This is a genomic window from Actinotignum sp. usb-actsch-213 (genome assembly GCF_059085665.1).
Map to the genome: position 1 here is coordinate 1 of NZ_JBHNSQ010000045.1, position 57,671 is coordinate 57,671.

Here is a 57,671-nt window from a genome sequence, read left to right on the forward strand (position 1 = left end):
GCACCGGCTCGCGAACAACCGTTCGCGTAAACTACCGGTGTGTCAACTTCCGAAGAATACTCAGCTCGCCATCTCCAAGTCCTCGAAGGTCTGGAAGCCGTGCGCAAACGCCCCGGTATGTACATCGGCTCCACGGATTCGCGCGGACTCATGCACTGCCTCTGGGAAATCATCGACAACGGTATCGACGAAGCGCTGGAAGGATTCGCTACCCATATCACCGTCACCCTCTACGCCGACGGTTCGGTTGAGGTAACCGACGACGGCCGCGGTGTCCCCGTGGATACCGTCCCCGGAGTGGGGCTTTCCGGAGTGGAAGTTGTGTACACCCGCCTGCATGCCGGCGGGAAATTCGGAGGCGGATCCTATTCCGCTTCCGGCGGCCTTCACGGCGTGGGTGCCTCGGTAGTTAACGCACTCTCCGCGCGCATGGATGTGAAAGTCCGGCGCGGCGGCAAGGTCTACCAGATGCAATTCAAGCGCGGCGAACCGGGGCGTTTCCAGGACGGTACTCAGCCCTCCCCGGAGGCTCCTTTTGAAGCCTTCACCCACGGCAGTGAACTTGACACGGTCGGGAAAGTAGCGAAGAAGAATACCGGCACATCCGTGCGCTACTGGGCTGATCCCCAGATTTTCCTGGCCGAAGCAGAATTCTCCTATGATCTGCTCACCGAACGGGTACGCCAATCCGCGTTCCTGGTGCCCGGCCTGACCATCACCATTCGTGATGAACGCGGCCTGGCGGGCACCCCCGGGGAGAACGGCCCCTATGAGGAAGTGTTCCATTACGAGGGGGGCGTCGTCGATTTCGTGGACTACCTGGCCACCGATCCGGCCCTCACCGCCACCATGCACCTCACGGGCAGTGAAACCTTCACCGAAAACGTGCAGGTCCTCGATTCGGAAAGCGGGCATTTGCGCGCCCAGGAAGTTGAACGCACCTGCGAAGTAGATGTGGCTCTGCGCTGGGGAACCGGCTATGACACCACCACCGAATCTTTTGTGAATATTATTCGCACGCCCGGAGGAGGGGCGCACCAGAGCGGCTTCGAACAGGGCGTGGTGAAAACCCTACGGGCCCTGATCGATACCAATTCGCGGCGTCTCAAGCTCACCGCCAAAGACGCCAAAATCGAAAAAGACGATATTTTGGCCGGGATGACCGCTGTTGTCACGGTCCGGTTAGCCGAACCCCAATTCGAGGGGCAAACGAAGGAGATCCTGGGGACGGCGGCAGTGCGCCCCATCGTGGCGCGCGTCGTCGCCGCACAACTTCACAGTATCCTCGCGTCCACGAAACGTGACCAAAAAACTGAAACCTCCAGGCTCCTCGAAAAAATCGTGGCGGAAATGCGGGCGCGGGTGGCCGCGCGCGTCCATAAGGAAATCTCGCGGCGGAAAAACGCGCTCGAAAATTCCACCCTGCCCGCCAAGCTCGCCGATTGCCGCAGCGATGATATTGAGCACACCGAGCTTTTTATCGTCGAGGGTGATTCGGCGCTGGGCACCGCGAAACTGGCGCGTTCTTCGGAATTCCAGGCGCTGCTGCCCATCCGCGGCAAGATTCTTAACGTCCAGCGTGCCTCGCCCGCGGATATTCTGCGTAACCAGGAGGTCTCTTCCATTATTCAGGTGGTCGGGGCCGGTTCCGGGCGCACTTTTGACCTCGCGGCGGCGCGATACGGGAAAATTATTATGATGACGGATGCGGACGTGGACGGCGCCCATATCCGCACCCTCCTGCTCACGCTGTTCTTCCGCTATATGCGTCCCCTCGTGGAAGCCGGGCGGGTTTTCGCCGCGGTGCCGCCACTGCACCGCATCGAGGTGGCCGGGCGTGGCGGGAAAAAGGGCTCGTATATTTATACCTATTCCGAAGAGGAATTGCATCGGGAACTCAAGAAGCTCGAACGCGCCGGGAAAAGCTATAAGGAACCCATCCAGCGTTACAAGGGCCTGGGGGAGATGGACGCGCACCAGCTCGCCGAAACAACCATGGATCCCGCCCACCGCACCCTGCGGCGCATCCGCATCGAGGACGAGGCCGCGCTGCGGGAAGCCGAGTCCGTTTTTGAAGTATTGATGGGTAACGAGGTGGCTCCGCGTCGCGAATTTATTGTCGAGGGCGCCGACGATATCTCCTACGACAAGATCGATGCCTAAGATTCCGGGCCCGCGCTTCGCTACACTTGAGAGTCATACCCGTAAAGGAGGGCTCATGGGTAACGGCGCGATACTGTGGAGCGATCTCACAGCGGCGGATGGCCGCGCGATTTTCACGCTGCTCGATACCCACCAGAGTGCCGTGAACTCCAGCTTCCGCACCTCGCGCGAAGAAATTGATCTCATGTTTGAGCCCTCGGTTCCGCATAGTGTTTTCGGGTGGTACGACGACGCAGCACCGGTCCGGCGCCTCCTTGCTTTCGGTATCGTGCGCCTCTACGATGCGCGCACCGCGCATCCCACGGTTACCCTTTCAGCTAGTGTGCACCCCGGGCTGAGCCCGGAGCTGCGCGAACAGGCAGCTCGCGGGGTGCTCGCCGAACAATTGCGCCGAGCTCCGGCCCTGGCGGCCGGAACTCTCCACCCCGTGGCCGTGGCGAATGTGGAAAGTTGGGATCCGGAACGGGGGATGGCCCTGGCGGCTGCCGGCTTCACCGACCGGCTTTCCTACCTGCAAATGCGTCGGCCGCTCACCCGCGGACCGCTGCCCTTGCCGCCTTCCGCGCATGCTGAAAACAATGGTGTGGAGCTGGTTCCCCTGACCCCCGATTGGGACGACGCCGCACTTCTTGCCCATAATTCTTTTTACGCAGATAAATTGAATTACCCGATTTACACCCGGGAGCAGTGGCGCATCGAATGTGCTTTTATGCGCCGCGAATGGAGTTTCCTGGCGGTGGATACCCGCGGGGATCGGCCCCGGGTACTCGGGTGCATTATGACCGCCGCCTATGAGCAGGATTGGCCCGGGCTGGGATTCCGGGAGGGCTATGTTGATGAGCTCGCGGTGCGGGCCGAAAGCCCGGACGGGGTCAATGCCCGCCTGCTGGCCGCCAGTATTGCCGCCCAGGCAGATAGCGGCATGGATGCCACCACGTTGGATCTCACCGTCCACTACGAGCCGGACGGCACCTGCCTGACCCCCGACAGTGCGGCGCGCCTGAGCCTGTATGAAAGCTTCGGTTTCGAGGTTACCGAACGCACCCGGGTAGTCCACCACCCGCTCCCGGATATGCCAGCGCGGTCGTAAGAAGCCGCGTTCCGCGGCGGCGCGCGGTGCCTAGCCGCGTGTGCGAAGGCACGTACGAAGGCACGTACACTAAGGCGGGCGCTCGCGCCGCGTGGCTAGCTTCCGATAGCCGCAACCGGGACCGTCAGGGCACTGCCCGAAGCATCCCGCTTCTCCTCAACCGCGGGTAGTTCAACCGGCTGGCCGGAGGCCGTGATGGCGCGCAGCGGCTCTGGGCCGATAGCGGCCAGTGCCACAACATTTTCCCCGCGCAGGAAACGCTGGGCGCGCACCCCGCCCGTACCGCGGCCTTTTGCGGGGAAACGATCCAGGGGCGTGACCTTGGCACTACCCGGTTCGGTACCCGGGAGCGCCTGCGCATTCGAGGCAATCGTGACCACCAGGGAACCGGCAAGATCATCACCGGGCACCACCCCGAGGGCAATGACCTGGGCACCTTCCGCGCAGCGAATCCCGGCAATGCCCTGGCCGGCCCGGCCCTGCGGGCGCACCAATGATGCCTCAAAGCGCAATAACTGCGCATCGCTGGTGATAAGTACCACCTGGTCGGTATCGCGGGCCAGCGCGCAGCCCACCACGCTATCGCCTTCAGCCAGGGTAATAACTTCCCAGCTCTCCCTATTCGGGTAAGCACCGTTCACCCGCTTAATCCTCCCGTGCGCGGTGGCGAGGGTGAGCACTGGATCACCCTCTGCGGCGGTGAGAGGAGCCAGCCCGATGATGCGTTCCCCGGAGTCCAGAGAAACAAGATCGGCCACCGGGGTGCCCCCGGCTAGCGAGGGTGCCCCCGCGGTATCCGGAAGTGCGGGGACAGTAAGTACATCCAGGTCGATCATGCGCCCGTGGCTTGTCACCACTCCGATATGCCCGCGGGCCGTGGTGGCAACCCGCGAAATAATCGCATCGTGGGCTCGACGCGGGCCGCCGCGTTCGGGAGCATCGCCACCCGCGGTGCGCGCCACCAGCCCGGTCCCCGAAAGTAACACCCACGTCGGATCATCGGAAACCTCCAGGGGGAGAGCTTGCGGGGCCGCGGCGCTGGCCGCCCCATCCGATTCCAGGAGCACGGTGCGCCGCGGAGTCCCAAATTGCTGGGCCACTTCCGTCATCTCAGTTGCCACTACCTCCCGCAAACGTTCGGGCGACCCCAAGATTTCTTCCAGCTCCGCAATCGTGCGTTCCAGCTCCTCACGGCGCCCTTCCAGCTCAATCTGCGAATACTTCGTGAGGCGGCGCAGCCGCAGCTCCAAAATATAATCAGCCTGAGCCTCGGACAGATCAAAAACCGCCATGAGCCGCTCGCGCGCCGCCGCGGTATCATCCGAAGAACGAATAACCGCGATCACCTCATCAATATTGAGGACGGCAATAAGTAGGCCCTCCACCAGGTGCAGATCAGATTGCGCGGCCCGTAAACGGTGCTCACTGCGCCGGCGCGTCACCGTGATACGGTGCGCAATCCACACCCGCAGCAGCTCCAGCAGTCCCAGGGTTTGCGGCTGGCCGTCAACCAAAGCCACATTATTAATACCGAAAGAATCCTCGAGCGGAGTGTGCTGGTACAGCTGGGCGAGTACTGCTTCGGGGTGGAACCCATTTTTTACTTCGACGACGAGCCGCATACCATGGTGCCGGTCCGTCAGGTTCTGGACCCCGGAGACGCCCTGGATTTTCTTGGCGTTAACGGCGTCCTTGAGCTTGTCAATGATCTTTTCCGGACCCACAAGATAGGGCAGCTCCGTAATAACGATGCCGCGCTTACGCGCGGTGATTTTTTCGATGCGCGCCGTCGCCCGGGTTCGGAAAATCCCGCGCCCGCTTTCGTATGCTTCACGGATTCCGTCCAGGCCAATAATTTTGCCGCCTTCGGGCAGATCCGGACCGGGGATAAAACGCATAATGTCGTCGAGGCTCGCATCCGGGTGGCGCAGCAGGTGCTTCGCCCCGTTAATAACCTCAATAAGATTATGCGGCGGAATATTGGTCGCCATTCCCACCGCAATGCCAGAAGAGCCGTTGACCAGCAAATTCGGGATCGCGGCCGGGAGTACCTCGGGCTGTTGGAGCGTGTTGTCATAATTGGGGACCATATCGACAACGTCCTCGTCGAGCGAGGAAATCATTGCCATGGCCGGGGCAGCTAGGCGTGCCTCGGTGTAGCGCGAGGCAGCTGGCCCGTCGTCGAGCGATCCGAAATTACCGTGACCGTCCACCAGCGGTAGCCGCATGGTGAAAGGCTGGGCGAGGCGCACCATCGCATCATAAATAGCGGTATCACCGTGGGGGTGGAGGCGTCCCATTACGTCACCCACCACACGCGAAGATTTCACGTGCGCGCGGTCGGGGCGCAGGCCCATCTGCCCCATCTGGAAGAGAATACGGCGCTGCACCGGCTTGAGACCGTCGCGAGCATCGGGCAGGGCACGCGCGTAAATCACCGAGTAGGAATACTCGAGGAAGGACGTGCGCATCTCCTCCGACACGTTAATATCGACGATATGTTCCGCGGGGCTCGTATTCTTGGGCATTGCTCAATTATCCCGCTTTTTGGCCGCGCGCGGGGCGGCGGCACAGGAGTGTCGGGGCGGAAAGTAGACTGAGAGGCATGACTGAGCTTCCTGTGTTGCCCGGGGCGCGCTCCCTGCGTGCCGTCTTGGGTGAATGTTTGGCCGCCTGCGGGGTGCTGCCCGAAACGGAAAACCCGGCGGCTGAAACGGAACGGGTGGATGGCCCCACAGCGGGCCGGGCGAGCGTGCCACATACGCGGGGGGAGGGCGTGCCTGATACGCAGCGGGCGAGCGTGCTGGACTTGCCGCGGGCCAGCCGGGTCTGCCTCGTCCTCGTGGATGGCTTAGGAGCGGAAAACCTGGCGGTGCGCATCGGCCACGCGCCCACCCTGCGTGCCTTGACCGCGCGCGAACCACTCACCTCCACGGCACCGTCTACCACCGCCGCAGCGCTCACCACCCTGGGCACCGGGGCGCTCCCCGGGTGTACCTCGATGCTGTCCTACTCCCTGCGTTCCCCGCGTACCGGCCGTAACTTTTCCCTGATTAGCTGGGAGGATAGCGGGCTTGACCCGGAAGAATGGCAGCCGGTGCCCACCTGGGCGCAGCGCCTGGAGGTCGCCCGCCCCGGCACGGCCACGCAGCTGGGTGCCATCCAAGATCCTGACCATATCGGTTCGGGGCTGACTCGGGCGGCCTGGCGTGGCTTTACCGCTATCGGGGGGCTGGCCCTCGATGACCGGGTCCACCTGGCCGCCCGGTTCCTGCGCGAGGGTGGGCGTTTCGCCTACCTGTATTGGGGGGAGGTTGATCACCGCGGGCACCGCTGGGGAGCCACCAGTGAGGAATGGACCATGGCGCTCGAAGATCTGGATGCCGGTATCCGCCTGCTCACCCGATTGCTCCCCCCGGATACTCTGCTGGTCCTCACCGCAGATCACGGCATGGTTGATCCGAGCGAACGTATAGATGTGGCCACCACGCCCGTGTTAAGCGAAGGCGTGGATCTATATTCGGGGGAGGAACGCGCGGTTCATCTTTACACCCGGGAACCGGAAAAAGTGGCGGCGCGCTGGCGGGACTACCTGGGGGGGCGCTCCTGGGTGTACACCAAAGAAGAAGCCATCGCGACCGGCATGTTCGGGCAGGTTACCGCGCAGTCACGCGAAGCTATGGGCGATGTGCTCGCTTTCCAGCGTGGCCACCTGAGCGTGGTCCACACCGGGCACATGCAGCCGGGGGCCACCTTTATGCGCGGGGTCCACGGTTCGCTTACTCCCACGGAAATGCTTATTCCCTTGCTTTTGGAGCTCAAGTAGCGCCGGAATGCGTAGCGGTGTACCCGCCCAAGCTAGTCTTTTTTACCGAAGACAATCTCATCCCAGGACGGCATGGTCGGCCGATCGGTGCGCTTGCGCCCGCGCCGTGCATCGGTACCTGCCTGCGCTGTTTTCTCTGGCGCACTTGCCGGCGCGGTTTTTTCGGCAGCCGGCACGCTAGCCGAGGCAGCGCCAGCCGCACCGCTCGCCTCAGTTGAGGCATCGGACGGTCCGCCATCGGCATCGGAGGCAGCACCCGCACCAGAAACCGTGCCCGCGGCTGAGCCAGCGGCCCCGCTCTCATCTGAAACGGAAGCCGGGCGGAGCACCGGGGCCTGGGTGAGTTCCTCGGGCTCCAGCAGCGCCCGCTGACCGGGTAGCTGCCCCTCGCGCGAGGGCAGGGAAACGATGGTGGCCGGAGCCCGCAACTCCTCCTCATCTTCGGGAGCCCGGTGCGCCCCGTCCCACTCATCGGGATCAATATCATGATCGGCATCCGGCATGGGGCGTGACTTACCCCGCTGGGAATCAAGCGAGGCCAGCACCTCATCAATAGAGGCCCGGGCCGGGGGAGTATCCGCCGCGCTCGGGAGGGCAGCTGGGGAGGTCGGTACCGCGGCGGGAACCGCCGCGGGCGGCGTCGTACCGGAAAAAACAGTATCCGCAGCTCCTGCCACCACCGCGGGAGTGTGATCCGGGCGCCACGGGCCAGCATCGGCCGTGAGCGACGTTTCCGACAGCCACGAGGCCTCATCATTACGGGACTGAAGAGTATGGCGATCCGTGTCGATAAACCAGCGGGCCTCGTGCTCGCGCCCGGCGGATACAAAACGGACGATCAGCGCCCAGGGTTGCCCCGCTTCGCGCACCGCATCCCAGGTGATCGAGGCGGTATCCACATCGCGGGCAACAAGTCGGGATGTGACGAGTTCTTCAACTGTGAAACCGCCCACGTCGCGCCCGAGAGTGTAGTTACGGGCCTGCGCGGCGGTGTAGTTACGTTCGGCAATAATGGGATACGCCAGGGCGGAGATGCGTGAGGGAGGCAGCGCGGCCATCTCGGAAATATCGTCCACGCTACGGCCGGCACGCACGAGAGCTTGGATTTCACGCGGCCCCATCGGGGTGATCTCCTCATCGGGAGTGCTGGGATGGGGATCCTTGCGCAGGGCAGCACGCAGATCATCGGTGACGGGCAGCAAATAGCGATTACCCTCCTCATCGTTGAGCGTGAGGTTGTGACCGTCGGGTTGCAAGCCGAGCAGCTCCAGCTTTTTCATCTCTTCCCTTACTCTTGGTACCACTCTTAGGGTGCCACCTCCGGGCCCGAAAAGCAGGTATTGGGCGCGGGTGTGTTTCCAAGTGCCGCGCGTGCTGTTACACTAAGCGCGCAGTACCACCCGTCAGGACCATACGCGAGGGCGGAAAGATCCGTTTCTCGCGGGTGGACGCCGGTTCGTGCGGAATCCACCGCATGGACCCCGGCACTTTTGGAGAGTGACTTTATGGCAACAGATTACGATGCTCCGCGTAAGCAAGACGAGGAGCTCCGCGAGGATTCTTTCGAACAGCTCGCCGGGCGGCGCTCGGACCAGCAATCCGGTGCGGTTGACGAGGACGAAGTCGAAGCGGCCGAAGGCTTTGAGCTTCCCGGCGTGGACCTGTCCAATGTTGAGCTATCCGTCAATGTGATTCCCGCCCAGGATGATGAATTCACCTGCTCACAGTGTTTCCTGGTTCACCATCGCTCCCAATTGGATCACGTGGAAGACGGCCTGCCCGTCTGCGTGGATTGCGCGGGCTAACCGGAAGTACGACGACGCCGCGGCCCTTCGGGCCGCGGTATCTCACCACAGCGCATCTCAACACGGTGCGACTTCCCTCATTAGACTAGAGGGAATGAAGGAATCGGGACGAGGAGTATAAAGCTATGGCATGGTTCTCACGGCGGAAGAAAAACACGACCGCGGCATCGCAGCTGGAAGAACGTGAAGAAACCGGCCAGAACCTCGCTGCGGAAAATTCCGGCGTGGTGGAAAGTGGTGGAGAGGCCGCTGCCGGAGCTGAAGCTCGCGCTGTAGGCCCGAAGGAACGCGGCCCCTACGATGAATCCGAGGCCCCGGAGAATCCCGCTCTTATTGACGGCGGTGCCTTGCGACTACCGATTCTGCCCGATGCCACCATGCAATTCTCCGTGGATCGCGAACGTCAGGTCGTGCTTGGCGTGGTCTACGTGATGGGGGATTCCGCGGTGCAATTGCAGGTATTCGCCGCACCGAAATCCGCTAGCCTGTGGGAGGATATCCGGGTAGAAGTGATTTCCTCCATCGCCAACCAGGGCGGGCGTTTCCAGGAAGCCGAAGGGGAATACGGCCCGGAAATCCAGGCCCAGATGCCCGCGGAGAACGGTCGGGTACCGGTGCGCTTTATCGGTATTGACGGCCCGCGCTGGCTGCTGCGGGTAGCCGTGACCGGGCGCGGGGCGGTAGATCCGGAGCGCGGTACCGAGGTACTCCACCGCGTCCTCGATGATCTGGTGGTGGTGCGTGGTTCTCAAGCTATCCCGCCGCGCGAACTGCTTCCCCTCGCTCTTCCCCAGCAGGGTGAGCCGGAACCAGAAACTCCTGATACCGGAATCGAGCTCCCCAAGCGCGGCCCGGAAATCCAAGAGATCCACTAGATACCCATGGCTACACCGGTGTGGGTGACGGGGGATATTATCGCCATCACGTACCCGGGCGCACCCGGAGGGAGTGGCGCCCATACCCCGGAAGTACGTATCGCTGTGGAAACCACCGCGGGGCTCCTCACCCTTATTTTCCAAGGGCGGCGCACCATCGACTGCGTGCGGGTCGGGGACCGTATTCGTGCCCGGGTAGTGCCATTGCGGCGCAGGGGCGTGCTGGTAGCATATAACCCGGAATATATCGTGCTTTAGCGAGCACCCCTGAACAGCCGGGAGGCCACATGGATACCACCACACCCGGCGGCGGTCTGCGCGCGGTTCTCGGGGAAGAATTCGACGCTTGGAAAGCAATAGGCGGGGTGCGCGGCGTTATCGAAGCTAATGTTCCCGCCCTTGTTTTTGTGATTATTTATTTAGCTACCCGCAATATTCCCCTGGCGGTCCTCGTTCCTCTGGGCATGGCCGTTCTGGCTATCGTGGTGCGGCTCATCCAGCGGATCGACGTGATGCCGGCCCTCGGCGGGCTTTTTGTGGTTGGAATCTCGGCCTTTTTCGCCTGGCGCTCCGGACGCGCGGAAACCTATTTCCTTCCCGGTTTCCTCACCAATGCCGCTTACGCGGTAGGAGTGACTATTTCCCTTCTCATCCGCCGGCCCATCATGGGATATATTATCGGGATGCTGCGCGGGGATATTGCCTCGTGGCGCAACGCCACCCACCCGGCCGCTCGGCTCACCTACCGGCGCTATACCCGCATTACATGGCTGTGGCTCGCCATGTTCGCCGGCCGCGTCGTCGTACAACTGCCCTTCTTTATCAGCGGCAATACCGCAGCGCTGGGCGTTATCAAAATTATTGCCGGCCCGGTGCTTTTCTGCCTTATCCTCTGGGCCACCTGGCTACTGGTGCGTGGCCTGCCCCCGGCCAGGACCTACCTGGAGCCTTCCGAATCTACGGCGGCCTCTCCTTCCGCATCTTGAGCGGGGGCCGGGCGGGGCCGGAAATAGCCCTTGAGGGCGGACATATCCACATCGTCCCCGCCATCAATGAGGAGCACCTGATCATCCACATCCACGATTAAATCGGCATCGGCGGTCAGTGGCACACCATCACGAATAATGGCGTTAATGGCGACTCCGGAGGGCAGCTCAATATCGCTGATGGCGCTTCCCACCACCGGGGCATCAGCGGATACCGAAACTTGCCACAGACTCGCCCCGCTGCGATGGAAACGCATGACCTGGGTGAGCGACCCATCCGAGACCGCATCTTCCACCAGGGAAGCCATAATGCGCGGGGTGGAAACCGTGACATCCACACCCCAGGCATCGGTGAACAACCATTCATTACGCGGGTTATTGACACGCGCGATGGTGCGGGCGATACCGAACTCGGTTTTTGCCAGCAAAGACACCACCAGATTTACTTTGTCATCCCCGGTGGCGCACACGATAATATCGGCCTCCGCCGCGCCCGCTTCGCGTAATGCGGGAACTTCGCAGGCGTCAGCCAGATGCCAATCCGCATCCGAAGCACTCGAAATACGCATAGCGGAGGGCTTTTTATCCACGATAGAGATCGAATGCTCGGATTTGAGAAGTTCGCGGGCCACCGACACCCCGACGGCGCCAGCCCCAATAATGAGAATATTCACTGCGCACCTTCCGATTTGAGCAGCATATGTTGTACGCCGGAGGCGTCCGCGGAAGCCACGAGCACTTTGAGAGTATCCCCGTCCTGAATAACGGTGTCACTGTGGGGGAGGAGCCCGGCCAGGCTACGGATAATATAGGCGACCCGCGCCCCGGTTTCGTCTTCCACATCCGCCACGGTGCGCCCGAACCAGCGGCGATCCACCGCAACTTCAATCAGGGAAATCCGGGCGAGGGGATCGCGGAATTCGTGGTGGGGTCCCAGCGGAATGAGTTCGCGCAGCACCCGGTCCGCCGTCCAGCGCACCGGGGCCACCGTGGCAATTCCGAGCCGTTCGTAGATAATCGCGCGGGTGGGATCGTAGACACGAGCCACCACATTGGTCAAGCCAAAAGTTTCGCGCGCCACCCGGGCTGCGATGATATTCGAATTATCGCCCGAGGATACGGCGGCGAAGCCGGCGGCGTCGTCGATATTCGCGCGCGCTAAAACATCGCGATCAAAACCCACGCCGGTGATCTGCTGCCCCGGGAAATCTTCGGGGAGCTTGCGGAAAGCTTCAGCGTCCTGGTCGATAATGGCCACCGAATGGCCAATGGCGGAAAGCGAGAGCGCCAGCGCGGCACCCACGCGCCCGCATCCCATAATTACGAAGTGCACTACATTACGCTACCGCAAAGCGGGTACCGTATCCTAGTGATGAGAAAATTATCGTTCCTGGGGATGTCCCAGTACGTGGGCGCGGCTACCTGCGTCTGCCTGGCGGTGGTGTTGCTCCCACGCAGTATTCAACGCGGGGCACCATTCGCGAACCCCACCCTCGTGGGCGCCATGGCGCTGGCGGGGGCCGCGGTGCTTGCGCTCGTGGTGGCGGCCACCATCGCGGCTTCTCGCGTGGTGCCAGGCAAAGCCGCGCACCAGGTCGTTTCACGCTATATCTCACCAGCTTTCGGGACGGTTGCCGCTGCCGCACGTTTCGCGGCTTTCGCGCTGCTCCTGGTCCTGGCCGCTGGCCTGGTAGGTATGGCGGTGAATGCGCTCACCCCGTTGGCAGTGGACGGGCGTCTCATTCAGATCCCGCTGGTCGTGGTCTGCGCCCTGCCCGCGCTGCTGCATTGGCGTTTACCGCTGGCGGGCGCCTTGCTCGCCGTGCTCGCGGCGAGCGGGGTGATTATCGCAACCCTTGTCACCGGGCTGGTGCGCGAAGCCCGCGGCACCGTCTCCCTCGCGGACCTCATCACCAACCGCGCCGAAGAACTACCCGGTTCCCAAGCTATCCACCCGCTCGGAAATACTTTTGTCATTATGTGCTTCCTGGCCGCGGTGGTCCTGCTGGTTGGTGGGCGCATCGGTACCGGGCGCGAACGTTTCTTAGGGCCGCGCGCCCTGAGCACCATTGCCGGTGTTGCCGCGGTGGTGCTTTCGGGCACGTTCTATCTGGAAATGCGCTTGGATATCCTCACGGTCCCGGTGGGCCTACCCAGTATCGTTATGGGTACGGCGTTTTGGGGAAGTACCGGTCGTATTGTCACCGCCATTGCCTTCGGCTTCCTCGGGTTAGTCTGCGTTTTCGTGGTTTACGAGCGCCTCCCGCGGCTGTTGCGGGAACTTGCATTCGACGGCGCCCTGCCCGCTCGCCTCGCCGCCCCGGAAGCTTTCCGGGCCCGCAGCGGTGTTGTGCTGCTGGTTGCGGTTCTCGCTGGCGCTCTCGGGGTATTTTTGTCGACGACGCACGCCGGTGTCGTCGCCCTTGTCTTTGTATGTTTCCTTATATTTACGCTGCATTGCGCGGCGCTCTCCCTGCGCGGTGGGCAGATCCTTAAAACTTCGGAGCGGCGGGAGGAACGCCGGGCTGCGCATGCCTCGCGCTGGGGTTTCGCTTTCTTCGCGCTGGCGGGATTCGTTGTCCTCCTCGTCACGGTGGCCATGCAACCTGCCTGGACCCTCACGTCGCTCGCGGCGGTGGCGGTGCCCACCGCGGGGATGCTCATCGCCCAGCGCGGGCGCGGAAAGATGAGCGCCCACCTCAAACCCTTGGATGTAGGAGCGGGGCGGAGACTTCCGGTCCGTACCCACGCGGTGGTATTGGTTCAAGAACTCAATTTGCCGACTTTGCGGGCGGTTACCTACGCGCGGGCCTTGCGGCCCTCCACCTTGACCGCGCTCACCGTGGACCTGAGCGAAAGCCGTACCGCCGCGCTGCGCGCCGCCTGGAGCCAATCCCAATTGCCGGTGGGCCTGACCGTGCTGGGTAGTCCCACGAGCGGGGCGCGCGGGCCGCTCGTGGACTACATTCGTTTCCTCCTCGACACCCACCCGCAGGATATTGTGCTGGTTATCGCGCCGAAAGTGGTATCCACGACCCTGTGGCATCGGGTGTACCTGCGCCGATCCGTACCCCCACTTTTCGCTGACCTGTCCTATGACTCGCGCCTCATGCTGGTGCAAGTTCCCTACCAAATCCACTCGGGAGAAGACCTGTGACCACACCCGCTGCTCAAGCTCATTATTCGACCGTCGATATCACCCTGGAAGATATCGGCCACGGCGGTATTGCCATCGGGCGTGCCGACGGCAAAGCGATTCTGGCTCGCTTCGGGCTGCCCGGGGAACGCGTGCGGGTGGCCCTTACCGAGGAACGCGCCCGCTTCGCCCGCGGGGATGTGATTGAGGTCCTCGGCGATCCGTCGCCGTACCGCCAGGCCCATCCCTGGCCGGAAGCCGGACCCGGGGGAGTGGGCGGTGCAGACCTGGGACACGTTGTGTTTGACTACCAGCACGAGTGGAAAACCCGGGTCCTTAGCTCAACTCTCCGTAGGATTGGTGGCCAAGCTCTCAGTGATCATCTGGAAACACAGGGGATCGTTCCTGCGGTCACGGCTCTGGAATCCGACCGCGCTAGCGGCGGTTGGGCGAGCCGCACTCGCATTGACGTGACTGTGACCTCGGGACGTTTCGGAATGTTCCGCGAAGGCAGCCGTGAGGTTCTGCCCATCACTTCTATGCCCCTCGCCGTCCAGGAGATCGAGGAGCTGGGGCTGTGGGACGGACGTTACCTCACCCGGCTCGCCCGCAGCCTCGGCCCGCTGCGCGATGGCCAGCGGGTGCGTATCCTCGCGCCCTCGGCCAGTCCGCTCGCGGTGAGCGTCGGCGGGCGCACCTTCGATGCGACCGGCGCGGAATGCTCCCCCTTTGTGCGAGAAGAGGTGCACGTGGGGGAGGAGAACTACTGTTACCGGGTGCGAGCCTCCGGTTTTTGGCAGGTGCACCGCGATGCGCCAGCCACCCTTATCGATCTGGTGACCCGCGCCACCGGCGCGGAGCCCGGCGACCATATTCTCGAACTTTACGCGGGTGCCGGTTTGCTTACCGTGCCGCTGGCTCGCGCGGTCGGGGAAACCGGCCGGGTGGAAAGCCTGGAAGGTGCGCGTACCGCGGTGGAGGACGCCCGGGCGAATCTGCGGCCCTACCCGTGGGCGCGTGCCCGTACCGCTGCTATTTCCGCGCGTGATATCGACGACGCCGATATCCTCCTCGCCGATCCTCCCCGGAGCGGCTTGGGAATCGCGGCGGCCCGGGCCGCCGCAGCGAGCCGGGCCCGCCGGATAGTTCTCGTTTCCTGCGATCCGGCCGCGTTGGCCCGTGATGTGGCCACGATGGTGGAGTCCGGGCGAAGCGTGGAGTCCATGCGTGCTGCCGACCTCTTCCCCAATACCCACCACTTTGAAGTGGTGACAGCGCTGTGCTAAGAGCGCACCGCTGCGGCAATCCAGGCCGCGGTATTCTCCACCTGCCAGGGGCGTGCCCCCAGCTCGGCCAGCGCATCACCAATGGCGGGGGCGGTATGCGCTACCCGGCGGCGCAACAGACGCGCCAGCTCACGCTGCACGGCAGGTTTGAGGAGTACATCGTGGCGGATTCCCAGCTCCGCTGCGCGTTCCTGAACCGCGCTGCGCACGTGGTCAAGTAGGTGCGGGATTCCGCGTTCGGCGCGTCGGGAGGGGCGGGCCGGGGCGAGTTCGGGAAGTTCAGCGCTCGGCAGTGCCCAGGCCTGGGCCACCGCCTGCCACAAGGCCGGAGCCAAATACTGTTTCCCGCAGGTACGCAACGGCCTGGAGGTACGCACATCAGCCAGGGAGCGCGGGCGACGCCGTGCCAGGGCCGCGATATCGGCGCGGGAAAGTACCAGATCCGGGGCGGTATCTGTGGTCTGGGCGATGCGATCCCGGGCCTGCCACAGGGCCCGCACCAGGGCGAGATCGCGCCGGGAAGAAAAATCCTGGCGGTGGGTGGCGCGCCGCCACGGTTCTGCGGGAGCTGCTTTGGGAGGCCGGGTGCGGATCTCTTCAAATTCTTGGGCCGCCCATTCCAGGCGCCCGGCCCGCTCCAGGCGCTCGAGTTGCACGTGGCGCAGGGGAGCGAGCAATTCCACGTCGAGCGCGGCATAAGAACGCAGCTCATCGGCGAGCGGGCGCTCTGACCAATCCGCTTGCGAATGTTCTTTGGCGAGGAGCAATCCTAGATTTTCCGCGAGCTGAGCCTGGAGGGAAATACGTTCATCACCCAAGAGCAACGCGGCTACTTCGGTATCAAAAAGTTTGCCCGGTCCCGGCCGTAAACCCAGGTCTGCCAGGGAGGGCAAATCCTGATCGGCAGCGTGCAAAATCCACACGGCATCGCCAAGAATCGCGGCCAGCTCCGGGTAGTACTCCTCATTTCCTACCGGATCGCATAGCAGTGTTCCCGAGCCCTCGCGGCGCAGTTGAATCAGGTAGGCCCGGGCAGAATAACGGATTCCCATGGCGCGTTCCACATCTACCGCGACGGGGCCGCTGCCGCGCCGCAACCGTGCAAGTGCGGGGCGATAGGCGGAACCGGTGGTGAGCGGGGGGATACCTTCACGCGGGGTATCCACATGGACCCGGGTGGGATCTTCGCTCCAGCGAATAGAAGAAGACGTCATAACCTCACAACTGCATCAGACTAGGGATCGCGGTTAATACTAGCGGGACTGCGCAGGCGCGGGGTTGCCACGCGCAGGAGTGCCACCTCCTAGCGGGATCGCACCTAGCGAGCTGGCAGCGCCGTCGTTCCTTCCGGAGCTAGGCCGCAGGCCAGCGCAATAAAACCTGCCCAGGCGCGCACGTGGTGATAAAGATCGGGGCTGTTCGGCGTCCAGGAGGCCCGTAATTCCACTTCGGTCAGGGAGGAGGAGAGTTCCAGCCCGCCGAAGGTTTCGTTGTACATGCGGGTCACGGTGCCGACCAGGTGGTGGTAGTCAGCTCCGTGCGCATCCAAAGTATCGGCCAACCACGCCCAGGCTACTTCGCCGAGCAGCGGATCGCCGGCCATGGCCGCATCCATCGGCGCCCCCATATGGCATACGATCCGGAAAGTTCCGTGCCAGGCCTCCTGGCCGGCCGGGTCATGAAGCACCACGAAGCGGGCTCCTCCGCGGTAGTTATCCGGTTCCATCGCTGTCGAATCGTTAATCTCAGCTTGAAGCGCAACGGCCCACGGGGCTATACGCTTGGGCGGCGGTATCTGCACGATGTGCAGCTCGGGACGAAACTCGTGCCCGCGCAGGCTATCGAGCGCGGTGAGGAAGTCCTCGGGTGCATGAATCTGAGACACGTTAGTTACCGTAATGCGCCGGTGCATGGGTTTTAGCCAGGCGCGCCGCGCGGGTAGGATGGCGGCATGTCTACACTCTCGCTGTCGCGGATCGATGACACCACCTACCTGGACCTGGCCGCGGGCCACGGATTGCCCCTTGAGCAGCTACCCGCCTGGGATCGCTATGAGGATGCACTTCCCGGTCACGCACCTTTCGGGCGTTTCCTGTGGCGTGATAGCGCCGGCCAGCCGCGTGCCCTTATTTCTCTCACCCGGATGGAAGGGCGCGGTTTTACTTACCTGTGGGCGAAAAAAGGCCCGGTGTGGTTGGGGGAACGGCCCACGGCCGGCGAAGAACTGGAGTTTCGGACCGCGCTGGCGCAGCTGGTGCGGCGCGCGGACCGCGGTCTCGCTTTTATGAGGATTCACGCCTGGCACCGGGCTCCGGATCTGCACGAATTACTGCAGACGGTTACCTATGATCGCACCGTGGTGGTCGACGTCGCACGCCCGGATGCGGAGATCCGGGCGAGTTTCTCCAAGTCGGGACGCCGTCAGGCACGTAAAGCCGAGGCGGAAGGCCTGGAATTTTGTGACGAAACGGAGCGGGCCCGGGAAGTATTCCCGGAGCTGTACGCCATCCTCACCGAAACTGCTACCCGTGATGATTTCGGGGCGGCACCGATGAGCCAGTACGTGACGATGCTGGAATCTCTGGGCCCGGATAACGCCCGGTTATTCGTGGCGCGCGCGGAGGGGCGGGCACTAGCTTGGCAGATTGTGCTCGCCACCGATGATCTCGGGGAGGCCTATTACGGGGCGACCAATGCGGAGGCACGCCAGCGCCACGCTTCTATGTTCATGGATATGCATACGATGACGTGGCTGCGCGAAACCGGGCGGAAATCTTATGATCTTATGGGAGTACATTCGGAGCGCGCCCCGCAACTGGAAGGCGTGACCGGATACAAACAAAAATTTGCCCCGGATTTCACCGAGGTGGCCGGGGCCTGGGATGTTCCGCTGCGTCCGCGCTACTACCGGGCGCTCAAGTTCGCCCTGCACGCGAAGCGCGCCGTCGCGCGCACGGTGCGTGCCGCGCGCGAACGTCTGGGGCGCAGCAGGTAGGCAAAGCTTCCTCAGCGCGAGTCGCGTCTCGGGCCTAGGTATTGTGGGGGCTGAGAACCGCGAAGCCAGGACCGGAAAAATCAACGTAGGATTCGGCCACGGTAACGCTGCCCCAGATGAGGAGCGTATGCAGCTGCCCTGCCTCGGGTGGTAGCTGCACCCGGGTAGGAAGCGCGGTTTCCGTGGCCGGCGTGCGGGCCGGTGTTTCGCCGGGGAGCGGGGAGGTCGCTGCCCCTACATGGAAAACCACGAAGCTCGCTCCGCGCCGGTAATAACCCGCAGTGCCCAAGCGTACAATCTCTGAATCTTCTCGCTGCGGGGAAGCAAAATCTGGGTGCTCACGCCGCAGCCGCACTAGCTCCCGGGTCACTTCGAGATAACGAGCATGGGAAGGTTCTTCTAATTCTGCCCAGTTCAGGTGCGATTGGGTGAAAGTGGAAAGCGCCTGGGGCGGGGGAATTTTACCGGCGTGTTCACCCCAATCCCAGTCGCGAAATTCCGCAATCCGCCCCGCGTCCACACGTTCTCCCAGCTCCGGAGTGTGATCGGTGAAGAATTGGAAAGGTGTGGAAGTACTCCACTCCTGGCCCATAAAGAGGAGGGGCGTAAAGGGGGAGAGCAGCATGAGCGCGTCGGCGACGAGGGCGCGTTCGGCGCTCAGGGTATGGGAGCGGCGGTCTCCCAGTGCGCGGTTACCCACCTGGTCGTGATTTTCGGTATAGACAAGGAAACGGCGCGAATCAAGCGCATCGGGCACCGGAGAACCCCAATTCTGATTCCGGAACGTAGAGAAATTACCGTCGTGCACGAAGACGCGGCGCATGGCCTTCTCCAGGGCTCCGGGTAACGCAAAATCCCCGTAATAGGCGAAATTTTCCCCGGTTGCATAGGTATGTAGGGCATGGTGGATATCATCAGCCCATTGCATATCCATACCGTAGCCACCCTCACGGGTGGGGCGCAGCATCCTCACATCATTGAGGTCCGATTCTGCCACGAGCGCGATATGCCGCCCACTCTCCGCGGCGAAAGCCGCGGCGGCGTCGGATAATTCTGCGAGGATGTGGTGATCGGAACGGTCCCGGATCGCGTGGACGGCGTCAAGCCTAAAAATATCCACGTGGTAGTCACGGGCCCACTGGAGCATATTGTCGATAAAATAACGCCGCACCGGGCCGGAATCCGGGCCGTCCACGTTCACGCCCGGGCCCCACACGGAAGAATAGCGATCCGTGGTGTAGGGGCCGAACTCCGCCAGGAAATTCCCGTCCGGTCCGAAATGGTTGTAGACCACATCCAGGCACACCGCCAGTCCGGCGCGGTGCGCGGTCTCTACGAAACGTGCGAAACCCGCCGGGCCGCCGTAATTTTCGGTGACCGCATAGATATCCACGCCGTCATAGCCCCAATTGCGGGTGCCGGGCACCGGGCAAATCGGCATGACCTCGACGATATCCACCCCGAGGTCGCGCAGGTACCCGAATTTTCGCGCCGCTGCCTCAAAAGTCCCTTCCGGGGTGAAGGTGCCGATATGCAGTTCGTAAAACACTTTGCCGAGCGGATCAATCCCGGGGAAGGGCGAAAATTCGAAAGCGTCGAGATCAACAGTTTCGGAGGGACCCATGACTCCTTCGGGTTGGCGCCGGGTACGCGGATCAGGCAGCCCCGTTCCGCCATCCAGACTGATGCGGTAGCGGGTGCCGGCGGGGAGGGCGGTATCGAGAATCCACCATCCCGGTCCGCTAGCTAGAGCAGCGCCGTCGCGCCCAGAGCGAGCTGCCGTCATATCTGAGGCTGTGACCGGTCGGAAGGGGAGGCGTTCCCCGTCCACGAGGGCATCAACGCTCGCGCGTCCCGGTGCCCACACGCTCAGCGGTTCCATTAATCGCCGCTCCTTTCGGTGCCGGCTTCGGGATGCGCTTCGGTGCGGTGTCCGGATCCAGTTTCGCGCGGAATTTCGGCTTCGCAGCGGGCATAGACCGCCACCGGCAGGCTTGCGCAGGCATCCCGGACGAAGAGCTGAGGCCCCTCGAGCTCGCCGTCCGCCAGAACATTGCGCCAACGGCCGGGCGGGAGGACGATATGCGCATCGCCCCAGCCGCCGGCCAGTTCCTGGCGGTGCGCGAGACGCGAGACCAGCACAATAACATCCGGCTCTCCGTCCAGAGTGCGGGTAAATGCAAAAATATTCCCGGTGGTAGCAGCTAGCGGCTCGTAACCTGAACGCAGTGAAACGAAAGTATCAGGGCGGTCGCGACGCAGGCGTAAGAGGCGCGAGGTCACCCACATTTTCTCTTCATCGACGCTCGCTTGCGCGGGTAGCGCCTCCGCGGCATCTAGGTGGTCGAGAATATCGACAAGGCGCTGGTAATTGACCGGGCGGCGGTTATCAGGATCGACTAGCAAATTCCGGGTAATTTCCTCTCCCTGATAGGTATCGGGCACCCCGATAAGGGTGAGAGCCAGCACCTTCGCGGCGAGGATACGTGCGCGGCGCGCCGGCCGGGTATGCTCCCACCAGGCCGTGAGCTCAGCCACCGATTCCGGGGTGGAAATCACCGAACGAGCATAGGTAAAAAGTCCGGTTTCCAATGCTTCATTCGGCTCCGTCCAGGTGGTCCAAGTTTTTTGTTCCCGGGCGGCCTTGCGCAGGTAATCAATGAGGCGATCAGCTTCGATCGGTCCGTTATCCGTCCACGTTCCGATAATTGTTTGCCACATGAGATTTTCGATCTGGCCATCGAGCTCAGCCGGGCGGGAGGTGGCGTGCCGTTCACGTAGCCCTTTGAGAAGCTCAATCCATTCGGTGGGGTAGTCCGCCAGGGTGGCAATAGCGGCGCGAGTATCTTCTCCCCGTTTGGTGTCATGGGTGGTGAGCGTGGTCATCATCGCAGGCCAATCGGCCATCATCTGCCGGGTCCAGGTATGCAGTTCATCAGGGGTGATCGATGCACGCCGCGGATCGGATCCCACCTCCGTTGCCGAGGTGAGCGCGGTATAGCGATAAAAAGCGGTGTCCTCCACACCTTTGGCCATGACCGCTCCGCATACCTGCTGGAAACGGATAATTGCCTCATTCCGGGAGGCGTCGTGGCGTTTTGCGGCCGAGCCAATTTCTCGCCCGAGCAAAATATCCACCACAACATCCAGGGTTTCGCAGCGATCCTCGGAAAGTAGTCCCCGGGCGCGTTCCGCGGCTTCGAGGAGTGCAGCTTCGGCACTGGCATGCGGTTTTTCGCCGGGAACCACATACGCTCGGTAGCGGTCCATGCAGATGACGAGCGCGGAAACAGCATCGTGCAAGGAGCGTTGGGAATGATCGCGCAGGCGCAGGTCGTCGTGGCATACTTCCGCCATGAGTCGCGCCATCCGTTCTACTTCCGCCTGGAGAGAAGAATGCATAATCTGATGTTTCGCCTCGCGCTCCAGAACCGGATACGGCTCGGTGGTATGGGAAAGATGCACGAAATTCGCGGTGAGGGAGCGCACTCCCTCCGGGTCTGTTAGCAGTGCTCCAATGCGCCAGGATGTTTCGTACCCGGTGCACCCCGCGCATTTCCAATCCGAGGGGAGTTTCTCATTACCTTCTAGGATTTTCTCCGCTACGATCCACGCCCCGCCGGTTGCCTCGTACAGGCGCTCCATATACTGGCGCGGATCGGCGAGCCCATCGGGATGATCGATACGGAATGCATCAATAAAACCGGCGTGGAAGAGCTCCAGCAGCAGCGCGTGGGAGGCGTGAAATACCTCGGGATCCTCTACCCGAATCCCCGCGAGGGTATCCACATCAAAAAATCGTCGGTAATTAAGTTCTTCTTCAGCTACTCGCCAATAGGCGAGCCGATAGTGCTGGCGTAGCAGCAGTTCTGCCAGCGGTAGAAATTCGGTGCCTTTCCGGACCGGGAAAATGTGGTCATAGTAGCGCAGTACCGGAACTTCGCCGTCGTCCTCATAACCTGGTACGACGACGTGATCGAGCGCAATTGCCTCCCGGGCCAGCGCCGTACCCACGCGTTCGCCCAGCACCGGGATGAGGATCCCATCGTCGCTGGACTCCACGTCAATATCGAACCAGGAAGCGTAGGGCGACTCGGGCCCGTCGCGCAGCAGGGACCACATGGCTCGATTGAGGTAGAGCGGGGTGGGCATCGCCATATGGTTGGGAACCACATCAACGATGATGCCGAGGCCAGCAGCGTGCGCCGCATTCGCAAAAGCCTCAAAACCGTCCCGCCCACCCATCGGCTCGGAAATCCGGGTGTGATCAACTACGTCATAGCCGTGCGTGGATCCCGGGGCTGCCTGGAGGATGGGGGAGCAGTACACATCGGTAATCCCGAGCTGCACGAGGTAGGGGAGCAGGGCGGTGGCATCCGCGAAGGTGAAATGGGGACCGAGTTGCAGTCGATACGTGGACACGGGTTGGCGCTGCCCGGCGCCGGGTACGTGGGAACGTAGAGCTGGAATACTGGAGGTATCAGTGATTGCGGTCATACTTTCGAGCTTAGCGCACGGTCGGCGTAGTTTTCTGAGCACCGGCCAGGGCATCATCGATATCTTCTTCGGAGGGCTCATGCACGAAAACGCGCATCGAGCGCCCGATCAGACTGGTGGTATCCCCGGAAGCGAAAATCAGCTGGGGATTCACCTCCGCCGCGGTATTAACCACCTCTGTCCATTCGCGGGCGTAGTCGCCGCCGGGGATTGCGAACTCAACTTCGTCGTCGCCCGCATTGAACATGAGGAGGACATCATCATCAATAATTGGGTTCCCGCGCTCATCAGGTTCGCGGATGCCAGCGCCGTTGAGGAAAACCATCAGGGCACGCGCGAAACCGGAATCCCAATCGGAATCTTCCATCTGGCTGGAATCGGGGCGGAACCATTCGATTTCCGGCAGACATCCTTCACAAACAGGATCGAAACCGGAAACGAAACGCCGGCGCCGGAAGACCGGGTGGTTCTTGCGGAAAGCAATCGCTGCCCGCGTGAATTGTAAAATATCCATCTGGCGGTCATCGAGATCCCAATCCACCCAGGCGATCTCATTGTCCTGGCAGTAGGTGTTGTTATTACCGCCCTGGGTGCGCCCAATTTCATCACCGTGGGAAATCATTGGCACGCCTTGAGAAAGTAGCAGGGTGGAGATGAAATTACGGATTTGGCGTTCGCGCAGATCGAGAATATCGGGATTGTCCGTGGGGCCTTCTTCCCCGCAATTCCAGGAGCGATTATTAGATTCTCCATCCGCGTTGTTCTCACCGTTGGCTTCGTTGTGTTTCTCGTTATAGGAAACTAGATCGCGCATGGTGAAACCATCGTGCGCGGTCACGAAATTAATGGAGGCAAAGGGGCGGCGCCCGGAGGATTCGTACAGGTCTGCGCTGCCCGTCAGGCGCGAGGCGAATTCCGGAAGGGCAGCGGGTTCCCCGCGCCAGAAATCACGCACGGTATCACGGTATTTGCCGTTCCATTCTGTCCATAGCGGGGGGAAGCCTCCTACCTGGTAGCCACCTTCGCCCACATCCCAGGGTTCGGCAATGAGTTTGACCTGGGAAATGATGGGATCCTGCTGGATGATGTCAAAGAAGGAGGAGAGCTTATCTACCGCGTGAAGTTCCCGGGCCAGAGTGGAGGCTAAATCGAAACGGAAACCATCCACGTGCATCTCCGTCACCCAGTACCGCAGTGAATCCATAATCAGTTGGAGGGTGTGCGGGGAGGTCATATTCAGGGAGTTCCCGGTCCCGGTGGTATCGAAATAGTGCCGTGGGTCATCGGGAACCAGGCGGTAGTAGGACCGGTTATCGATACCTTTGAAGGATAGGGTGGGGCCCATGTGGTTCCCTTCCGCGGTGTGGTTGTAGACCACGTCAAGGATGACCTCAATATCAGCTTCGTGAAAAGCTTTGACCATGGCCTTAAACTCATCGACCTGCTCCCCGCGCGACCTGGTGGCGTAGCCATCATGGGGTGCAAAGAAGCCGATGGTGTTGTAACCCCAGTAATTGCTCAGCCCTCGATCCTGGAGCGAGGTGTCATTGATAAATTGGTGCACCGGCATAAGCTCAATAGCTGTCACCCCCAGCGAGGTGAAGTAGTCGAGAACGGGTGGGTGGGTCAGGCCCTGGTAGGTACCGCGCAATTCTTCGGGAACATCCGGGTGGCGCTGGGTGAAGCCCTTCACGTGCGTTTCATAAATAATGGTCTCGTTATATTCATGCTTGGGTGGGCGGTCATAACCCCAATCGAAATAGGGACTGATGACCACGGAGACCGGTACGTGGCCCAGCGAATCCAAGGTGCATGGTTGCGAAGGATCGTTGAAATCATAGGAAAAGACTTCCTGGGCATTCGTGATATTACCTTCGATCGCTTTGGCGTACGGATCTAGAAGGAATTTGGAAGGATCGCAGCGCAGACCGTGGGCCGGATCGTAGGGGCCGTGCACGCGATATCCGTAGCGCTGCCCGGGTCGAATCGAGGTGAGGTAACAGTGCCAAACATTGGCATCGACTTCCCGCAGTTCCACACGGGTTTCCTTATTGTTATCGTCAAGCAGGCAGAGCTCGATTTTCTCAGCCACGGAGGAGTAGATCGCGAAATTCGTGCCGGTGCCGTCGAAAGTAGCGCCCAGCGGATACGGGTGTCCAGGCCAAATTCTCATACCTGAGTATCTCATACGAAAGTGGGAATATACTGAAAATCTAGTGAAACGGTGGGCGATACTGGGTTCGAACCAGTGACCTCTTCGGTGTGAACGAAGCGCTCTACCACTGAGCTAATCGCCCGGGCGACCGTAACGGCCCGTGCATCACGCAAGCTTATAGGGGGCGAGCGGTGAAACTCAAATTTAACTAACGTGGTGTGCACCTCACTGCCCCGGTTTGACCGGGCGCTCGGAAAGTCGCTATAGTTTTTCGATGTCATCGACGTCGCCGCGGCGGTTCCCGCCACGGTATAGCCTGGCCGGCAGGTTTGGTTAGTGATTGTTGAGTGGCCGCGCGGATGTAGCTCAGTTGGTAGAGCGCAACCTTGCCAAGGTTGAGGTCGCGGGTTCGAGCCCCGTCATCCGCTCGGATGTGAAGAAAGGCAAAGCGGCACACGGTGCCCATACTCCTCTCACGTATCCGGACGGTGGGTTGGCCGAGAGGCGAGGCAACGGCCTGCAAAGCCGTGTACACGGGTTCGAATCCCGTACCCACCTCGCGGGGCGATTGGCGCAGCGGGAGCGCGCTTCCCTGACACGGAAGAGGTCACTGGTTCGATCCCAGTATCGCCCACCATTATTTCCTCGCAGCGCCATTTTGACCCGGCTCTCACGGTTGGGTAAAATAGTGGCTCGCTGTGAAACAGTGCGGATGTAGCTCAGTTGGTAGAGCGCAACCTTGCCAAGGTTGAGGTCGCGGGTTCGAGCCCCGTCATCCGCTCGGGCGATTGGCGCAGCGGGAGCGCGCTTCCCTGACACGGAAGAGGTCACTGGTTCGATCCCAGTATCGCCCACCACATATATTCCCCACAGATCGCTACTTCAAGGGCTTCCCACCTGTCATGCCTCAGCTGCCCGGTGGCTCCAAAGTTGCGGCGTACCCCTCGTGACCTTCGTGAATGGGATAATGGACAGAAATATTTAATGGCGCTGTGGCGTTGGCTTGGGTCCGGTCTGGAGCTGCATGAACCGTGCCCGGGAACAAAGTGCGAGGGGGGGGCACCGCACCGGACCACCGCACTGGAGCACTGCACCGGACCCCGCATCGGCCATTGCCTCACCGCCGCGTCCGCGCCGGTGAGGAAGGTGTCTAATATCCAGCTTGAACTGACGCTTGAGGGCCGCCGCGTCCGCGCCGGTGAGGAAGGTGTGTTTTTCCGGGATGTACTTCGCATGTACGACAAGCGCAGTACAGCTCTGAAAACAGATACCCCCTTCCCAGGTACCGGTGTGACTATTGAAGCTTGTGAGGCTCTTGAGACTCTCGTGGGGAGGTAGCCGCATCAGCCCGACATCAAAGCGCAACGGCAGCTACATTAAGAAATTGTTTTGATGTCGTGGAGTTGCTTTTTGTGGGGCCTCCTGCCGGGAGGGCGCATCCTGTAGGGCCGACGTCGACGCGTTGCATCCTGCGGGGCTTGACGTCGTGGCGTTGCTATTTAGGGGCATCACCTCACGTCATCCATGCTTGCCCATGTTGATCGAGTGATCACGGTAGGGCCAGCTAAGAGAATGTAGGTGGGTAACAGTTTTTCTGCGGTTCTATATTCGCGACGTAGATTCTGCGTCCCTAACAGCCCGCAACGCACACGCTTTGACGCCTCTCTACCCGCCCGTGTCTGTGGTGTGCGGCGCGCGGAATGCGGGTACGGCATGACTAAAGTCCCGGGTGGCCGCTTCGGGCTAGAAGCAATCATGCCATGAGCGTAAAAGCGCGCAACCACGCGGGAAAATGGCGTCGTCGTGCGGAAAAAGCGGGTGAAAAAAGTACCGCGCGCGGCCGTGCGTTAGGTCTTCCTGACTATATTTTCCGCAATAGAGCGGGTAGACCTATATACGTAAACGAAAGGATGGATCAATGGCCGAAAAAGTTGTTATCGATGCTCTTCAGCGCACGCTGACCGATCTTATTGACCTCTCCCTGCAGGCTAAGCAGTACCACTGGAATATTCAGGGTGCGCGTTTCCGTGCTCTGCACCTCGCTCTTGATGAAGTCGTATCCGTCACCCGCACTGACCTTGATGAGGTTGCCGAACGTATCGCAACCATCGGTGGTTTCCCGGATGGCCGGGCCGTGACCGTGGCCAAGGAAAGCGGTCTCGATGATGCTGGTACCGGTCCCTTCAATGTGGACGATGTTTATACCGTGATGGCAGAAAAGCTCTACGGAGCGTCCCGGCGTATTCAGAATGACCTGTCCAAGGTGGACGAAGCCGATCCGCTCAGCGGTGACCTACTCATCGGGGTCGCTCGCAACCTGGAGCTGCAGGGCTGGTTCATGAAGGCCTCCGCGGTCGAAAACTAAATTGCTGGCGCTTACCGGCAGGTGTCGGCGCTAGCGCGCGCCTGTACCGCGTTAGCGCACACCGGCACCGCGCTGCGCCGCAGCCGTGACTCATAGCGAAGGGGACCATCTCACCAGGCGTGAGGTGCGTCCCCTTCGCCGTGTTCGCGGTAGGGCCGCGCGGGCGTGGCCGGAGTGAAACAGGTATCCTGGTGGGCGGGCATCCCCGGTTTGGATGCCGTGAAAAATAGAACTAAGGAGAAAACTATGCCCGCACGTCTATCCGTGGACGGCACCCTCGTCACCCTTGACGAACCGTGCCCGGGAACCGCCTATTTCGCCGCGGATCGCGCGATTATCGCCCTGAAAGTAAACGGGGAACTCAAGGATTTGGCCACGGATTTGACCACGCTGGACGGCGCCGAAGTGGAACCGGTGCGCATTGATTCCCCGGACGGGCTCAATATTCTCCGCCATTCTGCCACCCACGTGCTAGCCCAGGCAGTCCAGCAGATCTACCCGGATGCCAATCTGGGTATCGGTCCTTTTATTGAGGATGGCTTCTACTACGATTTCGGCAATATTGACCCGGTTACTCCGGATATGCTGAAAGAACTCGAAAAGCGCATGAAGCGCATCGTCAAGGAAAATCAGCGTTTCGTGCGGCGCGAGGTCACCGAAGAAGAGGTTCGCCAGGAAGAAGCCTCCCAGCCCTATAAACTTGAGCTCATCACCACCAAGGGTCACGATGCGGATGGGGCGAACGTAGAAGTGGGCCATGGCGGGCTCACCATGTACGACAATGTCAATCGCCACGGCGATGTAGTGTGGACCGATCTATGCCGCGGGCCCCACCTGCCTTCCACCAAGTTCATCGGCAATGGTTTTGCACTCACCCGCGCCTCGGCCGCCTACTGGAAGGGGGATCAGAATAACGATCATCTCCAGCGTATCTACGGCACCGCGTGGCCGAGTAAAGAAGAACTGGATGCCTACCAGACCCGTATTGCGGAAGCCCAACGCCGGGACCACCGCCGGCTGGGAACCGAATTAGATCTTTTCTCCTTCCCTGACGAAATTGGTTCTGGGCTCCCGGTCTTCCATCCCAAGGGCGGTATTATCCGCATGGAAATGGAAAACTATTCTCGCCAGCGCCACATCGAAGCCGGTTACGATTTCGTCAATACTCCGCATATCACCAAAGGCCAGCTCTTCCAGACCTCCGGGCATCTGTCCTGGTACAAGGATGGTATGTTCCCGGCCATGCGGGTGGATGAGGATCAGGATTACTACCTCAAGCCGATGAACTGCCCCATGCACTCCCTTATTTATAAGGCGCGGGGGCGTTCCTACCGCGATCTGCCGCTGCGGCTCTTCGAATTCGGAACGGTGTATCGTTACGAAAAGTCCGGCGTTATCCACGGTCTCACCCGCGCCCGCGGTTTCACCCAGGACGATGCCCATATTTACACCACCCGCGAGCAGATGCGCGAGGAACTTTCCTCCCTGCTTACCTTTGTGCTGTCCCTCCTCAAGGACTATGGCCTCAACGATTTCTACCTGGAACTGTCCACGAAAGACCCCAAGAAGTTCATCGGGGACGACGACCTCTGGGAAGAAGCTACCCGCACCCTGGAAGAAGTGGCCCTATCCTCCGGCCTCGAACTAGTGCCTGATCCGGAAGGCGCGGCTTTCTACGGCCCCAAGATTTCGGTGCAGGCGCGTGATGCCATCGGCCGCACCTGGCAGATGTCTACCATCCAGCTTGACTTCAACCTCCCGGAGCGTTTCGGCCTGGAATACACCGCGCCGGACGGTTCACGCCAGCGCCCGGTCATGATCCACCGGGCCCTCTTCGGCTCCATCGAACGCTTCCTGGGCGTGCTGGTCGAGCACTACGCCGGGGCTTTCCCCGCCTGGCTCGCTCCCGTGCAGGTGCGCCTGGTGCCGGTGGCCGATACCTTCAACGACTACTGCGAAGATATCGCCCGGCGCCTGCGTGAACAGCACATTCGCGCCGAAGTGGATACGTCCGATGATCGCTTCGGCAAGAAGATTCGGAACGCCGCGAAGGAGAAGATCCCCTTCACCCTCATTGCCGGTGGGGACGACGTCGATGCCGGCGCCGTGTCCTTCCGTTTCCGCGACGGCGAGCAGCATAACGGGGTCGCTATTGACGAAGCGATCACGCATATCGTGGATGTGGTACGACGGTGCGCTAATCAGCCGGAAGCGGAGAAGTTCTAATGCTCTCCCGGAGCGGGCGGCCCCTGGCCCAGGCAATTTTCGGTCCCATCGCGCGCCTATGCGTGCGCGCGGGGATCAGCGCCGACGCGGTGACGATCACCGGAACCGTGGCGGTGGTGGCCTGCGCCCTCATCCTCTATCCCCTCGGGCACCCCGTGTGGGCCTCCTGGATTATCGGAATCACCGTGATTTTCGACAGTCTTGACGGCCAAATTGCGAGGTTGACCGGAACCGCGTCCCGCTGGGGTGCCTTCCTGGACTCCACCCTGGACCGCCTGGCAGATTCCGCGATATTCTGCGGGATTCTCCTGTGGATCACGCGCTGGAACATCGGGGCGACGGCCGGGCTCACCGACTGGCTGGCTCTGGCCTGCCTGGCGGCCCTCCCGGCCGCGCTGTGCACCTCCTACGCGCGCGCCCGCGCCGAAGCGGTGGGATTCACCGCGAATGTGGGGATCAGTGAACGCGCGGACCGGCTGGTTATCGTGCTGCTCGGGGCGCTGATTACCGGCTACGGGGCCAGTGCATGGGTGCTGCTGGTGGCTCTCGGTTATCTCGCGGTAGCCGGGTGGATCACGGTGGCCCAGCGCATGGTAACGGTCTACCGGCAGTCCCGCGCGGAGCACGGTGCTGGTGCGCGGGTCGGCCAGGGGAGCGGCCAGTGAATCTCGGCAATCTTCTTTTCCGTGCCACCGGGGCGGTGGCTCGACTTCCTGAACCGGTGGGCCGCGGTCTCTTTGCCGCGGTCGGGACGGTCGCCGGAGCCCTGCCGCTGCGCGGAACCCAGCAATTGCGCCGCAACCTCGCGCGGGTACGCCCAGATGTGCGGGGCCGGGCAGCCCGCCGGCTCAGTCGCGCCGCCATGCGTTCCTATATGCGTTACTATTACGAAGCTCTGCGGCTAGGAAGCTGGGAAGCCGATGATTTAGCGGCGCGGGTCATCGAGGACGGTCTCGATTCCGCTCGCGCGGAATTTTCCCGCGGCCATGCCCTCATCGGGGCGCTCATGCACATGGGCAATTGGGATATGGCCGGGGCGTGGTCGCGCTATTTCCTCGCACCTGTGCACACCCTGGTAGAAAAATTAGAACCCGCCGAGGTTTTCGAGCGCTTCGTGCGCCTGCGTGAAAATATTGGGATGGTTATCTATCCCGTGGTCAAAGGCGGTGGGGCGATCCACCGTCTCGCGGAGGATACCCGCCGGGCACCCATTCTTGCCCCGGTTCTGGCTGATCGTGATCTCACCGCGTCTGGCGTGGAAGTGGAATTCTTCGGGGAGAACATGCTCGCCGCCGCCGGACCGGCGATCCTTGCCATAGATACCGGCTGCGCCGTCGTCCCTATTTTTTCCTACTACGTGAAAAGGGAACGTACCCGGGAAGTGCCCACCCGATGGCGGATGGTGCTGCGCAGCGGCGCGCCCATCCGCGCGCGAGTGGATGCCGCGGCTTCCCCGCGCGAACGCCACGCAGAAATCGAGCGAATCACCCAGGAATGGATCACGGCTTTTGAAGGCGTGCTGGCTGAGCACCCCGAGGACTGGCATATGCTCCAGCCTGTTTTTGTCGCCGATTTGGACGGTGAGCGCTACCGCACTAACCGTGAGAAAGCCGCCCGGGAACTTGCGTGCCGCCAAGCAGAGTACGACGCGAAGGAAGGAACGCCGTGAACATCGGGATTGCCTGCCCTTATTCGTGGGACGTGCCCGGGGGAGTGGGATTCCACATCCGGGATCTAGCCGAGGAGCTCATCGCCCGCGGACACAGTGTTTCGGTGATCGCTCCGAGTGAAGAAAACGAGGCGCTGCCCGATTACGTGGTACCGGTGGGAGCCTCCGTGGCGATTCCCTATAACGGTTCGGTGGCGCGCCTCTCCTTCGGTCCGCGAGTCAATCGGGCGGTACGCCGCTGGCTGCGGGAAGGGAATTTCGATGTGCTCCACGTGCACGAACCTTTCGTTCCTTCCGTTTCTATGCTTGCCCTTATGAGTGCGGAATGCCCGGTCGTCTCCACCCACCACACCGCCATGGACCGTTCCCGGGCCTTCGACCTCTTTTCTCCGGTGCTGCGCCCCATCCTGGAAAAGATCCAGGCGCGTATCGCGGTTTCCCAAGAAGCACGCCGCACCACAGTACAGTATTTAGGCGGAGACGCTTTTATTATTCCCAACGGCGTATATACCGCCGATTTCGAAGTACCGCGTGATGCCCGCTTCACCGGCACGCCCGACTCGCCCACTTTCGGATTCCTCGGCCGTCTGGATGAGCCTCGCAAGGGTCTGCCGGTGCTGGCCGCTGCCGCCCCACTCATCCTGCGCGACTACCCGCAGGCGCGCTTCTTCGTGGCCGGGAAAGGTGATGAGGAAGCGGCACGGCAACTCTTCGGGGAGGCGGCCGCCCGGGTGACGTTCCTCGGTCCCGTCAGCGATGCCGATAAAGCCGCGATGCTCGCCAGTGTGGACCTTTACGTAGCCCCCAATACCGGGGGTGAATCCTTCGGAATTATTCTTATCGAAGCGATGAGCGCGGGTGGTTTTGTGCTCGCCTCGGATATTCCCGCTTTTCGCGCGGTGCTGGGCGGGGGAACGTTCGGGGACCACTTCGCCAATGAAGACCCGGAGGATCTGGCCCGGGTGGCCGTGGCGGCTTTGCGTGATCCGCAACGCCGGGCTCGGGTGGCGCAGGCCGGCCAGGCCGAAGCCCAGCGTTACGACTGGTCCACGGTTGCCTCCCAAGTCTTTGCCGTGTATGAAACAGCGGTCCGCACCGCCCAGATGGAGGTAGAGCAGTGAATATATGGTGGTGGCTTGCCCTCGTCGCCGGTGTGGTGCTTCTCCTTCTCGGTCTGAGCGCCGTGGTGGCGGCCCGTCGCCTTGATCGCCTCCATACCACCCTCCTGAAATCGCGCCGCGCGGTGGAACAGGCGCTCGCCGCCCGCGCCCGCACCGCCTACGATATGGCTATGTCCGGGGAATTGGATATGGCCGGGGCTCTTATCCTCACCGATAGTGCCCAGCGGGTGCTCTCCGCCTCCATGCTTCCGGTGGTGGCGGACGGATTGGAAGCCTTACCCGGTGATACGCGCGATGATCTTCCCGATCCGGCCGTGGCAGCCCGGGAACGGCGCGCGGTGGAATCCGAACTTTCCCGCGCCCTGCGACTCACCGTGGATGAGCTGGACCCGAACGATATCACCGATGCAGCCGCCCGGGAATTTTACCGGCGCCTCGAACGTGCCCGCCTCGATGTGCGCATGACACGCTCCTTCCATAATTCGCATGTGGACCAGGCTCGCCGGGTACGCAATTCCCGAATTCTCTCCATTTTCCCCATCGCCGGGCACGCCCCGGTCCCGCAAACCATCGATATTGACGATGAGTAAGAGTTCCCGATGACCCCCACTCCCCGGCGTGCTGCCCGCATTATCGCCCTGGATGAAGCCGGCCGCGTCCTCCTCATCCGCGGCCATGACCGGGACGATCCTTCCCACCGGTGGTGGTTCACGCCCGGTGGGGGACTGGAAGATACGGAAAGCCCCCAGCAGGCGGCGGTGCGGGAATTTCGGGAGGAGACCGGCGTCGTCGTAACTGAAACGGAACTTATCGGGCCGGTTCTGCGCCGGCACGCAACTTTTCGTTTTGCCCGTACCACCCTCAGCCAAGACGAAGAATTTTTCGCGGTGCGGCTGGACGCGGTGCGCGCCCGCGCGGCGGTGACCGGAAGCGGGCGGGCCTGGACCGCGGCGGAAGAAGAACTCCTCGACGTTATCGACTGGCGTGCCGGCACGCAACTCGCTGGTTCCCCGAGGGAACGGGTGTATCCGGTGGGTCTCGCGGAGCTGGCGGCTCAGGTGCACGCCGGATGGGATGGGATTTGCCGCGAGCTTTGGGAGAACTAGCCTCCCTGAACGGTACAGCTTAGGCGCGCTGCGGCCCAGGTAATAGTTCCCGGGCCTCGAACCGCGTACAATGGCTCCGGAAGTTTTTATCTACTCGGGAGGACACGTGTCAGGACACTCCAAGTGGGCAACCACCAAGCATAAGAAAGCCGCTAATGACGCCAAGCGCGGCAAGCTTTTCGCGCGTCTGGTCAAGAATATCGAAGTGGCAGCGGCAACCGGTGGTGGAGATCCCGCGGGCAATCCCACGCTCTTTGACGCGATCCGCAAAGCCAAGCAGAACTCGGTGCCGGCCGATAATATTGATCGCGCGGTTAAGCGTGGCTCGGGTGAAACTGATGATTCCATCCAGTATGAAGCCATTACTTACGAAGGTTACGGCCCGGGTGGGGTGGCTATCCTCATCGAATGCCTGACCGATAACCGCAATCGTGCCGCCTCGGATGTGCGTACCGCACTCACGCGCAATGGGGGGACCCTGGCGGATCCGGGTTCGGTTTCCTATCTCTTCAACCGTCGCGGTGTGGTGGAAGCGGTTAAAGGGGAGAACTCCGAGGATGACGTTCTCATGGCGGTTCTTGACGCGGGCGCCGAAGAAATTGAGGACGACGGCGAAACATTCACCATTTACTGTGCTTCTAGCGATGTGGTAGCTGTGCGCACCGCGCTTCAGGAAGCCGGAATTGACTACAATTCCGCAGAATCACGCTTTGTTCCCTCTACCAATGTTCCCCTGGATCGCGCCGGCGCGGAAAAGCTCCTCAAACTCACCGATGCGCTCGACGATGTCGATGATATTCAAGAGGTCTACACCAACGCGGATATCGCCGATGAGATCCTCGCTGAGCTCGAGGGTGAGTAGTGCGCATTCTGGGTATTGACCCGGGACTTACGCGCTGCGGGCTGGGAACCATTGACGCCGATGTGACGCGGCGGGTGCGTTTGGTGGATATGCGCGTGGCGCGCTCTCCGGTGGACCTGGCCCCGCATCGGCGTCTTCTCCTTATCGCGGATGAAATCGACGCGGTGATCGCGGAGTTTTCTCCCGAGGTCGTGGCGGTGGAACGCGTTTTCGCGCAGGAAAATGTGCGCTCGGTGACCTCAACCGCGCAGGTGGCCGGTATCGCTATGCTGGCTGCTGCCCGCGCCCAGCTTCCCCTCGGCTTGCACTCGCCCTCCGAAGTGAAAGCAGCGGTCACCGGTTCGGGGCGCGCCGGGAAACTCCAGGTGCAAAATATGGTTCAGCGGATTTTAGGTCTGGCCGAGCTGCCGCGTCCCAAGGATGCCGCGGACGCCCTCGCCATTGCCATCACCCACGCATGGCGCGGGGGCGCCCACGCCCTGGATGCCACGGTGGATAATGGTCAGCACGGCGGGGCCGGTACCCTCCCACGTGCCGAAGGAGCGGATTTGACCGCCGCGCAGCGCATGTGGGCGGGAGCTGAACGCATGAGTCGGCGCGCCGGCGCGGTCTCCCCACACCGCTCCGCTACCGGCTAGAGTCATGAGGAAGGAGCCCTGAGTGATTGCAAGTATTCGCGGAACTGTGAGCCGTGTTACCACCACTTTCGCGGTGGTGGAGGTCGGCGGGTGGGGCGTCAAAGTTTTTGCGACGCCGGATACTCTCGCGCGCCTTCGCGAAGGCGCGGAAGCTTTTCTCTATACCTCGCTGGTTGCCAGCCGCGATGATCTTCCCTCCCTCTACGGTTTTAGCGAAGCGGACGAGCGCGACGTTTACGACATCATGCAAACGGTGTCCGGGATCGGCGCCAAAGTAGCGCTCGCTCTTCTCTCTGTCCACACCCCGAATGCTCTGCGCGCCGCCGTGCAATCCAAGGACGAAGCAGCCCTCACCAGGGTTCCCGGTATTGGCAAGAAGAGCGCCCAGCGCATTATTTTGGAGCTGGGCAATAAGCTCGGCCCGGCGCCGGTGGCGGCGGGTGAGACGGCCACCGCCGGGGCGGATCCCGATGCCGTGGTTGCCGGTCTGGTGGGACTGGGGTGGAAAGAAAGCGACGCCGTCGCCGCGTATGAAGAAGCGCGCGCGCAAGTACCGCAGGGCACCGTGGCCCAGCTGCTGCGCGCAAGTCTCCAAATACTAGGGGCCCGCCGATGAGCGAAGATATGTCCTTCGACGCCGGCCTGGTCTCCCCGGAAGCCAACGAAACGGAGCGTGCCGCCGAAGCGGCCCTGCGCCCGCGCCAGCTCTCCGAATTCGTGGGCCAGGATACCGTGCGTGACCAACTTTCTCTCGTGCTCCAGGCGGCGGTGCAGCGCGGGCGCACTCCCGATCACGTGCTCCTTTCCGGGCCACCGGGCCTGGGGAAAACCACCCTCGCCATGATTATTGCGGCGGAAGTGGGCGGGGCGCTGCGCCTGACCTCCGGTCCGGCGATCCAGCATTCGGGAGACCTGGCCGCGATTCTTTCCTCCGTGCAGGAAAACGACGTCCTCTTCATCGACGAGATCCACCGCCTGGCCCGCAATGCCGAAGAAATGCTCTACCTGGCCATGGAAGATTTTCGGGTGGACGTGATGGTGGGGAAGGGACCGGGCGCCACCTCGATCCCGTTGCCGCTCCCCTTCTTCACTGTGGTAGGGGCGACGACGCGCGCCGGCTTGCTTCCCGCTCCCTTGCGTGATCGCTTTGGTTTTACGGCGCACCTGGAATATTACGAACAGCGCGACCTAGCCCGTATTGTGCGGCGTAATGCCGTCAAACTCGGCCATAGCATTACCGAGGATGCCGCTCAGGAAATCGCCGGGCGTTCGCGCGGCACCCCGCGTATCGCCAACCGGCTGTTGCGCCGCGTCCAGGACTGGGCGCAGGTGCGCGGCACCGGGGAGCTGAACCTGAGTGCCGCGCGGGCTGCCCTCGATCTTTTCCAGGTGGATCCAGCCGGGTTGGATCGGCTTGACCGTGCGGTACTCGACGCGGTGTGCACCCGCTTTGGCGGCGGGCCGGTGGGTCTGACTACTCTGGCAGTTTCGGTGGGAGAAGAACCGGAAACGGTAGAGACGGTGGTGGAGCCCTACCTGGTACGCGAAGGCTATCTAGTACGTACTCCGCGGGGGCGAATGGCGGCCCCGCGGGCCTGGACGCATCTGGGTTTAACTCCGCCTACAGATTAGTTTCGTCACGGCCGCAGGTGTTTTCAGTTATGCACGGTAAACTGGCACGGTAATTATTGTCTTTTCCAAGGAGCTTTCGCGTGGAATTCGTCATCATGGGCGTCGTCCTAGTGGGGATGGTTCTGTTCATGTCCCAGTCCAATAAGAAGGCCCGGGCACGTGCTGAAGAACACCGCAATAGCATTCTGGTGGTCGGCACAGATGTCATGACCACCGCGGGTTTTTACGGGCGCATTGTTGCTATTGACGGGGATGCGGTGACGCTCGAAAGTCCCTCCGGGGATGAAACTGTGTGGTCGCGCCTGGCTATTCGGGAGCAGGCGTCCATTCCTTTCGCGCCGGTCAGTGAAGAAGAAGCGGCAGCGGAAGATGCTGCGGAAGCTGCTCGCCTGAGCGCTTCGGAGGGATCCGGAGCCGGCGTGAGCGATGCGGATAGTGCCGTGGGAACTGCTGCTTCCGCTAGTGCGGCGGCCCCGGAAGCGACCGGTCACGTGACTCCTCGGAGCACGGACTCGGCTTTTGGTGAAAAGAAAGATGAGTCGGGCTCGGCCTGGAAGTAAACACTATGTCTCAATCTAAAAATTCCGGCGTCCGGTTATCCTGGCGCCGGATCATTACCCTTGCGATCTTGGCGATCGCGCTCTTCGTCTCCCTGGGGGTGGGGTCGGCAACGGGCTCCGGATCGGAATCCCGGTGGACCCCGAATTTTGCTCTTGACCTCGAAGGGGGCACGGAGCTTATTCTCACCCCGAAGACCACGGATAATTCCGAGATCACCGCTGAAGATGTCAACCAGGCGATTGAAATTATTCGCCAGCGCGTGGACGCTTCGGGTGTGGCGGAAGCGGAAATTACCTCTCAGGGTGGCTCCAATATTGTGGTGGGTCTGCCCGGGCATCCCAGTCAGGAAACCCTCGACCTCGTGCGTAATTCCGCGGTGTTGCGGATGCGCCCGGTGCTCGCCATGGCGAATCCGGGAACCATGAAGGGTGAGGGGGAGAATGCCGCACCCCTGACCGGCACCGCGCTGGAAGAAGCGGCCATGAAGGCTGCCGACGCAGATGGAGACGGCAAGCTCTCCACCACTCCGCCCAGCCAGCCGAGCAACGCCTCGGATCCAGCTTGGGCGAAAACCGAGCGGGTCACCTACGATGCGCTGACCTTGGATTGCACCGCCGAGAACCCGGCTACCGCCCCGGAAGAAAACCCGGATACCGCGCTGGTGGCCTGCGGGCAAAGCAAGGATTCTAAAACGGGCGAGGTCACGCCTTTTAAGTACGTGCTCGGCCCGGCCGAGATTGCCGGAACGAACCTGACCCGGGCTACGTCAGGTTTCGATCAGCAGCAGGGCCAGTGGATTGTACAGTTGGAATTCGATAACGAGGGCGCGCAGAAGTTCTCTGAAGTGACCGGGCGGCTGGTGGGCCTGAAGAGCCCACAAAACCAATTCGCTATCGTTCTAGACGGGCGCGTTATTTCCTCCGCGGTTCCGCAAACCCAGATTTCAGGCGGGCAGGCCGTTATTAACGGTTCCGGTATTAACGCGACGACGTCGCGGGTGCTGGCTAACCAGCTGCAATTCGGTTCGCTACCCCTGGAATTTGAGGTGCAATCCGAACAGCAAATTTCGGCCACCCTCGGTTCTGAATCGCTGCGCGCGGGCCTGGTGGCCGGGCTGATCGGTCTTGTGCTTATTGTTCTTTACCTGATTTGGCAGTACCACGCCCTCGCTATTGTGGCTATCGGCTCGGTGGTGCTTGCCACGGGCTTGTCATACGGGGTTATTTGTTTACTGTCCTGGGTGATGGGTTACCGCTTGTCAATGGCCGGCGTCGTCGGTCTGGTTATTTCTATCGGTATCACGGTCGATTCCTTCATTGTGTTCTTCGAACGTATTCGGGATGAGATTCGTGACGGGCACGCGGTACGTACCGCGGTGCAGCGCGGATGGAAGCGCGCAACCCGCACGATTATCGCCTCTGATTCCGTCAACCTTATTGCCGCCGGGGTTCTCTACTTCATTGCAGTGGGTTCGGTGCGCGGTTTCGCCTTCACTTTGGGGCTCACCACGATCCTCGACCTCGTTGTCGTCTTTATGTTTACCTATCCGCTTATGACGCTGCTGGTGCGCACTAAGTTCTTCGGCGGGGGGCACCCGGCATCGGGTATGTCCGCCAAGCATTTGGCGCATACCCCGGCGTACCGCGGCCGTAAGGTTCCCGGGGAAGGCTCGCTTGCTGAGCGTCGCACCCGCGAGCGTCGGGCCGCTCTCCCCGCGAGCAGCGAGGGAAAGGAGAACGCCTAATGTCGATGTACAGCTTAGGTAATGATCTCTACTCCGGGCGGCGCAGCTTCAAAATTGTGCAGCGGCGCAAGACCTGGTACACCATCGCGATTATTTGCGTTATCGCCTCGTTTATCGCGCTCTTCACCCGCGGGCTCAATATGGGTATTGAGTTCACCGGTGGATCCCAGTTCACGGTCTCGGGGGCACAAACCACCGATCAGCGCCTCGCCTCGGATATCATGGCCCGCCACGGCGGGGATGCAGCCGCTCGCGTAGCCCAGGTAGGTGAGAACTCCCTGCGCATCCAAACCTCGGCGAATGCTGATGGTACCGGCGTGGGCAATGCGGAAACAGAAGCGATCCGCACGGAATTGGCTGAAGCATACGGAACCTCCGTTCAGGATGTCACCTCCACCTATATCGGCCCGGTGTGGGGCCAGGATATTTCCACGAAGGCCCTCCAGGGTTTCGTGGTCTTTATCGTGCTGGTGCTCCTCGCGCTGTGGGCTTATATGCGATCCTGGCGCAATGCCCTGGGTGCAATCGTTGCGCTCTTCCACGACCTTGTGGTGACGGTGGGTATTTACTGCCTCTTTGGATTTGAATTCACGCCGTCCACAGTGATCGGTCTGCTGACGATCCTCGGCTACTCCCTGTACGACACCGTGGTGGTTTTCGATAAGGTCCGTGAAAATACCGAGCATGTGCTGCGTCAGCACCGTGTGACTTTCGGGGAGTCCACGAACCACGCCGTCAACCAGACTCTCATCCGCTCCATCAACACCTCGGTCACCTCGATTATGCCGGTGGCATCCATTTTGTTCATCGGGGTGTACCTCATGGGCGCGGGTACCTTGCGCGATCTTGCGCTGGTGCTCTTCGTCGGTCTGCTGCTCTCGGCGTACTCGTCCATCTTCTTGGCGGCACCGCTCGCCGTCACCCTGACGAATGCCGATCCGCGCATCAAGGCCCATAACGCGGAAGTGGCTGCCGCGCGCGCCCAGCGTGTTGAGGCCGGTGTTGCGGAAGAGGACGTCGTCTCCGCGGTGCTCGAACCTGGCCACCATCTTGGTAATACCGCGCAGCCGCGTCGCAAGAAGAGGAGCAAGAAGTGAGCACTGCGTTTTCTTCGCAACTCGTGGAACTAGCGGCCAGTCGGGTGCGAGAACGTGAAAACTTCCCGGCGCCGGGGGTTATCTTTCGTGATATCACCCCGCTGATAGCAGACGGTGAAGCATTCCACCTCTTTATTGATGAGCTGGCCCGCCATTACGAAGGTAAGATCGACGCCGTCGCCGGGCTGGAATCACGCGGATTTATTTTGTCCGCGCCGCTGGCCTACGCCATGGGGCTGGGAATGGTCACCATCCGCAAAGCCGGGCGGTTGCCCGGGCCGGTTATCGGGGTTGATTATGAACTGGAATACGGTTCGGCCCGCATGGAGGTTCAGCCCTTTAATATTGAAGATGGACAGCGCGTTCTTATCATCGATGACGTTCTCGCCACCGGTGGAACCGCGAATGCAGCCTGTGAGCTGGTGGAAAGCTCGGGCGGGATTGTGGCCGGCCTGTGCATGCTCATTGAGCTGGCGGGTATGGGCGGTCGGGAGCGTCTGGCCGGTAGGCAGGTCGAAGCGGTGCTAACCTTCGATTAACGCAAGAGGGGAGTGGGGCATGTCGGAATCGCAGGGTCCGCGGGTACTATCGCGGCTATCGTGGTTGACCGGACGCACGGCCAGCCAGGTTCCTGATGCCCTGGAACCCCTTATGCGCGCCCTGGGTAATGTCGATAAGGAACGCATTATCCGGGCGTATAACGTGGCGGAGGAATGCCACCGTGGCCAGAAGCGGCGCTCGGGAGAGCCGTATATTACGCATCCGGTCGCGGTGGCAACCATCCTCGCCGAACTCGGAATGGACGAGGATACCCTCGTGGGTGCTCTCCTCCACGACACAGTGGAAGATACCGGGTACACCCTCGAGCAGGTCCGGGAGAATTTCGGCTCCACCGTGGAACTACTCGTGGACGGAGTCACGAAGCTCAATAAGGTCGAATACGGAGAAGCAGCGCAGGCGGAAACGGTGCGCAAAATGGTGATCGCGATGTCCAAAGACATCCGCGTGCTTCTCATTAAACTTGCCGACCGGCTCCATAATGCCCGCACCTGGCGTTTCATGCCGCAGGAAAAGGCACGATCCAAGGCACATGAAACCCTGGAGATCTACGCGCCCCTCGCGCACCGCCTCGGCATGAATTCCATTAAATGGGAACTTGAGGACCTCTCTTTTAAAACCATGTACCCGGAGGTCTACGCCGAAATTGAATCCCTGGTGCAAGAACGCACCCCGGAACGCGAAGCGTATATCGCGAAAATCAAGGCCATTTTGGAGCGGGAGCTCAAGAGTTCCCATATTAAATGCACGATTACCGGTCGCCCCAAGCACTATTACTCCATCTACCAGAAGATGATTTTGCGGGGTAAGGACTTCGAAGATATTTATGACCTCGTGGGAGTGCGGGTACTCGTGGAAACCATCCCGGACTGCTACGCGGTGCTGGGCGTTGCCAATACTATTTTCACGCCCATTCAGGGGCGGATCAAGGACTATATCACCACCCCCAAATTCAACCTCTACCAGTCGATTCACACCACGGTTATCGGCCCGGATAACCGCTCTCTTGAAATTCAGATCCGTACCTACGATATGCATAGGCGCGCGGAATACGGAGTGGCAGCGCACTGGCGGTATAAGGAAAACCCGAATGCCACCAAGCGGGGGGGCGGGACCGCGAAAGTCGACGAAGAAACAACTCAGCTCAACTGGCTACGCCAGCTAGTTGATTGGCAGCGGGAAACCGCGGACCCGGCAGAATTCCTCGAGTCGCTCTCCTATGAGATCTCCGGTAATAAGGTGTACGTGTTCACTCCGGCCGGGGAAGTTATGGAGCTCCCCACCGGAGCCACCCCGGTCGATTTCGCCTATGCCGTCCACACGGAAGTGGGGCATCGTACGGTGGGGGCGCGGGTGAATGATCGTCTCGTCACCCTCGATCACAAGCTGGAATCCGGGGATACGGTTGAGATTATTACCGCGAAAAGCCCGGATGCCGGGCCTTCCCTCGGCTGGCTTGATTTCGTGGCAAGTCCGCGTGCCCGCGCCAAGATCCGGGTGTGGTTCAAGAAGAGTCGCCGGGATGAAGCGGTAGAAGAGGGCAAGGATAAGCTTGCCCGCGCCATCCGTAAACGTAACCAACCCGTCCAGCGCCTCATGAGCCATGACACACTCGCGGAAGTAGCGCGGGAGGCCGGACGCAGTTCCGTCGATGACCTGTACGCGGGTATTGGGGAAGGGGATATCTCCCCCGAAACGGTGGTGCGTAACCTCATTACCTCCCAGGGCGGGCAGGCCGGGGTGGAGGAAACTCTCGCGGAGGCAGTGACTCCGAACCGTATTTCACGGCGGCGGAGCACGGCCAGCACCGATAACGCTGTGGTGGTCCAGGGCATGGAAGCCGGGGATGTTATGGTCAAGCTAGCCCGCTGCTGCACCCCGGTTCCCCCCGATTCCATCGTTGGTTTCGTGACTCGCGGCTCGGGTGTGTCCATCCACCGCGCGGATTGCCCGAATGTGGAGCAGTTGCAAAAGCAACCGGAACGATTCCTCGAGGTGCACTGGGCTGATGATTCCGAAGCGGTGTACGTTATCCAGGTCCAGGTGGACGCACTCGACCGGCAGGGCTTGCTCTCCGATATTTCCCGAGCGCTCCTGGATAACGGGGTGAATCTTCTGGCCGGCAATATGATGACCACGAAAGAACGCATGGTGCGGAATACCTTCACCTTTGAGATGGCCGATCCGCATCACCTAGCTCGGGTGCTGGCAGATCTACGCAAGATTGAAGGCGTGTACGATGCGTACCGGGTGACTAATTCCAAGCCCGCTAATCAGCGCCGGGTGGAATCTCCGCGTGCATAGCGCGGATTCGCCGCGGTTACGGCACGGAGCTGAATGCCGGAAGCTCCTGGTCGCTCCCGTGCTTAGCGCTGGGCAATAGCATGCACAGCCGCACGCGCTGCGGCGAGGTGCCGGCCGGTCAGGTTTTCTGCCGCCGCTTCCCACCCATCAGCTTCTAGAAGGCGCTGCCGCGCCACCTCCAGAGCACAGGTAATTGCTACGTCCAGCGCTTCCTGGCGAAAAATATCCGTGATGGTACGCGGCAGCGTGGTTAAGCACAAGCCGGCTATCGATTGGCGCTCCTCGGGTGCCGGCTTGCGGATAGTCCGTGACTTAGCTCGCACGCTACAGATCCGAATCAGCCGGTCCGCGGGCCAGTAACCGGTATAAACCCACATTGCGCTCAGCGTGGTGGCGATGCTATCCCGCCCCAGTACCTGCGCAAGAAGAGAAGCCCGCAGCGCCGCATAGGCGGCACAATCAGCCGCGCACACTAACCCGGGAGCGTATTCCACCAGTAAGCCAGCGTTAATATCCAGGCGCTGCACCCCATCCACATACATACCGAGAGTGTGTGGTGGTGAATAAAATAATGCAAGCCGCTCTCACCAGGTGGGGAGAGCGGCTTGCATTTATCCACAGGTAGGAAAAAGTTACAGATCCTTATTTACCTGCTCGAGCCAGGCCACGCGGGCGGCCCGCGCTTCGTTTAGCTCGGTGAGCTTCTTTTCATCACCGGACTGCTGGGCCTGGGCGATTTCCTCATCGAGTTCGGCGATAAGCGCTTCGAGCTGGGCGGCCATACCGGAAGAACGCTGCTGCTTTTCCGGGTCGGTACGGTTCCAGCGGTCGTTTTCCGCCGCGCGAATCTTTTCCTCAATTTCCCGCATCCGGCCCTCGGTCCGGGCGATATCACCGCGGGCCACGAAGCCGATCTCATCCCAGCGTTCCCCGATCTCACGGAGCTTTTCGCGGGCTTCATCAACATTGGTAATGGGAAGGAGAGCTTCAGCTTCCGCCACCAATTCGAGCTTAGCGGCCAAATTTTCCGCGTACTGGCTATCCACCTGGCTGAAATGCGCATCCCGAGCGTCGTAGAAAGGTTGGCGAGCGGCCATGAAACGCTCCCAGAGCTTATCGTCATCGCGGCGCCCGGCCCGCCCTGCCCGCTTCCATTCATCCATGAGTTCGCGGTAGCGATCCCCGGTTTCCCGCCAATCGGTGGAGGAGGAGAGCGCGGCGGCCTCCGCAATGAGCTTTTCCTTGGTGGCCTTCACCTGGCTGCGGCGTACATCCAGTTCCTTATAGTGGTTGCGCCGGGCGCGATCAAAGGTGGAGCGGGCAGTAGCAAAGCGCCGCCACAGTGCTTCTTCGGTGGGACGATCAATGCGCGCCCCCTGGCGCTGGGCCCGTTTCCAACTTTCGAAAAGATCATTGAGCTCAGCGCGGGTATTCTGCCAGTGGATGGTGTGCGGATTCGCGTTGGCGAGTTCCTCAGCGCGTTCCACAATCTGGGTTCGCTCCTGGAGAGCAGCTTCCTTGGCGGCGGCGCGCTGAGCCGCGTATTCCTTCGCGCGTACGGCCACGACTTCTTCGAGCTTATCCAAGCGAGTGCGCAGCGCCGCGATATCACCCACCGCGGCCGGTTCGGCCAGTTCCTTGCGTAGGGATGCAATTGACTTGCGGCTTTCTTCGGGGGATACGTGGTGGGCACGCGTTTCTGCCAGACTTACCTGGGTATCCAGGTCAATATAGCGGCGAATATAGAATTCCAGGGCATCATCTTCGGTGCCGGAAGCCGCGTAATGGCCAACGACCCGTTCGGTATCGCCATCCTTAAGCCACACCTTCCCTTCGTCGTCCACGCGTCCGAAAGGACGGGCTTTGGCGACGGCGGCCGGATCCAGCGGCGCGGGAGCGGGCTGAGCGGGATGAGCTGTGGACATTGTTACTCCTTGTGGAGAAAGAGGCGTGAGGTACACGCCGCGGGACAACTTTAATTCTTACGGTATACCACAATTGTGCCACGGAGAAAGGGATTCCGGGTGCCAGTAGGAAAAAATCGGGAGAAAGGATACGGTTAATGCATGATTTTCTTGCGGTATTCCAATACTGCCCTGGAGGCGAATTGTTATATCATGGCCGACCCTACTCATCGGGTTGCCCTGGTTGTTGATGCGGGAGCTGGCAGCGCCGCGTGGGTAGAACGCACCCTGGCAGCCCGTCATTTGCGCCTGGGTGCCGTACTGGCCACGCACGGGCACGGGGATCATGTGTGGGATGCCGGGGTGGTGGCCGGCTCAAGCGTGCCGTGCTTTATCGCTGAGCCTGACGCATACCGGCTGGATAATCCGATCGTCAATGCTTTTTACGCGCCGCTCGTCCTGGCTGCCACCGGGGGGCGTTCCTGGGTGAAACCGGAGAAGATCGTGCCCCTTCCCGAAGAAATATACGCGGAGGGAATGGAACTGGTTCCCGGTGTGCACCTGCGCGCCATCGCCACCCCGGGGCATACCGAGGGCTCGACAGTTTTTCTCTTCTCGGGGCGTTTCGAAGCGGATCCAGAAACTCCGCAGCTTCCCGATTGGGGTTTCGGGGAGAATTTCATGATCACCGGAGATGTGCTCTTCCGGGACGGAGTGGGCCGCACCGACCTCGCGGGCGGGAACGATGCGCAGATGCGTGCTTCCTTGCGCACCATCGTTGCCGAGGTGGACGGCTCCACGATTTTCTTCCCCGGCCACGGCAAACCCTCCACCCTGGCGCGCGAGCTCAAAGCCTCACCGTACCTGCGCGCCTATATCGCGATGAAGTGAAAGAATAGTACCTATGAAAATTGCGCCGATTTCCGGTTTCCCCGAATGGCTTCCGCAAGCCCGTATCGTGGAACAGAAAGTTCTTGACACCCTGCGTTCCACCTTTGAACTCCACGGTTTTTCGGGGGTGGAAACTCGCGCCGTCGAACCTATGGATCAGCTGCTGCGTAAGGGCGAAACTTCCAAAGAAGTGTATGTGCTGCGCCGCCTCCAGGGGGAGGAAGGCCAGGATTCCGGCCTCGGTCTTCATTTCGATCTCACCGTGCCGCTGGCCCGCTACGTGCTGGAGAACGCCGGAAAACTCGATTTCCCCTTCAAGCGCTACCAAATCCAGAAGGTCTGGCGCGGCGAACGCCCCCAGGACGGGCGCTTCCGGGAGTTTTACCAGGCTGATGTTGATGTGGTTGGCCAGGACTCCCTCGCCTTCCACCACGATATTGAGTTGCCGCTCGTCATGGTTGATGCGTTGAGTAAGCTTCCCATCCCGCGGGTGCGGGTGCGTGCCTCGAACCGTAAACTCGCCCAGGGCTTCTACGAAGCGATCGGGCTGGAAAATACCGAGGAAACCCTGCGAATCCTAGATAAGCTCGACAAAGTAGGTCCGCAAGTGGTGACCGAGTTACTCTCCGAACACGTGGGTGCAAGCGCGGAGCAGGCGCAACTTGCCTTGAGCTTGGCGGGTATCACCACCGAGGATGCCTCCTTCGTAGACAGAGTCCGCGCGCTCGGTGCGTCGTCGTCGCTCTTGGACGAAGGCCTGGAAGAACTAGCAACACTCGTCACCGAAGCGAACTCTCTCATACCCGGTTCGGTCAGCGCGGATCTGTCTATTGCACGCGGTCTGGACTACTACACCGGTTCTGTTTTCGAATCGACGGTGGAAGGTCACGCAGATCTTGGCTCGGTATGCTCGGGCGGGCGCTACGATAACCTGGCGACGGCCGGTAATCGCAGCTATCCGGGCGTGGGCCTGTCCATCGGGGTATCGCGCCTGCTCGCACGTTTCCTGCACCAGGATCTGCTGCGCGCTAGCCGCAAGGTTCCCACGGCCGTGTACGTGGCGGTCAACGATGAATCCGAACGTCACCATGCCTCCACCATCGCGGCACGTTTGCGTGCCCGCGGTATTCCGGCGGACGTCTCGCATAACGCCACGAAATTCGGTAAGCAGATTAAAGCGGCCGATAAGCGCGGTATTCCCTTTGTGTGGTTTACAACGGCGGAAGGCGAGCAGGTTCGTGATGTGCGCTCGGGCACCCAGGTCCCCGCTGACCCGGATACCTGGACTCCGCCGGAAGAAGATCGCTACCCGCGGGTGATTATGCCGTGAGTCGCCTGCTTTCCCTTGAGCGGGTGCGCCAGGCACTGGAAGACCTGAGGTTCCCACTGCCCACCCCGGGGGCGGCAGACGGGCGTGATGCTCGCACCGACGGTCTCCACCAGCTTGATGACTACGTGCTCCCGCGCCTGCGCTCCCTGGATGCGCCGCTGGTGGCCGTGGTGGGCGGATCTACGGGCTCGGGTAAATCGGCCCTGGTGAACGCCCTCGTGGGTGCATCGGTGACACCATCCTCCGCGCTGCGCCCCACTACCCGGATCCCGGTGCTCGCCCACGCTCCCGGGGAGGAAGCATGGTTTTCCGGCGACCGTATTTTCCCCGGGCTAGCTCGTTTGAGTGGCGACGGCGCAGCGCTTGCGCCAGAACGTTCCGGCAAGGGCGCAGCGGTGGTTGTGAGCGACGGCGCAGCAGCGGTTGGTAGCGCGCGGGCGGCGAAAGCGAGCGGTGACATCCGCTTGGTGGAATCACCTCGTGTCCCGCGGGGCCTGGCACTGGTGGATTCTCCGGATATTGACTCGGTCGAGGGGGATAACCGTAGATTGGCCGGCCAGCTTCTCCAAGCGGCTGACTTGTGGGTTTTTGTTACCACCGCCGCGCGTTATTCGGATGCGATTCCATGGGCCCTCCTCGATGAAGCAGCCGAGCGCAATATTGTCATTGCCGTTGTCCTCAATAGGGTTCCTGTTGGGGATGCCGCGGCGATTCGCCCCGATTTGATCCGCAGGCTTGAGGAACGCGGTTTGGGAAGCGCCCCGCTCTTCGTGATAACCGAGTACCCGGGGGCGCCGGGCATTCCGGAGGCTGATGTGGCTCCGCTGCGTGAGTGGCTCGCCGGGCTCGCCCGCGATGAACGTTCGCGTGCCTCGGTAGCGCGCCAAACTCTCACCGGGGCGCTCACTAGCCTGGCCGATACCTGCGCCCGGGCCCGCGACTCTTATCTCGAACAGATCGAGGAAGCCGAACGCTTAGACGCAGATGTCAGTGCTGCGCTGAAAGAGGCACGTGCCCGTATAGAATCCGGTATCGCGGATGGTACCGTGTTGCGCGGAGAAGTGCTGCGTCGCTGGCATGAGATGCTCGGCAGCGGGCAGTGGGCTCGCGCTGTGCAGGCAGGTGTCACGCGTTGGCGTGATCGGCTGAGCTCGCGGCGAACCGCTAGCCGGAACGCGAGCGAAGAAGCCGTGGGAGAGGCCATCGAAGACTCCCTCACCGATATGCTCCTCACCGCGGACGCCGGCCTGGCCACTTGCCTTACCACCGAATTGGAGCGCAGCGCAGCGGGTGCGGGAATAGTTCTCGCGGTTGAGTCCCGAGGCGCGGAGGCCGGTTCCGAGCGCGATACCGCGGCGGGAGATGCCGGGCATGCTGCCGCGGTGGGCGGGGCTATCGAAGCCGGCAGGTATCGCGCGGCTCGCCGGGACGCTGCCGGAGCCCTGGTCCGTGATTGGCGCCGCGCTCTCATGGATATGCTCGGCGAGCAGGGGCACGCCAAGCAGCTCACCGCACGCGTCGTTTCCCTCGGTATTAACGCGGTGGGCGTCGCGCTCATGCTGGTTGTTTTTGCTCACTCCGCCGGTCTTACCGGTGGAGAAGTAGCTATCGCCGGGGGAACGGCCGTGGTAGCGCAGCGCGTTTTGGAAGCTATTTTCGGCGACGACGCTGTTCGCCGCATGGCCGCTTCCGCTACCGAGGATCTCCTCGGGCGCGCAGAAGAGTTCTTCGCGGCCACGGCCGCACCCTATCGAGAGGAAATCGCGCGCTTGGGAGTCAGCACGGATGCTCTGAATGAGCTAGATGAGGCGATGCGCAGCGCGGAAGGGAGGCGCGGATGGATCTCCCCACTGGATTAAAGAACCTGGAGCAGGCCCTCGACCTGGGTGGTGCCTACCTTGATGAGTCGGTGCGTGCCCAGGCGCGCGATGTGCTAACCCGCGCGCGCCAGCGCGGTCTGATAGGAACTGAACGCACCGTGGTGGCTCTGGCAGGCGCCACCGGCTCGGGTAAGTCATCCCTGCTTAACGCCATTGTGGGACAGGAGGTGGCCGGGGTGGCCGCCACCCGTCCAGCCACCCGCGCACCTCTAGGAGTCTCGGGGCGCCATGCCTCTGATGTCCTCGATTGGCTCGGGGTGCGCGAACGTAAAGTGCTGCTCCAGCTAGCTCCCGATACCACCGCCAATCTGGTGCTTGTGGACCTGCCGGATATTGATTCCACGGTGGATACCCACCGCGTCCAGGCCGAGCGTATTATTGCCCGAGCCGATGTGGTTATCTGGGTACTCGACCCCCAAAAATACGCGGATGCCGTGGTTCACGAAGACTTCTTGGCCGCGATGGGTGAATATCATTCGTCTCTCCTCATCGTCATCAATCAAGTTGATCGTCTCGGTGCTGGTGATGAAGAAGCTATTGTCGCGGATCTGGGGCGTATTCTCGTCACCGAAGGCGTGAGCGCGGATATTGTGGCGGCCTCGGCACTCACCGGGCAGGGAGTCGAAGAAATTCGTGGGGCGCTCGTGGAGATCGCGGCGGGGAAGAGAGCCGCGGCGGAAAAACTCGCCGCGGATGTGCGTACCGTGGGCGCCGCGCTCACAGAAAACCTCAATGACCAAGGCGGGTATCCGCGTGACCTCACCGATATTGCCGGGGTGGATGAGTTTGTTAGCGGGCTGGCTCGGGCCGGCGGGCTGCGTTCCGCAGCCCGGGACGCCGCGGACAACTACCGCAGCTCCGCACGGCGCGCTACCGCCTGGCCGCTGCTGCGCGGACGTGGCAGTCGCGCCCTTCCCGGTAGCGAGAACGAAACGGGCGTGAATATTGTGCCTAGTTCCACAGCGGGAGATACTTCTCATTCGGGCGTCCCTACCGATACGGGTGCCAGGCCGTATGTGGCGGGCGGCGTTGCGGCGGTGGCTAGCCCCGGAGCCGTGGAAAACACTCGGGTAACTTTGGCCGAATTCACCACCCAAGTTACCCGTTTTCTCCCGCGTTCCTGGCGCGGGGCGGTACGCGATGAATGTTCCCGGCAAGCTGCGCGGCTCGCCGATAACGTCGCCCGGATAATCGCGCGGGAAAGCCAGGCCTGGCACCGGCCGCGCTGGTGGGGCTTCGCCGCTGCCATCCAGTGGCTGGCTTTTGCCGCACTGGTGCTGGGTGCCCTGGGAATTGGTGCTGGAATCGTCACCGAGGCCGGGGGAGTGACCCTTCCGCTGGGGCTGCGTCGGGCGAGCCTGATCTGCTTGGTGGCCGGTTCCGTATGCGGCGTCGTCGTAAGTATGAGCGCGCGGATCGCACGCACGCACGGGGCGCAACGCGTTCAACGTCAGGTCACCACGCGGGCGCGCGCCGCTATCGAAACCGAAGTTCGCGATAGCGTGCTGGTTCCGTTCCGCACGGAAATGGAACGCTACCGAGACTTTGCGCGCGCCGTGGCATCATTAATGCGGGTGTCTGCCTGACTCGGGCCGGCACCCGCCGCGCGTAATGCAAAAAATTGCATTGGCGCGTATGATTATAATGCAAGGGAGCGCGGGCCGCCGGTTCGCGTTCCCGGTGATGCGAAAGGATCATTGTGACCGCTGGAATTCCTTCGAGTCGCACCGCCCGCCAAGGGCTTATCGCCTCGATTCTGGAAGCTCATCTCATCGGTTCCCAAAACGAATTACGGGAGTATCTCATACGTGCCGGGGTGGATGTCACCCAGGCCACGCTCTCCCGTGATTTAGACGATTTGGGGGCTGTTAAGATCCGGGTGGACGGATCGATGGCATATCGCATCGCTGACCAGACAATGGATACCGGGGAGCGCCTGGCGCGGTGGGCTCGTGAAATACTGCTCAGCGCCGAATGTGCTCTCAACCAGATCGTGTTGCGCACCCCGCCCGGGGCCGCGCAGCTACTCGCCGCCGGGATCGACCGGGCGCGCTTGGATGGCGTGCTCGGGTGCGTTGCCGGAGACGACACCGTGCTGGTCATTGCCCGTAGCGAAGAACGCGCGGTAGAGATCAGGCAACACCTCCTCTCAATGGGGGAGAAAAAGGAGTAATAATGGCGAAGGAGCGGGTAGTTCTCGCCTATTCGGGCGGACTGGACACCTCGGTGGCTATCGGATGGATCGGGGAACGAACCGGAGCTGAAGTGATCACCGTTGCCGTGGACGTAGGCCAGGGCGGCGAGGATCTGGAGACCATTCGCCAACGCGCCCTCGATTGCGGGGCCGTGGAAGCCTATATCGCCGATGCCCGCGATGAATTCGCCAGCGAATACTGCATGCCGGCCCTCAAGGCCGGGGCGCTCTATATGGACGCTTACCCGCTTATTTCCGCTATTTCCCGCCCGGTTATCGTCAAGCACCTGGTGGCGGCGGCCCGGCAGTTCGGGGCGAGTACGGTAGCGCACGGATGTACCGGAAAGGGTAATGACCAGGTACGTTTCGAGAACGGTATTACCCAATTGGGGCCGGATCTAGCCTGCCTGTCCCCGGTGCGTGACCTCGCGCTCACCCGCGAATTCGCTATTGATTACGCCAATAAGCATAATTTGCCTATTGAAACGACCCACCACAATCCCTTCTCCATTGACCAGAATGTGTGGGGCCGAGCCATTGAAACCGGATACCTCGAAGATCTATGGAATGCACCCACGAAGGATGTGTATACCTACACGGATGATCCGACCTACCCGCCATTGCCTGATGAAGTGATTATCACCTTTGAGGGCGGTATTCCGGTTAAGATCGACGGCGAAGCAGTCACTCCGCTGCAAGCTATTGAGCAGCTCAATAAGCGGGCTGGAAAGCAGGGGATTGGCCGGATTGATGTGGTTGAAGACCGCTATGTCGGTATTAAATCCCGTGAGATTTACGAGGCACCGGGCGCCATGGCGCTGCTCACCGCGCATAAGGAACTCGAGAACGTGACGATGGATCGCGAGCAAGCTCGTTTCAAGCGTACGGTCGCAGATCGCTGGGCGGATATCGTATACGAAGGCCAGTGGTTCTCCCCGCTTAAGCGCTCCCTCGATGCTTATATCGAAGATACCCAGCGTTATGTCTCCGGTGATATTCGTATGGTTATGCATGGCGGGCGCGCTACCGTCACCGGGCGACGCTCGGAGGCTTCGCTTTACGATTTCAATTTGGCTACTTACGATGCCGGTGACTCCTTCGACCAGTCCCACGCGAAGGGCTTCATCGAATTGACCGGGCTGCCCGCGAAACTTGCAGCCGCTCGCGATGTTACCTTCGGGCGCGGGGTGGCTATCCCGCCCGCGCGGCTGAACTAGCGAGGCGCGTGAGCGCGACCGAACTAAGTTTCGCTCGCGCGGCGAGGTTCCCGGCGAGCAGCTACAGGTATTTAGGATGCACGCCAACTTAGCCGTATCGAGAACGGGGCCGAGGTCGTCATGACCCCGGCCCCGTTTTTATTTGGTGCTTGACAATGCGTTACTTCGCTTCGCGGGCGCGCAGCATCGCCGGCGAAGCGGGCCGGCGCATGAAAATAATCGAGACAGTCAGAGCGAGTGCCACAATAAAACAGATGGTCCCCATGGAAGCCGCGTAACCGGTGAACCAGGCACCGTCTCCGCGCGGGGTACCTTCGTTGACGAAAGCGAAGAGGATGGCGGTCACCATGGCATTGCCGATAGCGGTGGTAATACGCTGACTGGTTTGCTGCACCCCGCCCGCGGTACCGCCGTGGGCTCGCGGAACATCAATCATCGCCTGGGTCTGATTGGCCGAACCAATGACGCCGATTCCGAAGCCGAAAACGCAAATGGGAAGGGAAAGCCACCACGGGCTCCACCCCGAATAGGCAATTCCAGCGGCCAACGGAATACTTGAGGCGAGCGATACCAGTGCGAGCGCGAAAGCGCCAGCCTGGATATGCCGGCCCCAAGCCACCGCGTAGCGCCCTGCCCACACCGAGGCGTAGGCCGAGGCAATCGCATTGGGCAGGCCGAGCATGCCGGCCTGCAGCGCATTGAATCCCATGCCCTGCTGGAGATACATGGCCAGCACCACGAAAACGGATGTGGTTCCCAGGAACTGGATGGCGGTAATAGAGGTGCAGAAACTGAAGGATTCGATACGGAAGAGGCGTAGGTTGACCATGGGAATCCGGCCCCGGTTCGCGTAAGAATGCTCCCAGAGCACCCAGGCGAGCCCGAGAAGGGCCCCACCGCCCAGCAGCGCCCAGCGCCAGGCGAAGTGGGACATGAAGGGCAGCATGAGGCAGAGCACGGCGAGAGCCAACAGGGTCATTCCTACCGGGTCGAGGTCGAGGTGATGCCCGCGTCGGCGACCGACCGGTTGGCCCCGGCGTTCCATTTCTGCCCGGTAGGCGGCGTCAATCTTGGCGGCGTCGTCGCCAATAGCACGCCGTTCCTTCAGGAACGGCAGCAAGAAAATACCCAGCCCCAAACCGAGCAAACCGAGCGGGACGTTGAGAATAAAGGACCACCGCCAGCCCACGGGCCCGAAGATCTGGACGAGGCTTCCCGAGAGCAGCGGTCCCACGGCAACCGAGGCAGAAATGGCCAGGCCCATATAGGCGAAGGCCTTCGCGCGGGCGTGACCGTCGAAATACTGCATAATCATGCCGGTGACCTGGGGAGAGAAAATCCCCGAACCGATGCCCTGGAGGGCGCGCGCGATATTGAGGATAAACGCGTCACTGGCCACCCCGCACAGTAGCGAGCCGAGCGTGAACACCGCCATCCCGATCATCCACAGCGAAGAACGGCCAAAAATATCACCCAGGCGCCCCGCGGGTACCAAGAGCAGCCCGAAAGCTAGGGAATATCCGGAGAGCACCCACTGAATATCACCGCGCCCGGCATTCAGACCCGTTTCGATAATGGGAAGTAGATTATTAACCGAGCTGACCTGAATAAGCGACATGACGAGCGCAACGATGAGCACCACGAGGAGCTTATTGCGGTCATACGTTCGGTCCGAACCCGGAATCGTGAAATAACGCGTATTTTCCATTCCATCCTTCACAACAACGCGCACGCTGGCGGCATAGATATAGCCGTGACACGAACGCACCCTAGCTCCGGTAACTCTGCGATGCTGTGGTGTACAAAGGTGAGCGACGGGGCGGCGGAATAGCCGAACACCCGGCGCATGCACAAAAAGAGCCCGCACGGAGGCGAGCGAGCAGAGACAGCAGTCCCGGTACGGGTGCCAGCATAGCAGCATTTCCCGCCAATTCCAGTTGTGACGAATCTTGCGCCGTGGCCCAAGCGTGGGAGAATACCCGTATGGATACTTCACATAAGACTTCAGAAGATACGCGTCCTGCCAACAGCGGCGCGGAGGAGACTCTGCGCACTCAGCTTAACCACCGCACCATTCGTGATTTTGATGGCCGGCCGCTCGGAGAGGAACTTACTGGCGCCCTGATCCAGGCAGCCCTGCACGCCGCGACCTCGCAGGGTATGCAATACGCAAGCATTATTCGAGTGCAGGATCCGGCCCGCCGCCAGGCCATCGCGGAAGTCTGCACCCAGGCTTACGTGGCGCAGGCACCTGAATTGTGGATTTTCGTAGCGGATACCCGCCGTGTCTGGCGCGTATGCCAGGAGCAGGGTGGCGAGGGCGCCGGGGCCCGTAGCTATGACGCTTTTAACGCCGCGGTTGCGGATTGCATGATCGCGGCGCAGAACACCGTGGTGGCTGCGGAAAGCCACGGTTTGGGTACCACCTACCTCGGTTCTATTTTGAACGACGCCGAACGTATCTGCCAGGTGCTGGACCTGCCCGAACTCACGTTCCCGGTTATCGGCCTCATTATGGGCTACCCCAATCAGGAGCGGATTCCCGAGCTCAAACCGCGCATGGATGCCGGACTGCGCGTTTTTACCGATCATTATCAGGAACCGGAATCCGCGGTGGAATCGCTGCGTGAATACGACGCCGCTATCGCGCCCTGGGTGGATATCCGTTACGGAAAGCCGGTCGGGCCTTTCACCGAGTACGTACCCACCCGCCTGAGCGGCTCAGTGGCACGCCGTGGGCGACTCCTGGCAGCCATCGGAGCGCAGGGCTTTGACGTGGCACTTCCTGTGGAAGACGTAGCAGAATAGTGGAATACCGGCGGGTGCACGGAATTTTCCACGGGGGAGCGGCTGAACTTCCCGCACGAAAGTGACCGTGTTTAGAATAGTGCAATGACTGAACATCTCGCCCTATGGGGTGGGCGCTTCAGCGGTTCCAGCGCTGACGCCCTGACCGAACTTTCACGCTCGACTCATATTGATTGGCGCTTGGCACCCTACGATCTTGCCGGGAGCCACGCACACGCCCGGGCGTTGGCCAAGGCAGGTCTCTTGGACCACTCCGAGCTTGCCGCGATGCTCGCCGCTTTAGATACGCTCGGGCAGCGGGTGGCTAGCGGGGAACTCACGCCTTCCCCCGATGATGAAGATGTGCATACGGCTCTAGAACGTGCCCTGCTGGCCGAAGCCGGGGCGGAGCTGGGAGGAAAGCTTCGCGCTGGACGTTCGCGCAATGATCAAATCGCTACTCTCATCCGCATGTACCTGCGCGACGCGGCGCGGTACCTGAGTGAAAAACTGCTGACGGTGGTGCGGGCCCTCGTTTCGCAGGCCGAACGCGCTGGCGAGGCGGTGATGCCCGGGCGCACCCACCTCCAGCACGCCCAGCCGGTGCTGGTGGCCCATCATTTGCTCGCCCATGTCTGGCCGTTATTGCGCGATATCGGGCGCTGGCAGGACTGGGATAAGCGGGCTGCGTATTCACCCTACGGTGCCGGGGCTCTGGCGGGGAATACCCTGGGGCTGGATGCTGCGGCAATCGCGGCAGAACTGGGCTTTAACGCCCCGGAACACAATTCCATCGACGCCACGGCCGCGCGGGATCTGGTTGCCGAATTCAGCTATATTTGCGCCCAGATTGGGGTGGATCTTTCCCGGCTTTCCGAAGAAATTATCCTGTGGAATACCCGCGAATTCCACTTCGTCACACTTGATGATGCGTACGCGACCGGATCCTCGATTATGCCGCAGAAAAAGAACCCGGACGTGGCCGAATTAACCCGCGGCAAGAGCGGGCGCCTCATCGGTGATCTGGCCGGATTGTTAGCTACCCTCAAGGGACTCCCGCTCGCCTATAACCGAGATCTGCAAGAGGATAAAGAACCGGTTTTCGATGCCATCGACACCCTCGACCTCCTCCTCCCCGCGGTAGCGGGCATGGTGGAAACCATGGTGCTCAACTACGAGCGCATGGCCGAGCTGGCGCCCCAGGGATTCTCCCTCGCCACCGATATCGCCGAGTGGTTGGTGCGCGGCGGGGTTCCTTTTCGTGACGCGCATGAAATTTCGGGTCGCGCGGTCGCCTTCTGCGAAGAGCGCGGCATTGAGTTATGGGATATGGACGACGACGAGCTGCGCTCCGTCGACGCGCGGCTCACTCCGGATGTCCGGGAAGTACTCACGGTGGCTGCCTCTGTGGGAGCTCGACGTGGTGCGGGTGGCACTGCCCCGGAGCGGGTCGCGGAGCAGCTGGCCAGTGCGCGGGAATTCATCGGGCTCGCGGAGGGCTTTGCCCGCAGCGCGACCGATGTGTCGTCGTCGTAAAAATATAGTGGCAAGAAAAAACCGGGCGTGATAACGTCCGGACGTGACGTTACGGAAAGGCCCGTGACGCGCGAATCACAACGGAAGGACACGAGACGTGAAGGACGTTCTTGAGGAACTGGAATGGCGGGGGCTGATCGCCCAGCATACGGATATTGACGCGCTGCGTAGCGCGCTGAACTCCGGTCCGGTCACCTTCTATTGCGGTTTTGATCCGACGGCGGCTTCTCTGCACCACGGTCACCTTGTCGCGGTGAAGCTCATGCGGCATCTCCAACTGGCCGGACACCATCCACTGGTGCTGGTAGGTGGGGCAACCGGGCTCATTGGGGATCCGCGCCCCTCAACCGAACGCACGCTTAATTCACGGGACACCGTTGCTCAATGGGTGGAATCTCTGGCCGGGCAGTTGCGCGGCCTGTTGGATTTCGAGGGAGATAACCCGGCACGGCTCGTCAATAACTTGGATTGGACCGGGCAGCTTTCCGCGATTGATTTCCTGCGCGACTTGGGTAAGCATTTCCGGCTCGGGACGATGCTTTCCAAGGATATCGTGGCGCGGCGCCTGGAATCGGACGAGGGCATTTCCTACGCCGAATTTTCTTACCAGGTTCTCCAGGCCAATGATTACCTTGAGCTCTTCACTCGTTACGGCTGCACCTTGGAGGTTGGCGGGAACGACCAGTGGGGCAACCTCGTTGGCGGAATGGATCTCATTCGCAAGGTGACAGGAGAGTCGGTGCACGTGCTCACGAATCCGCTGATTACCAAGTCGGATGGCACAAAGTTTGGGAAATCCGAGGGCGGTGCGGTATGGCTCAACCCCGAGATGCTCAGTCCCTACAAGTTCTTCCAGTTCTGGCTCAATACTGCCGACGAAGACGTGGTGCACATGCTCAAGGTCTTTACTTTCCGGACTCGGGAAGAGATCGAGGAGCTGGCTACCGCGGTGGCGGAGCGTCCCCAGGAAAGGCGGTCCCAGCGCGTACTTGCTCAAGATGTGACGGCCTGGGTGCATGGCGCGAACGTGGCAGAACGAGTGGAGAATGCCTCGCGCGCGCTCTTCGGCGGTGACGGTTTGGCCGCTTTGGATGCGGATACCTTGCGCGACGCCGTGGCGGAACTGCCGCAGGCGAGCGCGAGCCTGGGAGCTTCCATTCCCGAGCTCTTCGTGGCCACGGGCCAAGAACGGGGTCTGGGTGCCGCGCGGCGAACCGCGAAATCCGGCGGCCTGA

47 protein-coding genes and 6 tRNA genes (1 of these 53 running past the window's edge) are annotated in these 57,671 nt (G+C 61.5%); 40 read left to right on the top strand and 13 right to left on the bottom strand.

The features are described from left to right. Positions 1 to 39 precede the first annotated feature (39 nt). Together AC5RK6_RS05120 and AC5RK6_RS05125 are read left to right on the top strand one after the other, a co-directional pair. Entirely contained in the window at positions 40 to 2,163 is a 2,124-nt protein-coding gene (locus tag AC5RK6_RS05120; protein WP_435730843.1) for a DNA gyrase/topoisomerase IV subunit B, read from the top strand. Positions 2,164 to 2,218: 55 nt separating this feature from the next. Further along, positions 2,219 to 3,253, top strand: a complete 1,035-nt coding sequence (locus AC5RK6_RS05125) for an N-acetyltransferase (RefSeq protein ID WP_320757484.1) — start codon at positions 2,219 to 2,221, stop codon at positions 3,251 to 3,253. A 95-nt stretch (positions 3,254 to 3,348) separates the two neighbouring features. Here AC5RK6_RS05125 and AC5RK6_RS05130 read toward each other — a convergent pair whose 3' ends face one another. Next, positions 3,349 to 5,781 (bottom strand): DNA gyrase/topoisomerase IV subunit A, encoded by a 2,433-nt coding sequence (locus AC5RK6_RS05130; RefSeq protein ID WP_320757483.1) that lies wholly within the window; start codon positions 5,779 to 5,781, stop codon positions 3,349 to 3,351. Positions 5,782 to 5,858: 77 nt separating this feature from the next. Here AC5RK6_RS05130 and AC5RK6_RS05135 point away from each other — a divergent pair, with 77 nt between their 5' ends. Next, a complete protein-coding gene (locus AC5RK6_RS05135; RefSeq protein ID WP_320757482.1) occupies positions 5,859 to 7,079 on the top strand; it encodes an alkaline phosphatase family protein in 1,221 nt (406 codons plus the stop codon). A 32-nt stretch (positions 7,080 to 7,111) separates the two neighbouring features. On the opposite strand, the gene sepH is transcribed toward AC5RK6_RS05135, so the two are convergent. Next, a complete protein-coding gene (sepH, locus tag AC5RK6_RS05140; RefSeq protein WP_320757481.1) occupies positions 7,112 to 8,359 on the bottom strand; it encodes a septation protein SepH in 1,248 nt (415 codons plus the stop codon). A 225-nt stretch (positions 8,360 to 8,584) separates the two neighbouring features. Between sepH and AC5RK6_RS05145 the strand changes: the two genes are divergently transcribed. From AC5RK6_RS05145 to AC5RK6_RS05160, 4 genes are all read left to right on the top strand, one after another. Beyond that, positions 8,585 to 8,884, top strand: a complete 300-nt coding sequence (locus tag AC5RK6_RS05145; RefSeq protein WP_435730844.1) for a DUF4193 domain-containing protein — start codon at positions 8,585 to 8,587, stop codon at positions 8,882 to 8,884. Positions 8,885 to 9,009: 125 nt separating this feature from the next. Continuing rightward, entirely contained in the window at positions 9,010 to 9,759 is a 750-nt protein-coding gene (locus AC5RK6_RS05150; protein WP_320757480.1) for a DUF3710 domain-containing protein, read from the top strand. A gap of 6 nt (positions 9,760 to 9,765) precedes the next feature. Continuing rightward, positions 9,766 to 10,017: a hypothetical protein gene (locus AC5RK6_RS05155; protein WP_320757479.1), complete on the top strand. Its 252-nt coding sequence runs from the start codon at positions 9,766 to 9,768 to the stop codon at positions 10,015 to 10,017. Between the two features lie 29 nt (positions 10,018 to 10,046). After that, the gene (locus AC5RK6_RS05160) at positions 10,047 to 10,745 is read left to right on the top strand and encodes a DUF3159 domain-containing protein (protein ID WP_320757478.1); all 699 of its coding nucleotides are present in this window, start codon (positions 10,047 to 10,049) and stop codon (positions 10,743 to 10,745) included. Here the strand turns inward: AC5RK6_RS05160 and AC5RK6_RS05165 are convergent. Next, complete coding sequence (locus tag AC5RK6_RS05165; RefSeq protein WP_320757477.1) at positions 10,697 to 11,419, bottom strand: potassium channel family protein; 723 nt, start codon at positions 11,417 to 11,419, stop codon at positions 10,697 to 10,699. The genes AC5RK6_RS05160 and AC5RK6_RS05165 overlap by 49 nt on opposite strands. Further along, complete coding sequence (locus AC5RK6_RS05170) at positions 11,416 to 12,063, bottom strand: potassium channel family protein (protein WP_435715980.1); 648 nt, start codon at positions 12,061 to 12,063, stop codon at positions 11,416 to 11,418. Before AC5RK6_RS05170 ends, AC5RK6_RS05165 begins: the two co-directional genes overlap by 4 nt. A gap of 54 nt (positions 12,064 to 12,117) precedes the next feature. Between AC5RK6_RS05170 and AC5RK6_RS05175 the strand changes: the two genes are divergently transcribed. Both AC5RK6_RS05175 and AC5RK6_RS05180 read left to right on the top strand, forming a co-directional pair. Next, on the top strand, positions 12,118 to 13,902 hold the full coding sequence (locus tag AC5RK6_RS05175) for an APC family permease (RefSeq protein WP_493926376.1): 1,785 nt from the start codon (positions 12,118 to 12,120) through the stop codon (positions 13,900 to 13,902). After that, on the top strand, positions 13,899 to 15,167 hold the full coding sequence (locus AC5RK6_RS05180) for a class I SAM-dependent RNA methyltransferase (protein ID WP_320757474.1): 1,269 nt from the start codon (positions 13,899 to 13,901) through the stop codon (positions 15,165 to 15,167). Before AC5RK6_RS05175 ends, AC5RK6_RS05180 begins: the two co-directional genes overlap by 4 nt. On the opposite strand, the gene AC5RK6_RS05185 is transcribed toward AC5RK6_RS05180, so the two are convergent. Together AC5RK6_RS05185 and AC5RK6_RS05190 are read right to left on the bottom strand one after the other, a co-directional pair. After that, positions 15,164 to 16,381: an HRDC domain-containing protein gene (locus AC5RK6_RS05185; RefSeq protein WP_320757473.1), complete on the bottom strand. Its 1,218-nt coding sequence runs from the start codon at positions 16,379 to 16,381 to the stop codon at positions 15,164 to 15,166. The two genes, AC5RK6_RS05180 and AC5RK6_RS05185, sit on opposite strands and share 4 nt — an antisense overlap. A gap of 104 nt (positions 16,382 to 16,485) precedes the next feature. Further along, complete coding sequence (locus tag AC5RK6_RS05190) at positions 16,486 to 17,052, bottom strand: DUF3000 domain-containing protein (protein ID WP_435730845.1); 567 nt, start codon at positions 17,050 to 17,052, stop codon at positions 16,486 to 16,488. A 66-nt stretch (positions 17,053 to 17,118) separates the two neighbouring features. Between AC5RK6_RS05190 and AC5RK6_RS05195 the strand changes: the two genes are divergently transcribed. Continuing rightward, positions 17,119 to 18,162, top strand: coding sequence for a lipid II:glycine glycyltransferase FemX (locus AC5RK6_RS05195; protein WP_320757472.1), 1,044 nt, complete (start codon positions 17,119 to 17,121; stop codon positions 18,160 to 18,162). A 34-nt stretch (positions 18,163 to 18,196) separates the two neighbouring features. Here the strand turns inward: AC5RK6_RS05195 and treZ are convergent, their stop codons facing one another. The 4 genes from treZ to AC5RK6_RS05215 form a co-directional block, all read right to left on the bottom strand. Beyond that, the gene (gene treZ, locus AC5RK6_RS05200; protein WP_320757471.1) at positions 18,197 to 20,044 is read right to left on the bottom strand and encodes a malto-oligosyltrehalose trehalohydrolase; all 1,848 of its coding nucleotides are present in this window, start codon (positions 20,042 to 20,044) and stop codon (positions 18,197 to 18,199) included. Further along, positions 20,044 to 22,659, bottom strand: a complete 2,616-nt coding sequence (treY, locus tag AC5RK6_RS05205; protein ID WP_320757470.1) for a malto-oligosyltrehalose synthase — start codon at positions 22,657 to 22,659, stop codon at positions 20,044 to 20,046. Before treY ends, treZ begins: the two co-directional genes overlap by 1 nt. A gap of 10 nt (positions 22,660 to 22,669) precedes the next feature. Next, entirely contained in the window at positions 22,670 to 24,832 is a 2,163-nt protein-coding gene (gene glgX / locus AC5RK6_RS05210; protein WP_320757469.1) for a glycogen debranching protein GlgX, read from the bottom strand. Positions 24,833 to 24,884: 52 nt separating this feature from the next. Further along, positions 24,885 to 24,956 (bottom strand) — tRNA-Val (locus AC5RK6_RS05215). 213 nt (positions 24,957 to 25,169) lie between these two features. Here AC5RK6_RS05215 and AC5RK6_RS05220 point away from each other — a divergent pair. From AC5RK6_RS05220 to AC5RK6_RS05320, 21 genes are all read left to right on the top strand, one after another. Next, a tRNA-Gly gene (locus AC5RK6_RS05220) sits at positions 25,170 to 25,242 on the top strand. 59 nt (positions 25,243 to 25,301) lie between these two features. Further along, positions 25,302 to 25,372 (top strand) — tRNA-Cys (locus AC5RK6_RS05225). Positions 25,373 to 25,376: 4 nt separating this feature from the next. Continuing rightward, a tRNA-Val gene (locus AC5RK6_RS05230) sits at positions 25,377 to 25,451 on the top strand. 71 nt (positions 25,452 to 25,522) lie between these two features. Continuing rightward, positions 25,523 to 25,595, top strand: a tRNA-Gly gene (locus tag AC5RK6_RS05235). Between the two features lies 1 nt (position 25,596). Further along, a tRNA-Val gene (locus tag AC5RK6_RS05240) sits at positions 25,597 to 25,671 on the top strand. Positions 25,672 to 26,732: 1,061 nt separating this feature from the next. Continuing rightward, entirely contained in the window at positions 26,733 to 27,179 is a 447-nt protein-coding gene (locus AC5RK6_RS05245; RefSeq protein ID WP_016442663.1) for a Dps family protein, read from the top strand. Between the two features lie 246 nt (positions 27,180 to 27,425). Continuing rightward, a complete protein-coding gene (thrS, locus tag AC5RK6_RS05250; RefSeq protein ID WP_435730846.1) occupies positions 27,426 to 29,405 on the top strand; it encodes a threonine--tRNA ligase in 1,980 nt (659 codons plus the stop codon). Beyond that, positions 29,405 to 30,070, top strand: coding sequence for a phosphatidylinositol phosphate synthase (gene pgsA, locus AC5RK6_RS05255; RefSeq protein ID WP_320757467.1), 666 nt, complete (start codon positions 29,405 to 29,407; stop codon positions 30,068 to 30,070). The genes thrS and pgsA overlap by 1 nt, the downstream gene beginning before the upstream one ends. Further along, positions 30,067 to 31,074, top strand: coding sequence for a phosphatidylinositol mannoside acyltransferase (locus AC5RK6_RS05260; protein WP_320757466.1), 1,008 nt, complete (start codon positions 30,067 to 30,069; stop codon positions 31,072 to 31,074). Before pgsA ends, AC5RK6_RS05260 begins: the two co-directional genes overlap by 4 nt. Next, entirely contained in the window at positions 31,071 to 32,195 is a 1,125-nt protein-coding gene (locus tag AC5RK6_RS05265; RefSeq protein WP_320757465.1) for a glycosyltransferase family 4 protein, read from the top strand. Before AC5RK6_RS05260 ends, AC5RK6_RS05265 begins: the two co-directional genes overlap by 4 nt. After that, complete coding sequence (locus tag AC5RK6_RS05270) at positions 32,192 to 32,785, top strand: hypothetical protein (protein WP_320757464.1); 594 nt, start codon at positions 32,192 to 32,194, stop codon at positions 32,783 to 32,785. The genes AC5RK6_RS05265 and AC5RK6_RS05270 overlap by 4 nt, the downstream gene beginning before the upstream one ends. A 9-nt stretch (positions 32,786 to 32,794) precedes the next feature. Then, positions 32,795 to 33,301, top strand: a complete 507-nt coding sequence (locus AC5RK6_RS05275) for an NUDIX hydrolase (protein ID WP_320757463.1) — start codon at positions 32,795 to 32,797, stop codon at positions 33,299 to 33,301. A gap of 106 nt (positions 33,302 to 33,407) precedes the next feature. Then, positions 33,408 to 34,163 carry a YebC/PmpR family DNA-binding transcriptional regulator gene (locus tag AC5RK6_RS05280; protein WP_016442670.1) on the top strand — a complete coding sequence of 252 codons (756 nt, stop codon included), beginning with the start codon at positions 33,408 to 33,410 and terminating at the stop codon, positions 34,161 to 34,163. Next, entirely contained in the window at positions 34,163 to 34,801 is a 639-nt protein-coding gene (gene ruvC, locus AC5RK6_RS05285) for a crossover junction endodeoxyribonuclease RuvC (RefSeq protein ID WP_016442671.1), read from the top strand. Before AC5RK6_RS05280 ends, ruvC begins: the two co-directional genes overlap by 1 nt. 22 nt (positions 34,802 to 34,823) lie before the next feature. Further along, positions 34,824 to 35,417: a Holliday junction branch migration protein RuvA gene (gene ruvA, locus AC5RK6_RS05290; RefSeq protein ID WP_320757461.1), complete on the top strand. Its 594-nt coding sequence runs from the start codon at positions 34,824 to 34,826 to the stop codon at positions 35,415 to 35,417. Then, on the top strand, positions 35,414 to 36,433 hold the full coding sequence (gene ruvB, locus AC5RK6_RS05295; protein WP_320757460.1) for a Holliday junction branch migration DNA helicase RuvB: 1,020 nt from the start codon (positions 35,414 to 35,416) through the stop codon (positions 36,431 to 36,433). The genes ruvA and ruvB overlap by 4 nt, the downstream gene beginning before the upstream one ends. A gap of 80 nt (positions 36,434 to 36,513) precedes the next feature. Beyond that, the gene (locus AC5RK6_RS05300) at positions 36,514 to 36,993 is read left to right on the top strand and encodes a preprotein translocase subunit YajC (protein ID WP_320757459.1); all 480 of its coding nucleotides are present in this window, start codon (positions 36,514 to 36,516) and stop codon (positions 36,991 to 36,993) included. A gap of 5 nt (positions 36,994 to 36,998) precedes the next feature. Continuing rightward, positions 36,999 to 38,738: a protein translocase subunit SecD gene (secD, locus tag AC5RK6_RS05305; protein ID WP_274735746.1), complete on the top strand. Its 1,740-nt coding sequence runs from the start codon at positions 36,999 to 37,001 to the stop codon at positions 38,736 to 38,738. Beyond that, the gene (secF, locus tag AC5RK6_RS05310) at positions 38,738 to 39,835 is read left to right on the top strand and encodes a protein translocase subunit SecF (RefSeq protein ID WP_320757458.1); all 1,098 of its coding nucleotides are present in this window, start codon (positions 38,738 to 38,740) and stop codon (positions 39,833 to 39,835) included. The genes secD and secF overlap by 1 nt, the downstream gene beginning before the upstream one ends. Further along, on the top strand, positions 39,832 to 40,374 hold the full coding sequence (locus tag AC5RK6_RS05315) for an adenine phosphoribosyltransferase (protein ID WP_016442677.1): 543 nt from the start codon (positions 39,832 to 39,834) through the stop codon (positions 40,372 to 40,374). Before secF ends, AC5RK6_RS05315 begins: the two co-directional genes overlap by 4 nt. A gap of 19 nt (positions 40,375 to 40,393) precedes the next feature. Next, positions 40,394 to 42,697 (top strand): RelA/SpoT family protein, encoded by a 2,304-nt coding sequence (locus tag AC5RK6_RS05320; RefSeq protein ID WP_320757457.1) that lies wholly within the window; start codon positions 40,394 to 40,396, stop codon positions 42,695 to 42,697. A gap of 62 nt (positions 42,698 to 42,759) precedes the next feature. Here the strand turns inward: AC5RK6_RS05320 and AC5RK6_RS05325 are convergent, their stop codons facing one another. Both AC5RK6_RS05325 and AC5RK6_RS05330 read right to left on the bottom strand, forming a co-directional pair. Continuing rightward, on the bottom strand, positions 42,760 to 43,239 hold the full coding sequence (locus AC5RK6_RS05325) for a hypothetical protein (RefSeq protein WP_320757456.1): 480 nt from the start codon (positions 43,237 to 43,239) through the stop codon (positions 42,760 to 42,762). 90 nt (positions 43,240 to 43,329) lie between these two features. Continuing rightward, on the bottom strand, positions 43,330 to 44,622 hold the full coding sequence (locus tag AC5RK6_RS05330) for a DUF349 domain-containing protein (RefSeq protein ID WP_320757455.1): 1,293 nt from the start codon (positions 44,620 to 44,622) through the stop codon (positions 43,330 to 43,332). A 141-nt stretch (positions 44,623 to 44,763) separates the two neighbouring features. Here AC5RK6_RS05330 and AC5RK6_RS05335 point away from each other — a divergent pair, with 141 nt between their 5' ends. The 6 genes from AC5RK6_RS05335 (at position 44,764) to AC5RK6_RS05360 (ending at position 52,113) form a co-directional block, all read left to right on the top strand. Beyond that, complete coding sequence (locus tag AC5RK6_RS05335; protein ID WP_320757454.1) at positions 44,764 to 45,492, top strand: MBL fold metallo-hydrolase; 729 nt, start codon at positions 44,764 to 44,766, stop codon at positions 45,490 to 45,492. 13 nt (positions 45,493 to 45,505) lie between these two features. Further along, positions 45,506 to 46,822: a histidine--tRNA ligase gene (gene hisS, locus AC5RK6_RS05340; protein WP_016442682.1), complete on the top strand. Its 1,317-nt coding sequence runs from the start codon at positions 45,506 to 45,508 to the stop codon at positions 46,820 to 46,822. Then, positions 46,819 to 48,681: a dynamin family protein gene (locus AC5RK6_RS05345; RefSeq protein ID WP_320757453.1), complete on the top strand. Its 1,863-nt coding sequence runs from the start codon at positions 46,819 to 46,821 to the stop codon at positions 48,679 to 48,681. The genes hisS and AC5RK6_RS05345 overlap by 4 nt, the downstream gene beginning before the upstream one ends. Continuing rightward, positions 48,660 to 50,288 (top strand): dynamin family protein, encoded by a 1,629-nt coding sequence (locus AC5RK6_RS05350; protein WP_320757452.1) that lies wholly within the window; start codon positions 48,660 to 48,662, stop codon positions 50,286 to 50,288. The genes AC5RK6_RS05345 and AC5RK6_RS05350 overlap by 22 nt, the downstream gene beginning before the upstream one ends. 113 nt (positions 50,289 to 50,401) lie before the next feature. Then, entirely contained in the window at positions 50,402 to 50,875 is a 474-nt protein-coding gene (locus AC5RK6_RS05355) for an arginine repressor (protein ID WP_126134839.1), read from the top strand. 2 nt (positions 50,876 to 50,877) lie between these two features. After that, positions 50,878 to 52,113 (top strand): argininosuccinate synthase, encoded by a 1,236-nt coding sequence (locus AC5RK6_RS05360; RefSeq protein ID WP_016442686.1) that lies wholly within the window; start codon positions 50,878 to 50,880, stop codon positions 52,111 to 52,113. Between the two features lie 160 nt (positions 52,114 to 52,273). On the opposite strand, the gene AC5RK6_RS05365 is transcribed toward AC5RK6_RS05360, so the two are convergent. Then, positions 52,274 to 53,821 carry an MFS transporter gene (locus AC5RK6_RS05365; RefSeq protein WP_320757451.1) on the bottom strand — a complete coding sequence of 516 codons (1,548 nt, stop codon included), beginning with the start codon at positions 53,819 to 53,821 and terminating at the stop codon, positions 52,274 to 52,276. A 275-nt stretch (positions 53,822 to 54,096) separates the two neighbouring features. Here AC5RK6_RS05365 and AC5RK6_RS05370 point away from each other — a divergent pair, with 275 nt between their 5' ends. The 3 genes from AC5RK6_RS05370 to tyrS form a co-directional block, all read left to right on the top strand. Continuing rightward, positions 54,097 to 54,921 carry a nitroreductase family protein gene (locus AC5RK6_RS05370; protein ID WP_320757450.1) on the top strand — a complete coding sequence of 275 codons (825 nt, stop codon included), beginning with the start codon at positions 54,097 to 54,099 and terminating at the stop codon, positions 54,919 to 54,921. Between the two features lie 84 nt (positions 54,922 to 55,005). Further along, the gene (gene argH / locus AC5RK6_RS05375) at positions 55,006 to 56,436 is read left to right on the top strand and encodes an argininosuccinate lyase (RefSeq protein ID WP_320757449.1); all 1,431 of its coding nucleotides are present in this window, start codon (positions 55,006 to 55,008) and stop codon (positions 56,434 to 56,436) included. A gap of 97 nt (positions 56,437 to 56,533) precedes the next feature. Beyond that, positions 56,534 to 57,671, top strand: the 5' portion of a protein-coding gene (tyrS, locus tag AC5RK6_RS05380; protein ID WP_320757448.1) for a tyrosine--tRNA ligase. The gene runs 122 nt beyond the window's last position; the window shows 1,138 of its 1,260 coding nt (coding positions 1–1,138); its start codon is at positions 56,534 to 56,536; its stop codon lies beyond the right edge, outside the window.

What these genes read in the sequence shown, in the direction of transcription:
- AC5RK6_RS05130 (WP_320757483.1), bottom strand. Translation starts at nt 5,781, where the DNA reads ATGCCCAAGAATACGAGCCCCGCGGAACATATCGTCGATATTAACGTG.
- hisS (WP_016442682.1), top strand. Translation starts at nt 45,506, where the DNA reads ATGAAAATTGCGCCGATTTCCGGTTTCCCCGAATGGCTTCCGCAAGCC.
- AC5RK6_RS05155 (WP_320757479.1), top strand. Translation starts at nt 9,766, where the DNA reads ATGGCTACACCGGTGTGGGTGACGGGGGATATTATCGCCATCACGTAC.
- pgsA (WP_320757467.1), top strand. Translation starts at nt 29,405, where the DNA reads ATGCTCTCCCGGAGCGGGCGGCCCCTGGCCCAGGCAATTTTCGGTCCC.
- AC5RK6_RS05360 (WP_016442686.1), top strand. Translation starts at nt 50,878, where the DNA reads ATGGCGAAGGAGCGGGTAGTTCTCGCCTATTCGGGCGGACTGGACACC.
- AC5RK6_RS05135 (WP_320757482.1), top strand. Translation starts at nt 5,859, where the DNA reads ATGACTGAGCTTCCTGTGTTGCCCGGGGCGCGCTCCCTGCGTGCCGTC.
- AC5RK6_RS05365 (WP_320757451.1), bottom strand. Translation starts at nt 53,821, where the DNA reads ATGGAAAATACGCGTTATTTCACGATTCCGGGTTCGGACCGAACGTAT.
- AC5RK6_RS05370 (WP_320757450.1), top strand. Translation starts at nt 54,097, where the DNA reads ATGGATACTTCACATAAGACTTCAGAAGATACGCGTCCTGCCAACAGC.
- secD (WP_274735746.1), top strand. Translation starts at nt 36,999, where the DNA reads ATGTCTCAATCTAAAAATTCCGGCGTCCGGTTATCCTGGCGCCGGATC.
- AC5RK6_RS05185 (WP_320757473.1), bottom strand. Translation starts at nt 16,381, where the DNA reads ATGACGTCTTCTTCTATTCGCTGGAGCGAAGATCCCACCCGGGTCCAT.
- treY (WP_320757470.1), bottom strand. Translation starts at nt 22,659, where the DNA reads ATGACCGCAATCACTGATACCTCCAGTATTCCAGCTCTACGTTCCCAC.
- thrS (WP_435730846.1), top strand. Translation starts at nt 27,426, where the DNA reads ATGCCCGCACGTCTATCCGTGGACGGCACCCTCGTCACCCTTGACGAA.
- AC5RK6_RS05145 (WP_435730844.1), top strand. Translation starts at nt 8,585, where the DNA reads ATGGCAACAGATTACGATGCTCCGCGTAAGCAAGACGAGGAGCTCCGC.
- AC5RK6_RS05175 (WP_493926376.1), top strand. Translation starts at nt 12,118, where the DNA reads ATGAGAAAATTATCGTTCCTGGGGATGTCCCAGTACGTGGGCGCGGCT.
- AC5RK6_RS05320 (WP_320757457.1), top strand. Translation starts at nt 40,394, where the DNA reads ATGTCGGAATCGCAGGGTCCGCGGGTACTATCGCGGCTATCGTGGTTG.
- treZ (WP_320757471.1), bottom strand. Translation starts at nt 20,044, where the DNA reads ATGGAACCGCTGAGCGTGTGGGCACCGGGACGCGCGAGCGTTGATGCC.
- AC5RK6_RS05325 (WP_320757456.1), bottom strand. Translation starts at nt 43,239, where the DNA reads ATGTATGTGGATGGGGTGCAGCGCCTGGATATTAACGCTGGCTTACTG.
- AC5RK6_RS05150 (WP_320757480.1), top strand. Translation starts at nt 9,010, where the DNA reads ATGGCATGGTTCTCACGGCGGAAGAAAAACACGACCGCGGCATCGCAG.
- AC5RK6_RS05195 (WP_320757472.1), top strand. Translation starts at nt 17,119, where the DNA reads ATGTCTACACTCTCGCTGTCGCGGATCGATGACACCACCTACCTGGAC.
- AC5RK6_RS05330 (WP_320757455.1), bottom strand. Translation starts at nt 44,622, where the DNA reads ATGTCCACAGCTCATCCCGCTCAGCCCGCTCCCGCGCCGCTGGATCCG.
- AC5RK6_RS05125 (WP_320757484.1), top strand. Translation starts at nt 2,219, where the DNA reads ATGGGTAACGGCGCGATACTGTGGAGCGATCTCACAGCGGCGGATGGC.
- sepH (WP_320757481.1), bottom strand. Translation starts at nt 8,359, where the DNA reads ATGAAAAAGCTGGAGCTGCTCGGCTTGCAACCCGACGGTCACAACCTC.
- AC5RK6_RS05350 (WP_320757452.1), top strand. Translation starts at nt 48,660, where the DNA reads ATGGATCTCCCCACTGGATTAAAGAACCTGGAGCAGGCCCTCGACCTG.
- AC5RK6_RS05160 (WP_320757478.1), top strand. Translation starts at nt 10,047, where the DNA reads ATGGATACCACCACACCCGGCGGCGGTCTGCGCGCGGTTCTCGGGGAA.
- argH (WP_320757449.1), top strand. Translation starts at nt 55,006, where the DNA reads ATGACTGAACATCTCGCCCTATGGGGTGGGCGCTTCAGCGGTTCCAGC.
- AC5RK6_RS05170 (WP_435715980.1), bottom strand. Translation starts at nt 12,063, where the DNA reads ATGGGATGCGGGCGCGTGGGTGCCGCGCTGGCGCTCTCGCTTTCCGCC.
- AC5RK6_RS05335 (WP_320757454.1), top strand. Translation starts at nt 44,764, where the DNA reads ATGATTTTCTTGCGGTATTCCAATACTGCCCTGGAGGCGAATTGTTAT.
- secF (WP_320757458.1), top strand. Translation starts at nt 38,738, where the DNA reads ATGTCGATGTACAGCTTAGGTAATGATCTCTACTCCGGGCGGCGCAGC.
- AC5RK6_RS05245 (WP_016442663.1), top strand. Translation starts at nt 26,733, where the DNA reads ATGGCCGAAAAAGTTGTTATCGATGCTCTTCAGCGCACGCTGACCGAT.
- ruvB (WP_320757460.1), top strand. Translation starts at nt 35,414, where the DNA reads ATGAGCGAAGATATGTCCTTCGACGCCGGCCTGGTCTCCCCGGAAGCC.
- AC5RK6_RS05275 (WP_320757463.1), top strand. Translation starts at nt 32,795, where the DNA reads ATGACCCCCACTCCCCGGCGTGCTGCCCGCATTATCGCCCTGGATGAA.
- glgX (WP_320757469.1), bottom strand. Translation starts at nt 24,832, where the DNA reads ATGAGAATTTGGCCTGGACACCCGTATCCGCTGGGCGCTACTTTCGAC.